This window comes from Acidimicrobiales bacterium (genome assembly GCA_035316325.1).
Lineage (GTDB): Bacteria > Actinomycetota > Acidimicrobiia > Acidimicrobiales > VFJN01 > DASXTK01.
Genome location: DATHJB010000170.1, coordinates 56,791 through 112,810, shown reverse-complemented (window position 1 = coordinate 112,810; position 56,020 = coordinate 56,791). Strand labels below are relative to the sequence as shown.

Below are 56,020 nucleotides of genomic sequence, written 5' to 3'. Positions count from 1 at the left end.
GGTAGCCGCGCTCGCCGTGCACCTCGTCGCTGGTGATGTGCAGGTCGAAGAACTCGGCTTCCTCCTCGCTGAAGCCGTACTTCTCGAGCAGCGCCGGGTACTGGCGGCGGTAGATCGACGGGACCTGCGACTCCAGGCCCACGACCAGGGCCGCGGTGGCCACGGCGAAGTGCTCCCGGAAGGCGACGGCGTAGCACCAGCCCTGGAGGCCCCGGGTGACGGGGGTGGCGTTGTCGATGTCGGTGACCCGCTCGGCGGTGGTGCCGCAGGCCTCGGCGAAGCGGATGAGCAGGTCGGTGTGGCGGACGTCGGACAGCTCCTCCTCGTACATGTTCTGGAGGAGGAAGTCCTTGGCGTCGGTGAGGTTGTCGGGCGTGTTGGCGTAGATGTAGCTGAGGTAGTCGGCGAAAGGGCCCACGTAGTGGTAGTGGTTCTCGGCCCACCGGGCGAAGTGGTGCCGCTGGAGCTCGCCGTTGGCCCATGCTTGGGAGAAGGAGGCGTTCTTCGCCTCACGACCCTTGATCGCATCTTCGAGGGCTGTCCTGAACTCGTCTCTGGCCAGCAGGTCTGCCATGGGAGTGGTCCCTTCCGTACGGATTCTGATCCCCTCGTCCTTCATTTGTATACTGTCTACAAATCCCTCATGACGCAAGCCCCTTCTTCCCCCGAACAGGCCTGCTGACGTGCCCCACGAGGTGGCCGTCATGGCCGAGCAGTGCACCGGGCGCGGCGCCCACGGCGTCGTCTGCGCCGCCGCGCCGCTCGCCGCCTCGGCGGGCGCGCAGGTGCTGCGCGAGGGTGGCAACGCCTACGACGCCGTCGTCGCCATGGCGCTGGCCGAGGGCGTGCTCCTCCCGCCCAAGTGCGGGTTGGGGGGCGACCTGGTGGCGATCGCACTGGCTGGGGGTTCCGACGACGCCGTGCCCGAGTCGCTGCTGGCCATCGGCGGCGCGGCGGCCGGGTTGGCGGGCGCCGCGTCGAGCCACCCGTGGCGCGACGTGGGGGCGACGTCGGTCGGACCGCCCGCAGCACCGGCCGGCTACCTGGTGCTGGCCTCTCGGGGACGGTTGCCTCTCGAGCGGTTGGCGGCACCGGCGTTGGCGCTGGCCACCGACGGGTTCCCGTGGGCGGGCGTGGCCACCGACCTGTCGCGGCAGTCGGTCGCGCTGCTGCAGGAGATGCAGCCGGACGGGTGCACCTACCTGGTCGACGGGCGGCCGATCGAGCGGGGCACGATCGTGCGACTGCCCCGGCTGGCGGCGGCGATCGGCGAGCTGCTCGACCGCGGGCCGGAGGTGCTCGCCGGGCCGCTGGGTGCCGCCGTGGTGCGCGCCGTGCGGGCCCGGGGCGGGGTGCTGATGCAGGACGACCTGCTGGCCCACGCCCGGGCCGAGTGGGTGCCGTGCGCGTCCGGGACCGCCGGGCCGTTCGCCGCCTGGGCGACGCCGGCGCCGACCCAGGGGCCGGCGCTGCTCCACGCCGTCGCCGGGGCGCGCCCGGCTGCGGGGGCCGGCGATGCGTACGGACGGGTGATGGCCGCCGTCGACGTGGTCCGCCAGTCGACCTCGGATCCCAGCGGCACGTCGATGGTCTCCGCCGCGGACCGCGACGGGAACGTCGTGGTCGTCGTGCACTCGAACTCCTACCCGCGGTTCGGCAGCGGGATCGTGGTGCCCGAGTACGACCTGGTGCTCAACAACCGGGCCGGTCGGGGCTTCACACCCGAGCCGGACCACCCCAACTTCCCGGCCGCCGGGCGACGGCCGGCCACCACGCTCCACGCCTGGATGGTGGCCGACGCCACCGGACGGCCCCGGCTCGCCGGCGGCACCCCGGGCGGCGACAACCAGATGCCGTGGAACGCCCAGACCCTGGGGCAGGTCGTCTCGGGGTGCTGGTCGCCGGGCGTGCTGGTGGCGTCGCCCAAGTGGGAGTGGCTGCCCGCCGACGACGGCGTCCGGGTGGAGGGCGGGCTCGGCGACGACGACGTCGTGGGCCTGGCCGCGGTGGCGCCCCGGGTGGTGCGCGGCGCCCGCTGGGGCCTCAAGTCGGCCCAGCAGGTGGTGCGGGTGCGGCGGGGCGACGAGCCCTACGAGGCCGCCGCCGACCCCCGCACCGTCGGCTCCTCGCTCGGGGTCTGACGGCCGACGGTGAAGAGCAGCAGCGGCAGCACCACGGTGACGGCCAGGACGGGACGGAGGCCGACGACGTCCGCAGCCACGCCGACCAGGAACGTCGCCAGAGCTCCGAGGCCGATCTGGACCGACCGGTAGAGGCCGAGCGCGCCGCCCTGCGCCCCGAAGCGCTCGAAGGCAAGCACGTTGGCCAGGGGGAACAGCGAGCTCACGGTGCCCGCGAACACCGCCGCCAGGGCGTAGGTGGGGATCGACGCGGGCAGCAGCGTCCACCCGAGGCCGGTCGCCACCAGCAGGGCCGCGGTGCGCTTGGCGCTGGTCAGCGGGCCGGTGCGGTCGGCGCCGGCCCCCGAGAGCACCTTGGCCAGGATCGACAGCACGCGCCCCACGGCCAGGAGCGCGGCCGCGGCGGCGACCGTCATCCCCCACTCGTCGACGGCGAACGTGGTGAGGAACGACACCGTGCCGTACTGGCACACCGAACCGACGGTGCCGACGAACGTGGGCAGGCCGAGCACGTCGCCGATCCGGGCCCGGGCGGCGGGCGGCGCCAGCGGGGGTGTGCGGAGCCACAGCGTGCCGACCAGCGCCGCCACCGACAGGACGGCCGACACGACGAACGGCACGCGCCAGCCGTGGTCGGCACCGAGCGCGGCCAGTACGGCGGCGATGGTGAGTCCGCCCGAGAAAGCGACGCCGAACATGCCCATGGCGAAGCCCTTGCGGCGGGAGCCGGCGAGCATGCCGACGGCCTGGATGCCGGCCGGGAAGTAGAAGCCCGACCCCGCGCCCAGCAGCACTTGGGCGGCGGCCAGCTGCGGGAACGAGGGCGCGGTGGCGGCCAGCAGCGCGCCGACGACGGTCAGCAGGCCGGCGATGCGGATGACGCGGGTGGCGCCGAGCCGGGGCAGGAGGCGGCCGCCGACGATGTTGGCCACGGCGATGCTGCCGGTGAGCAGGCCGAACGCCGTGCCGCCGAGGGTCAGGTCGAGGCCGAGGTCCTTGGCCGTCGTGGGGAAGATGGGGCTGAGCAGCGACTCGCCGACGCTGGCCGCCAGGTAGGCGGAGCAGGCCAGCACGAAGCCGCCCCACTGGGGGCGCTCCTCGGCCTCGGGCGGCGAGGCCTGAGTGGGAAGGGGTTGTCCACCAGCCATCTCGCGTACAGTATGCAATATCCGATGATGCATCTCGACGACGCGGCCGTGCTCGACGTCCTCGACCTGCCGGCGGTGACCGCACGGCTGGACGAGGCCTACGCCGCCTGGGGACATGCCCGGGCGGCCACGACCACGCGCGTCCGGGCCACGTCCTCCGAGGGCATGGCATCGGCCATGGCCGCGGTGGTGCCGCCCTACTCCGGGGGCAAGGTCTACGCCACGGTCGACGGGCGCTTCACGTTCGTCATCGTGCTCTTCGACCTGTCGGGCCGGGTGCTGTGCACGCTCGACGGCAACGCCGTGACGTCGCTGCGGACGCCCGCCACGTCGGCCCTGGCCATCCGTCACCTGGCGGCGCCGTCGTCGCAGGTCGCCGCGGTGGTCGGTGGCGGGCGCCAGGCCTGGGGGCACCTGGAGATGCTGGCGGCCGAGCTGCCGGACCTCGCCGAGGTGCGCCTCTACGCCCGTCGACCCGAGGCCGCCCGGGGGTTGCAGGAGCGGTCTGCCGGGCAGGGCCTCCCCACCGTGGTCGTCGCCCCCTCCGCCGCCTCGGCCGTCGACGGCGCCGACGTGGTCGTCACCGTCACCTCGTCGCCCGAGCCGCTGTTCCCCGCCACCGTCGTGAGCGACCGGGCGCTGATCTGCGCCGTGGGCGCCACCAAGTACGACCGCTGCGAGATCGGGCCCGACGTGGTCGAGCGCTGCGCGGCCGTGGTGGCCGACGACGTGACCGGGTCCCGCAGCGAGTGCGGCGACCTGCTGCGAGCCACCGCGGCCGGCCGCTTCGACTGGGAGCGAGCGGTGGAGTTGCACGACGTGGTCGCCGGTACGGCCGGTGGCGCCGTGCCGCGGGCGGGCTCGGCGGGGCCCGTGCTGTTCGAGACCCAGGGCGTCGCCCTGCAGGACGTCGCCACCGCCGGCCTGGCCTGGGAACGCCACGCCGCCGAGACCGACTACCCGACCGACACCGACAAGGAGCAACCGTGATCGTCAGTCATCGCCTGTCCCTCGCCGAGGCCGAGATCGCCGTCGACGCCGCCCTGGCCACCGCGGCCGAGCTGGGCGTCGGCTCGGTGGTGTGCGTCAGTGACGCCGCCGGCTACCCGATCGTGGTGAAGCGGCCCGACAACGGCAAGGTCACCAGCGTCGACATCGCCGTCGCCAAGGCCTTCACCGCCGCCTGCCACCGCCGGCCCACCCACACCTACACGAACGCCCAGCCCGGCCAGGAGGCGTTCGGGATCATGAACATGCACGGCGGCAGGTTCACGATCTTCGTGGGCGGCTGGCCGATCGAGGTCGGCGGCGAGGTGGTGGGCGGCATCGGCGTGTCCGGCGGCCACACCAGGGAGGACATCGCCTGCTGCAAGGCGGGGATCACCGCCCTGCTGGAGCACCTTGGCGAACCCGTCGACTTCGCCAAGTGGGACGACTGGCAGCCCCCGACCCCCACGGCGGACTGACCGTGACCGTCGAGGTCTTGAACCGGATCGGCGGCGCGGCGGTGCCCGCCGCGGACGGCGCCGTCTTCGAGCGACGCAACCCCGCGGACGTCGAGCGGGTCGTGTCGGTGGCGCCCGAGTCGACGCCGGACGACATGGCGGCGGCAGTGGCGGCCGCGGTCGACGCGGCGGCTTCGTGGCGGCGGACCACGCCTTCGCAGCGGGCCGAACTACTGGGGCGGGCCGCCCACGTGCTGGCCGGTGACGCCGACCGGAACGCCCGCGAGATGGTGGCCGAAGAGGGCAAGCCGCTGGCCGACGCCCGCATGGAGGCCGGGCGGACGCCGAAGAACCTGGAGATCTACGCCGGCGAGGCGCTGCGGCTCACCGGCACCACGTTCCCCTCCGACGACGGGACGCTGGCGTGGACGACCCGCGACCCCGTCGGCGTGGTGGGGGTCATCACGCCGTGGAACTTCCCCCTGAACCTGGCGAGCCGGAAGATCGGGCCGGCGCTGGCGGCGGGCAACACCGTGGTGTTCAAGCCGTCACCGCTCACGCCGTTGATGGGCGACCGGCTGGGCGCCGCCTTCGAGGCCGCCGGCTTCCCCCCGGGCGTGGTCAACGTGGTGCACGGGTTCGGTGCAGGCGCTGCCCTGGTGACCGACTCGCGGGTGGGCGCCGTCACGTTCACGGGGTCACTGGCGACGGGTCGGAAGATCCACTCGTCGATCGGGCTGGGGCGACGTTCGCAGCTGGAGCTGGGCGGCAAGAACCCGGTGGTCGTGCTGGCCGACGCCGACCTCGACGCCGCCGCCCAGGTGGTGGCCCGGTCGTCGTTCAGCCTCACCGGCCAGGCCTGCACGGGCGCAGGGCGGATCCTCGTCGAGGCATCGGTGCACGACGAGCTGCTGGAGCGGGTCGTGCAGTTGGCCTCGGGGTACGTGATCGGGCCGGGCGACGCCGACGGGGTGACGATGGGGCCGCTGGTCGATGCGGGTGCCGTCTCGGCGATGGAGGCCGCGGTGGCGGGTGCCGTGGCCGAGGGCGCTGCGGTGGCGTGCGGGGGTTCCCGGGCTGTCGAGGGAGCTCTGGCTCGTGGGTGCTTCTTCCCGCCGACCGTGCTCACGGGGGTTGCTCGGGGCAGTGCGTTGGCGCGGGACGAGGTGTTCGGGCCGGTCGTGGGGTTCGAGCGGGTGTCGGGGCTGGACCAGGCGATCGAGTCGGCCAACGACGTCGAGTACGGGCTGGCGGCGGCGATCTGCACCCGTGACCTGGGCGCCGCCCAGCGGTTCGTCGCCGAGGTGGAGGCCGGGATGGTGAAGGTCAACCGGCCGACCGTCGGGGCGGCGCTCAACGCCCCCTTCGGCGGGATCAAGCAGTCGGGCACGGGCGTCCACAAGGAGCAGCTCGGGCCGACGGTCATGGACTTCTACACGGTCAGCCGGACCGTCTTCCTGGGGAGCTGAGCGGATGGACCTGGGTCTTGAGGGCAAGCGGGCGCTGGTGCTGGGGTCGTCGGCGGGGCTGGGGCGGGCGGTGGCGGAGACGCTGCTCGCCGAGGGTGCCCAGGTGGTCGTGACGTCCCGGTCGGCCGAGCGGGCGGCGTCGGTGGACGGGGCGACGGGGGTGGTCGTCGACCTGACCGTGCCGGGCGCGGGTGCGCAGGTGGTCGCCGACGCCGTGGCGGTGCTGGGCGGGCTCGACATGTGCGTGGTCAACACCGGCGGCGGGAAGCCCGGCGGGATCATGGCCACCGACGGGTTCGACGATGCCGCCTACGCGTCGATGCTGCGGCCGGCGTTGGAGGTGTCCCGGGCCGCGGCGCCGCACCTGCGCCGGGCGGCTGGTAGTGGCGGTGGCGGTGGACGGCTGGTGTTCATGACGGCCCGGTCGATCGTCGAGGCGTCGCCGGACCTGGCGCTGTCCTCGGTGTTCCGCAGCGGCGTGTCGGCGATGGCCCGGTCGCTGGCGCTGGAGCTGGCGCCCGACGTGAACGTCACCGTGGTGGTGACCGGCCAGTTCGCCACCGGCGGGCTGGAGCGCTTCGAGGCGGCCCGGGCCGCCGCGGAGGATCGCCCAGTAGAGGAGGTCCACGCCGAGCACCTCGCCGCGATCCCCCTGGGCCGTGTCGGCCGCCCCGAGGAGCTGGCCGACGTCGTCGCCTTCCTCTGCAGCGAGCGGGCCTCGTTCGTCACCGGCACCGCAGTCCGGGTCGACGGCGGCGCCGTCCGCGGCTTCTAGCCCGGCGCTACCTGTTCTTGCGCTTGCGCAGGACCCGGAGGACGAACCAGGCGATGGCGAAGCCGGCCAGCAGCGGGGCGGCGCGGCGGAAGACCGGGGCACCGGCGGCGTCGAGGAGGTCGACGGGCTCGGCCTCGGGCGAATCGATGTGACGGACCTCCGGAGACGGGTCCTTGGCCGCGGCGGCACCGGCCGAGCTCGCCTCCGGCCCGCCGTGGCCGTTGGAGCCGGCCGCGAGCTGCGACTCTAGGGAGCTCACGAACTGGTCGAGGAGCTTGGTGGAGACGTCGGCGAGGACGCCGCGACCGAACTGGGCGACCTTGCCGGTGATCGTCAGGTCGGTGACGACCGCGACCTCGGTGCCGTCGCCGTCCGACGTGAGCTGGGCGCTCACCGTCGCCGCGGCGTTGCCCTGACCCCTGGTCTCCCGGCCCTCGGCCCGCAGGACCGCCCGGTGCGCCCCCTCGTCGCGCTCCACGAAGCGGGCCACACCCCGGTACTGCGCCGTGATCGGCCCCACCTTCACCTTGACGACACCCCGGTACTCGTCGCCCTCGATCTCGGTGAGCTGGGCGCCGGGGAGGCACGGCGCGATCCGCTCGACGTCGGTGAGCAGGGCCCATGCCTCGGCGATCGGCACGGCGACCCGGAATCGGTTGGTCAGCTCCACGTCAGCTCCTCTGGTGACGGATGGCAGCGAGCGCGGCGACGGTGACGTCCCAGCGCTCGCGCTCGGCGATGTCGGGCGGCGGCGTGAACCCCAGCGGCACCAGGGCGATGCCGAGGCTGTCGGCCTGGTGGTCGGCGACCTGCAGCGCGGCGGCGAACACCCCGTCGTGCTCCCGCGACGCCACCAGCGTGAGCTTCAGGGTGTGGAGCGTGGTGCCCTCGACGGCCAGCAGCGTCGCCCGACCACTTGCCTCCAGGTAGGACCGGGACCGCCGGCCACCGAGCACGAGGAACAGCTTGGTTCCGTCGTCGGCCACCGCCACCTCGGTGGACGACACCACGGCGCAGTGCGGTGCGCCGGCGTCGTCGACGGTCAGGAAGGGGAACATCTGCGTGGGCACGCCCACCTCGACCGGCGTCGTCAGCGCCGCGGCCACGGCCTCGGGGACGTTCACGACCATCGGGTGAAGAGGTCGTGCTCGATGCCGAACTGGTCGAGCACCTTGCCGGCGATGTGCGCCACCAGGTCGTCGATCGAGCGGGGCCGGTGGTAGAAGGCCGGCACCGGCGGCAGCACCGTGGCGCCCGCCAGCGTGACCGTCTCCATGTTGCGGATGTGGATGAGGTTGAGCGGCGTCTCCCGGGGCACCAGCACCAGCCGCCGTCGTTCCTTCAGGGTGACGTCGGCGGCCCGGGTGAGCAGGTCGGTGGTGTTGCCGGTGGCGACGCCGGCGAGCGTCCGCATCGAGCACGGGATCACCACCATGCCCTGCGTGCGGAACGAGCCGGAGGAGATGGCCGCGGCGAGGTCCGCGTTGTCGTGCACCACGTCGGCCAGGGCGGCGACCGTGGCGACGTCGGTGTCGGCCTCGAGCTTGAGGGTCTGGACGGCCCCGTTCGACACCACCAGGTGGGTCTCGACGGTGCCGAGGTCGTGCAGGGCCCGCAGCAGGCCGATGCCGAGCTGAGGCGCGCTCGACCCGGAGATGCCCACCACCAGCCGCGGTCGATCGGGGGTAGGGCGTGTCATTCCAGATCGTCCAGGCCGCGCCAGATCGCCAGGGACTCCTCCACCTCTTCGAGGTGCCGGCGCATGACGTCGCGGGCGGCGTTGGGGTCTCCGGCGACGATGGCCCCGAACAGTGCCTGGTGACCCCGGGGTGCGTGGTCGTCGGGCTGGTAGCTGTTGGCCGACAACCGGGTGCGCAGCTCGGCGAACAGCTGATTGAGCGCGTGCTGCACGGCGATCACCAACGGGTTCTTGGTGCAGCGGGCGACCGCCTCGTGGAAGGCGATGTCGGCGTCGAGGGGGTGTGCGTCGGACTCGACGGCCCAGTTGAACCGGCGCAGCGCGCTGCCCAGATCGAGGACGTCCTCCTCCTCCGCGTTGGCGGCCGCCATCGCCGCCACCTCGGGCTCGAACGCCAGGCGGAACTCCATCACGTCGTCGACCGCGGCCTGCGACAGGGAGATGACCGCCTGGAACGGCGCCATCAACAAGCTCGGGTCGGCGGCCCGCACGAAGGTGCCGGCACCACGGCGAGACTCCACGAGCCCCAGCGACTGCAGCTCGCGCAGGGCCTCGCGGATGCTGTTGCGACCGACGCCCAGGCTCTCCGCCAGCTCGCGCTCGGCGGGGAGACGGTCGCCAGGACCCAGCTCGCCGGATTCCAGGATCTCACGCAGGTGGTCGACCACCGAGGTCGACACCCGATCGTGGTCGTTGGATTGTGCGGGCGCAGCCGCCGCCATTGGCCTCCCTTCCCGAAGTGGTCCGACCATCATGTCCCATCGAGGCCCGTTTGCCAAGCATTCGAGAAGATTGGCAGGACCACTTGCGCCCGTTCTGCCTTGGATGCCAGATTGGTAGGGACACTTCGAGCAGGCCCCGAGACCGAGGAGAGGAGGGACCATGCGACAGATCGAGGACGGCGCCGGGCGCTGGGGGCTCTGGCTGGGTGGAGCGTCGGACCGCGACGAGACCCGTTCCGTCGCCGAGGCCGTCGCCCCCTTCCGCGGCCGCCCCCTCGGCGAGGTGGAGCAGGCCACCGCCGCCGACGTCGAGCGGGCCGTCACCCTCGGCCACGAGGCCGCCCGGCAGCACCGGCGGACGCCCGGTCACGTGCGGGCCGGCTGGCTGCACGCCGGCGCCCGGGCCCTCGCCGAGCATGCGGCCGACCTCGTCGACACGCTCGTCGCCACGCTGGGCAAGCCCCGCCGGGCCAGCGAGTTCGAGGTGGGCCGGGGCGTCCAGCTGCTCGACCTGGCGGCCGAGGAGATCTCCCGCTTCGGCGGCGAGAACCTCCCCCTCGACGGGGTCCCCGGAGGTGACGGCCGCTGGGGCCTCACCCGTCGCGAGCCGTTCGGCGTGGTCGCCGCGGTCACGCCGTTCAACGCCCCCGTCAACCTGCTGCTGCAGAAGGTGGCGCCGGCGCTGGCCGTCGGCAACGCCGTCGTGGTGAAGCCGGCGCCCGAGGGGGCGATCGTCGCCCTCCAGATCGCCGAGCTGCTCGGCGATGCCCTTCCGCCGGGCCTGCTGAGCGTCCTCCCGGGAGGGCCCGAGATCGCCCGCGGCCTGGCGTCGCACCCCCAGGTGCGGGCCGTCACGCTCACGGGCGGAGTCGCCGCCGGTCGGGCGGTCATGGCGGCCGCCGGGATCAAGCCGGTGCTGCTGGAGCTCGGCTCGAACGCCCCCAACATCGTCCTCGCCGACGCCGACCTGGACGACGCCGCCGCCAGCATCGCCCACGCCGCCTTCGGCGCCAGCGGCCAGCAGTGCATCTCGGCGCAGCGGGTGATCGTCGAGCGGCCCGCGTTCGACGCCTTCGTCGGCCGCTTCGTCGCCGCCGCCCAGGCCATGGTCGTGGGCGACCCCGACGACCCGGCCACCGAGATCGGCCCGCTGGCCCACAAGGGCCGCCGCGACGCCGTGGCGCGCTTCGTCACCGACGCCGAGGAGCGGGGCGCCAAGCTCCTGCTCGACGGGCGGCCCGACCGCGACGACGACCTGTGCTTCGGGCCGACCGTGGTGGTCGACGCGCCGCCCGACGCCATGATCTGCCGCGACGAGGTGTTCGGCCCGGTGGCAGTGGTGCTGCCGGCCGACTCGCTCGACCACGCCGTCGCCATCGCCAACGACTCGCCCTTCGGGTTGCAGGCGGCGTGCTTCACCCGCAGCCTTTCCCATGCCCTGCGAGCCGCCGAGGACATCGCGGCCGGGTCGGTGTGGATCAACGAGTCCACCCGCTTCCGCCTCGACACCACCCCCTTCGGCGGCTACGGCCAGAGCGGCGTCGGTCGCGAGGGCGTCCGCTACGCCATGGAGGCGTTGTCGCAGCTCAAGTTCGTCGGCCTCCGGCTGACCCCCGACAGCTGAATCGAGGAGACGATGGCCAAGGACCTGCGCACCTTCATCAAGCAGATCGAGTCGGAGCACCCCGACGACCTCCGGCGGGTCACCCGAGAGGTCGACCCCGCCAACTACGACGTGACCGCCGTGATGGAGCACCTGTACCGGCGGGGCGAGCGGCCGGCGGTGCTGTTCGAGCACCCGAAGAACCTCCGGGGCGAGCCCTCCGACATCCCGGTGCTCATCAACGTGTTCGCCGAGCGGGCCCGCTGCGCCACGGCGCTCGACTTCCCCCGCGACCAGTCCGACCTGCCGCTGAGCCTGGAGTTCTCCCGCCTCGGCGAGGCCGGCATCGGGCCCACCGTGGTCGGCGCCGGCGACGCACCCGCCAAGGAGGTGGTGCTGACCGGCGACCGGATCGACACCCGCGACCTGCCGGTCGTCATCCACTCCGAGGGCGACTACGGGCCCTGCCTCACCATGACCCTGCTGGTGAAGGACCCGGAGACCGGCGCCTACAACGCCGCCTTCATCAAGGCGTTCTACGACTTCGAGGACCACCAGCGGCTGCGGATCACCATCCACTCCCCCGACACCGAGCGGGCGCTCGCCTGGTACGAGGCCCGGCAGCAGCCCATGCCGATCGTGGCCGTGCTGGGTCACCACCCCGCCTTCTACCTGGGGACGATGGGGCTGACGCCGTACGAGTCCGACGACTTCACCACCATCGGCGGCTTCCTGGGCGAGCCGCTGAGGCTGGTGCCCTCCGAGACGTGGGGCGACGAGTTCCTGGTCCCGGCCGACGCCGAGATCCTCATCGAGGGCGAGGTGCCGCCCGGCGAGCGCCTGATCGCCGACCCGTTCGGCGACATCACCCGCCAGTACCAGGCCCAGACCCTGCGGCCGGTGATGAACGTGACCGCCATCACCCGGCGCCACGACGCCATCCTGCAGGACGTCTTCGCCGGCCACCACGACCACTTCACCGTCGGTCAGATCCCCAAGGAGGGGACGCTCTACAACACGCTGCGCCGCAAGTTCGGCGACATCGTCACCGCGGTGCACCTGCCCTACTCGGGCTGCGGCCGGCTGGCCTGCTACGTGTCGATCGCCAAGACCCGCGAGGGGCAGGGCAAGGCCGTGGCGCTGGCCGCCATCCAGGAGTCGTGGACGTTCCAGGTGGTGGTGGTGGTCGACAGCGTGATCGACGTGTTCAACGAGGAGGACGTCATCTGGGCGACGCTCGTCAACGTCGACCCGTCCCGGGACGTCGACATGATCCACAACATCCCGACGGTGTTCACCACGTCGATGGGCTACCGGAAGGTGCTCATCGACGCCACGCGGCCGCTCGACAAGGCGATCCCCGAGATGAACCGGGTGCCGCAGGAGGCCCTCGACCGCATCGACCTCGACGCCTACCTGGCGGGGAGCTGAAGGGACCGGCATGCAACGGATCTTCTGGGTGACGTGCCCGGGCTGCGGCAAGGCGTTCTCGGTCGACTACGGCATCCGGCACGCCGACGTGCAGCTGGAATGCCCCTACGACAGGCGGAAGTTCACGGTCGACGAGGCCGCCGCCATCGACGAGCGATGGGGCTGACCGAGGCCCAGCCCACCGCCCCCGCCGGCGCGACAGCCGAAGCGGGGGTGGTGCCGGCGGGTGGACGAGCGGCTCGGGTGGTGCGGCCGGGTGGGGTCGGGGCCCGGCAGCGGCGCAACGAGGACCGTCGGCACCTGCGGGGGCAGGGTCACTTCGTCGCCGACGTGGTGCTGCCCGGGATGCTGGAGGTCGCCTTCGTCCGCAGCCAGGTGGCCCACGGGCGCCTGGTCGGGATCGACGCGCCGGGCGGCGTCCAGGCCTTCACGGCCGATGACCTGCGGCCGCTGGCCCGGCCCATCGTCGCCGACGCCAAGCACCCCGACTTCCGCAGCTCCGAGTACCCGATCCTGGCCGAGGGGAAGGTGCGGTTCGTCGGCGAGCCGGTCGTCGCCGTGCTGGGCACCGACCGGGCCGACGCCGAGGACCGGGCCGCCGAGGTGTTCGTCGACGTCGACCCGCTCCCGGCCGTGGTCGACATGGAGGCGGCGCTGCGGCCGGAGTCGCCGCTGGTCCACGAGCACTGGCCCGACAACCGGTTCCTGGAGACCACCACCTCGGTGGGCGACCTCCGCGCCGCGGCGGCCGAGGCCGACCTCACCATCACCCGCTCGTACCGGATGGGCCGCCAAGCCGGCGTGCCGCTGGAGACCCGGGGCTGCGTCGCCCACTACGACGGTCGGCTCGACCAGCTCGTCCTCCACAGCTCCACGCAGTTCCCCCATGTCATCCGGTCGGTGCTGGCCCAGCAGCTCGGCCTGGCCGAGCACCGGCTGCGGGTGGTCGCCCCCGACGTGGGCGGCGGCTTCGGGATCAAGAACAACCTGTATCCCGAGGAGGTGGCGCTGTGTGCCCTGGCGCTGCTCGTGGAGCGCCCGGTCCGCTGGATCGAGGATCGCTGGGAGCACCTGGTCGGCTCCGCCCAGGCCCGTGAGCACCGGTACGAGATGACCGCGCACGCCCGGGCCGACGGCGAGCTGCTCGGGATCGACGCCCGGATCATGGTCGACTCGGGGGCGTACTCCGTCTGGCCGTGGACGGCGGCGATGGAGGCGGGGATGGCCGCCGGCATCATCCCTGGGCCGTACCGGCTGCGGGACTACCGCTACGTCGCCACCACGGTCGCCACCAACAAGCCCCCGCTCGGGCCGTACCGGGGGGTCGCCCGGCCGGGCGCGTGCTTCGCCATCGAGCGCACGATCGACGAGGTGGCCCTGGCGCTGGGGCTCGAGGCCCGCGACGTCCGCGCCCGCAACATGGTCCGCCCCGACGAGTTCCCCTACACGTCGGTGACGGGGAAGGTCTACGACAGCGGCGACTACGCGGCCACGGTCGATGCCGCCTCAGGATTGATCGAGCACGACGCCGTCCGGGCCCGCCAGGCGGCGGACGGGACCGGCCGGCGACGGCTCGGGGTGGGGTACGCCTCCTACACGGAGCAGACCGCCCACGGTCAGGCCGAGTGGGTGTCGCGGGGGCTGCCGGTCACGTTCGGGTTCGAGTCGGCGACCGCGGTGATCGACCCCTCGGGGGCCCTCACCGTGAAGGTGGGCATCCAGTCACACGGTCAGGGGTTGGAGACCACGCTGGCCCAGGTGGCGAGCGAGGTGCTGGGCATCGACCCCGCCACCGTCCATGTCCTGCACGGCGACACCGAGACCGCGCCCTACGGGATGGGCACGTTCGCCTCCCGGTCGATGGTGATGGCCGGCGGGGCCACCTACCGGGCCTGCGAGCAGCTGGCCGCCAAGGTCGTGGCGATCGCCGCCCACCTGCTGGGCTGCCCGGCCGACGAACTGGCGCTGGTCGACGGCGCCGTGCGGGGGCCGGCCGGCGAGGTGTCGCTGGCCGAGGTCGCCGACGCCGCCTACCTCCACATGGAGCGGCTGCCCCGCGAGATCGACCCGTGCCTGGAGGTGACCGACCGCTACCGGCCGTCGGTCGAGACGGGCACGTTCGCCTCGTCGACCCACGCCGCCGTGGTGGAGGTCGACCTCGACACCGGGCAGGTGGCGCTGCTCGACTACGCCGTCGCCGAGGACTGCGGGCGGGTGGTGAACCCGATGATCGTCGACGGGCAGATCCACGGCGGCGTCGCCCAGGGCATCGGCACGGCGCTGCTGGAGGAGTCGACCTTCGACGACGAGGGCCAGCCCCAGGCCACCACCTTCATGGACTACCTGCTGCCGGGGGCCACGGAGATCCCCGACATCAAGATCGCCCACCTCGAGACCCTGTCGCCGTTCACGGTGCTCGGCATGAAGGGGATGGGCGAGGGCGGCGCCATCGCCCCACCCGCCGCCATCGCCAACGCCGTCACCGACGCCCTCCACACCCTCGGCGTCTCCATCACCCAGACCCCTCTCACCCCCCGCCGGGTGTGGGAAGCCATCGAGGGGGCGGCGTGAAGCCGGCGCCGTTCACATACCGGCGGGCGGAGTCGACCGACGAGGCCCTGGCGTTGCTGGCGGAGCACGGCGACGACGCGAAGCTGATGTCGGGCGGGCAGAGCCTGGTGCCGCTGCTGAACATGCGGTTGGCGCAGCCGGCCGTGGTCGTCGACATCGGGCGGGTGGCGGAGCTGGCCGACGTGACCGAGGCGCCCGACCGGATCCGGTACGGGGCCGGCGTCGTGCACTCGTGGTTCGAGGACGCGCTGGTGCCCGACGCCGCCGACGGCCTGCTGCGGGCGGTCGCCGGGGGCATCGGCTACCGGGCGATCCGCAACCGGGGGACGCTCGGCGGCAGCCTGGCCCACGCCGACAGCTCGGCGGAGTGGCCGGTGGTGATGGCCGCCCTCGGAGCCGGGGTCGTCGTGCGATCGGCCGAGCGGGGCGAGCGCGTCGTGCCGGCCACCGAGTTCGTGCAGGGCTTCTTCACCAACGCCCTCGACGACGACGAGGCCGTGGTCGCCGTCGACGTGCCGCGCCTGGCGCCGGGGTCGCGCTGGGGGTTCGCCAAGTCCGCCCGCAAACCGGGCGAGTTCGCGGAGTCGCTGGCGGTGGCGATCGTCGCCGCCGACGGCCGGGCCGAGGTGTGGCTGGGGGCGGCGGCATCGGTGCCGCTACGGGTCGACCCCGACGACCTCGCCGCACTGCCCGACGGTGACGCGTACGAGCGCCACCTCCACGGGGTGACCATCGCCCGCGCCCTCGACCAGGCCCGCCAGAGGGAGGCTGCATGACCGACGACGACACAGCTCCTGATCCCGGCACCGCCGTGCGGGTGAGGGTGAACGGCGCTGTGCACGAGCTGCAGGTGCCCGGTCGGCTGTCGCTGGCCGACGCCCTGCGGGAGCGGCTGCACCTCACCGGCACCCACCTCGGCTGCGAGCACGGGGTCTGCGGGGCCTGCACGGTGCTGGTCGACGACCGGCCGGTGCGGTCGTGCATCACTCTCGCCGCCGCCTGCGACGGGAGCGACGTCGTGACCGTCGAGGGCCTCGCCGGTCCCGTGGCCGATGCCGTCCGGGAGGCGTTCGCCGCCGAGCACGGCCTCCAGTGCGGCTTCTGCACCTCCGGGATGTTGATGACGGCGGTCGACGTCGTCACCCGCCGCCCCGACGCCACGCCCGACGACATCCGTCACGAGCTGGGCGGGAACCTGTGTCGCTGCACCGGCTACGTCAACATCGTCCGGGCCATCACCCGGGCCGCCGCCGACCTGGGCACCATCACCGCCGACGCCGGTACCGCCGTCACGATCGGGGGGCGGGCGTGAGCCGCCGAGGGGGTGTCGTGGGGGCGGCGGCGGTGCCGCACGCACCCCAGTTCTTCACCCTGCCCGACACCGAGGACCACGCCCAGGTGCAGCGGGTGCACGACTGCATGGCCGGCGTCGGCGAACGGCTGCGGGCGCTGGGCCCCGACCTGGTGGTGGTCGTCGCCAACGACCACCTCGACAACTTCGCCCTCCACTGCGTCCCCTCGTTCACCGTGCTGTGCGGGCCCGAGGCCAAGGGCACCTTCGCCGGCCGTGACTTCGCCTGGCCCGTCCCGTCGGGCACCGCGGCCGCCGTGCTGCGCTCGCTGCAGGGCCAGGGGTTCGACCCGGCCTACTCGATGAACGCCACGATCGGCTACGAGTTCGGCATCCCGCTCACCTTCTGCGGCTTCGGGCCCGAGACGGCGGTGCTGCCGATCTTCGTGAACAGCTACCTGCCGCCGCAGCCCAGCGGCGACCGCTGCTACGCCTTCGGGGTCGCGCTGCGCCGGGCGCTGGAGGAGCTCGACGTGCGGGCCGTCGTCGTCGCCAGCGGCGGTCTGTCGCACTACCCCGGCACCGACCGCTACTCCGAGCCCGACGTCGCCGGCGACCGGGCCCTGGTCGAGCGCATCGCCGCCGGCAACCTCCGTGCCCTGCTGGCGCTCGACGACGACGCCCTCGACCGCACCGGCAACGTCGAGGCCCGCTCGTGGCTGATCCTGGCGGGCGCCGTCGGCGAGGTCGTCCCCGACGAGGTGGCCGTGGAGCCGTCGTGGCACCACACCTACGCCATCGCGGCGTGGACGAAGGGCGACGGCGATGGCGACCGCGACGGCGACTCGGGCGCCGAGCCGCTGCACTACCCCATGCCCGACCCGGCCCGGCTGCCGCTCTACGAGGCCCTGTACGCCCTCCGCTCCGAGCCCGACGCCACCGACGCGTTCCTCGACGACCCCGCCGGGTTCGTCGACCGCTACCCGCTGAGCGACGCCGAACGCCTCGCCCTCGTCGGCCTCGACGAGCCGGCTCTCCGCGACCTCGGCGTCCATCCCCTGCTCGGCTTCCTGGCCCGCCTCCAGGTCGACCTGGTCCGGCGGGCCCGAGGGGCGCCCGACCCATGACGGCCGCGGTGGGTGTGATCGGCGCGGGGGCCATCGGCTCGGTCGTGGCCGAGGCGCTCGCGCGGGGCGAGGTGCCTGGCTGCCGCCTCGCCGGGGTGCTGCGACGCTCCGGGCCCACGGTGGTCGCGGCCGGGCTCGACCTGCTGGTGGCGTCGATCGGCGAGCTGGTCGACCGCAGCGACGTCGTGGTCGAGGCCGCCGGCGCCCAGGCGCTGGCCGACCACGGGCCGGCGGTGGTCGACGCCGGGGTCGACCTGCTGGTGGTGAGCGTCGGCGCCCTGGTGGACGACCGGCTGCGCGCCCACCTCTGCGACACCCACGAGGGCCGGGGGCGGGTGCTGCTGTCGTCCGGGGCGATCGGCGGGCTGGACCTGCTGCGGGCCGCCGCGCTGATGGGCCCGGTCCACTCGGTGCGGCTGACCACGGTGAAGCGTCCCCAGGCGCTGGAGCGACCGTGGATGTCCGACGACGAGCGGGCACAGCTCCTCCGCTCCCGCCACCCCCACACCGTGTTCTCCGGCTCCGCCCGCGACGCCGTCCGGCGCTTCCCCGACTCGTCCAACGTGGCCGCCACACTGGCCCTGGCGACGACCGGCTTCGACGCCACCCACGTCGACATCGTCGCCGAGGCCGAGGCCGCCCGGGTCCGGCACCGCATCGAGGTCGAGGCCGACGCCGGCCGTTACGAGCTGACCGTCGAGAACACCCCGTCGGCCAACCCCCGCACCAGCGCCGTCACCCCCTACGCCGTCCTCCGCGCCCTCGCCGACCGCGACGCCCGGCTCATCGTCGGCGCCTGAGACCCGATATTGCGTGGCAGGTGGTCGTCCTGGGGCCACCTCCCACGCAATTTCGTCGGGGCACCTCAGCCGGTGAGGTAGGCGGCGCGGGCGGCGGCGATGTGGGTGCAGGCCCGCCGGTGGGCCAGGTCGGCGTCGCCGGCGGCGATCGCTTCGACGATGGCGGCGTGCTCGGTCCACGAGTAGGTCGAGCGCTCGGCGATGCGGTGGGCGTAGACCCACGTGACGATGGGGCCGAGGCGGCCCAGCACGTCGGTGAGCATCCCGTTGGCGGCGGCGGCCTGCAGCGCGGCGTGGAACCGGGTGTTGAGCTCGGGCAGCTCGCCGAGGCGCCCGGCGTCGACGAGGCGTGAGCCCTCGGCGACGATGTCCTCCAGCACCGCCAGCTGCTCGGGCGTCCGCCGGGAGGCGGCCAACCGGGCGGCAAGGCCCTCCAGCACCTCGCGCACCTCGAACAGCTCGCCGGCGCGCTCGGGCGACACCGATGCCACCCGTGCGCCCCGGCGGGGTTCGATCACCACGAAGCCCTCGGTGGCGAGCGCCTGCAGCGCCTCGCGCACGGGGTTGCGGGAGACGTCCAGCTCGTGGGCGAGCTGGTCCTCCAGCAGGCGCTCTCCCTGGGGATAGCGCCCGTCGACGATGGCGGCGCGGATCGCGTCCTGCACCGCCTCGCGCAGCGGTTGGTGGATCTGACCTATGGGGCGGGCACGGGCGTGGGCGTCGACCATCCGTTGTTTCCCTTGCGTGAACGTTGCGTTCAGACGGGTCATAGAGGTTGACTCCGTCTGTTGTCGATTGTATACCGAGAACATCCCGGTCATCGGTGACCGGGAGACTCACAGTAGGAGAGACGCAACGTGAGGAATCGACAGCGCCTCGCCGCCGTCCTCGTCATCGGTGGCATCTTGGCCGCCGGCTGCGGAGACGACGACGACTCGGGCGGCAGCGGAGACGGCGGGGACTCGAGCGGCGACGCTGCCGAGATCACCATCGCGCTCGGCTCCGAGCCCACTTCCCTCGACCCCTACCTCGTGGACGACGGTGGCGAGCGGGCCATCAACGACAACATCTACGAGACCCTGCTCACCCGCAGCCCCGAGGGCGAGCTGCAACCCGGCCTCGCCACCGAGCTGCCCACCCAGGTCGACGACACCACCTGGGAGTTCACGCTCCAGGAGGGCGTCACCTTCCACGACGACTCGGCGTTCGACGCCGACTCGGTCGTCGCCTCCGTCGAGCGGATCGTCGGACTGGTGGCCGACGCCCAGACCGACCTCGACGGCTTCTTCAGCTCGCTCACCGGTGCGACCAAGGTGGACGACACGACGGTGCAGATCACCACCGCTGAGCCCGACGGCGTGCTGCCGGCCCGCATGTACTGGCTGAAGATGATCCCGACCACCGCCGCCGAGGTCGAGGACCTCAGCGACGAGCCGGTGGGCACCGGTCCCTACACGTTCGACTCCTACGAGCCGGGCTCGGCGCTCACGCTCGAGGCCAACGCCGACTACTGGGGCGACGCCCCCGAGGTCGACACGGTGAACTACGAGTTCGTCACCGAGGCCGGCACTCGGCTCGCCGGGCTCAAGTCGGGTCAGTACGACCTCATCACCAACCTCGCTCCCCACGACGTCGAGCAGGCGCCCGCGTTCGCCCAGGTCCAGGGCCAGGAGCACCCAATCGTCATCCTCAACGCCGACGCCGGCGTGACCGCCGACCCGAACGTCCGCACGGCGCTCAACCTGGCGGTCGACAAGGAGGCCATCGTCGAGCAGGTCTACGGCGGCCACGCCGAGGTCGACCCCGGCCAGCTGCTCAGCTCGTCGATCGTCGGCTTCGACGAGGACCTCGAGCCCTACGCCTACGACCCCGACGAGGCCAAGTCGCTCATCGAGGACGCCGGCGTCGCCGGCGAGACCATCACGCTGGTGGGCGAGTCGTCGGGCCGCTGGCTCAACGACCGGGAGCTGGTCGAAGCCGTCGCCAGCTACTGGACCGAGGCCGGCCTCACGGTCGACCTGCAGACCCCCGGCTTCGACGAGTACCTCGACGTGCTCTTCGACCGGGAGAGCCGGGCCGACGCCATCTTCGTGTCGAGCTCGAACGACCTGCTCGACGCCGACCGCCAGCTGTCGACCTTCTACCAGGCCGGCGGCGTCGGATCGTCGAACAGCGACGAGGAGCTCGCCACGCTCATCGACCAGGCCCGGTCCGAGCTCGACGCCGACGCCCGGGTGCCCATCTACAACGAGGCGGTCTCGCTGGCCTACGACCAGGCGTACTTCGTCTGGCTGGTCAACAACGAGGACCTCTACGGCCTGTCCGAGCAGCTCGAATGGGCGCCTCGGGTCGACGCCAAGCTCCTCGTGAAGGAGATGTCGGTCACCGGTTGACCCGGTGACCGACAGGCGGCCGAGAGCGGCAGAGGGGGAACGACATGGGGCGCTACATCGCCAGGAGGCTCGGACAGGGCCTCATCGTCATCGCCGGGGTCACGGTGTTCGTGTTCGTCGTGACCCGCATGGTGGGCGACCCCGTGAAGTTCATGCTGCCGCTCTCGGCCACCGTGGAGCAGCGCGATGCCCGCCGGGCCGAGCTCGGCTTCGACCGGCCGATCCCGGAGCAGTTCGTCGACTTCGTCGGCGACCTGGGGCGACTTGACCTGGGCGACTCGACCTACGTGCGCAACACACCGGCGCTCGAGGTGGTGTTCGACTACCTGCCCCGGACGTTCCAGCTGGTGGCGCTCGGGATGGTGGTGGCGGTGGTGTGCGCGGTGCCGCTGGGGGTGTTCGCCGCCCGAAGACCGGGCAGCGTGGCCGACCGGACCCTCACCACGCTCAGCCTGGTGGGCCTGTCGGTGCCGCAGTTCTTCGTGGGGTTCGTGCTGCTGATCCTGTTCACGGTGCGGTTGCAGTGGTTCGAGTCGGGCCCTGGCCCGTGGACGAAGAACCTGGTGCTCCCCGCCATCTGCCTGGCGCTGCCCGCCATCGGGCGGCTGGCGATGGTCGTGCGCTCGGCGATGATCGACGAGCTCAACACCCAGTACGTGAAGGTCGCCAAGGCGAAGGGGCTGAGCCAGACCCGGGTCGTCGCCGTCCATGCCCTGCGCAACGCCGCGATCCCGTTCGTGACGCTGTTCGGCTGGGAGGTCATCCGGGCGTTCGCCGGTTACACGGTGGTGGTCGAGACCGTCTTCAACTGGAACGGACTGGGGTTCATGGCCGTGCAGGCCATCCAGAACAACGACTTCTTCCTGATCCAGGCCATCGTCTTCGTGGTCGCCGTGATGGTGGTGGTCATCAGCCTGCTCATCGACGTCAGCTACAAGCTGATCGACCCACGGGTGAAGCTCTCGTGAGCGCCACCGACGAGCACACGGCGTCGCAGCACGAGGAGGACGAGGCCACCGAGGCGGAGGACGCCCTGTTCGGGCGGCCGTTCGAGCTGTCGGGGGCGTCGACGCCGCGGGGGCTGCTGGGCGACCTCGCCCGCGACAAGCTCGGCATGGTCAGCCTGGTGTTCCTGGTGCTGCTGGCGCTGGCGGCGATCTTCGCCCCGTGGCTGGCGCCCGAGGACCCCAACGGCGGCGACCTGTCGAACGCCCTCCAGTCACCGGTGTGGCACGGCGGCGAGTGGTCGCACCCGCTCGGCACTGACTGGCAGGGCTACGACGTGCTGTCGCGCCTGCTCTACGGCGCCCGCACCTCGCTGTTCATCGGGGTCGCCGTCGTCGCGGTCGCCGGGTCGTTCGGGATCCTGATCGGCCTGATCTCCGGCTACAAGGGCGGCCGCGTCGACCGCTGGCTGATGGGCTGGGTCGACGTGCAGGTGTCGTTCCCCGGGCTACTGCTGGCGATGCTGCTGATCGCCCTGGTCGGTGGCAGCGTGCTGTCGGTCACCGTCATCCTGGCCATCAACGGCTGGATGGTCTACGCCCGCATGACCCGGGGCGTGGCGCTCACCGTGAAGGAGAGGCCCTTCGTCGAGGCCGCCGAGATGGTCGGCTGCAAGCCCCGGCGGGTGGTGCTGACCCACATCCTCCCCAACCTCACCTCGCCGCTGGCCACGCTGGCGGTGCTGGAGTTCGCCCGGATCATCCTGGCCGAGGCCGCCCTGTCGTTCCTCGGCCTGGGCGTGCAGCACCCGACGGTGACCTGGGGCCTCGACATCGCCCGGGCCGGCGACCACGAGCTGTTCGGCAACCAGTGGCTGATCGTCTACCCCGGCATCCTGCTGAGCCTCACCGTGCTGGCGGTCAACCTGCTGTCGAGCTGGCTGCGGGTGGCGCTCGACCCCCAGGAGCGCGAGAAGAAGTTCGCCGCCACCGCCACGGCGGGGGCCGAGGGCGCGGGGACGGGGGTCTGACATGAGCCTCGCAGACGCAAGCCCGGGCACGGGAGAGACCCTGCTGGAGGTCGACGGGCTGGAGGTGCAGTTCTTCACCCGGCGAGGGCAGGTGCGGGCGGTCAACGACGTGTCGTTCTCGATCGCCGCGGGCGAGACGCTGGGCCTCGTCGGCGAGTCCGGGTCGGGTAAGAGCGTGACCGCCCAGGCCCTGCTCGGGCTGATCGAGCTGCCGGGCCGGATCACCGCCGGCGACGTCCGCTGGAAGGGCGAGTCGCTGGTGCACGACGCCGCCGCGACGCTCGACCGGGTGCGGGGCCGGGAGATCGCCATGGTCTTCCAGGACCCGATGACCTCGCTGAACCCGCTGTTCTCGGTGGGGGCGCAGATCGCCGAGGTGCTGCGCCGGCACCTCAAGCTATCCCGCAAGGCCGCCCGGGAGCGAGCCGTCGAGCTGCTCGACCTGGTCGGCATCGCCAACCCGTCGCAGCGGGCGGGGCAGCACCCGCACGAGATGTCGGGCGGGATGCGCCAGCGGGTGCTGATCGCCATGGCGCTGGCCTGCGAGCCCCAGCTGCTGGTGGCCGACGAGCCCACGACGGCGCTCGACGTCACCATCCAGGCGCAGATCCTCGACCTGGTCGCCGACCTGCAGGACCGCCTGGGCCTGGCCGTGCTGCTCATCACCCACGACCTCGGCGTGGTCGCCGGACTGTGCGACCGCGTCGCCGTCATGTACGCCGGGCGGCTGATGGAGGTGGGCGCCGTCGACGCGCTGTTCGCCGAGCCGGGCCACCCCTACACGGTCGGGCTGCTGCAGTCGACGCCGCGGGTCGACGAGGTGACCGAGCGGCTGGTGTCGATCGACGGCGCCCCGCCCGACCTGGTCCGGCCGCCCGACGGCTGCCCGTTCGCGGCCCGCTGCCCGCTGGCCCACGACACCTGCACGCACGACATGCCGCCGCTCGAAGCGCACGAGGAGGGACGAGAGGTTGCCTGCTGGAGCCCCTTCGCCGCCCATGTCTGAGTCGACACCTCAGCCCTCCCCCCAGATCGTGTCCGGCCCCGGTCCGACAACCGCCTCGTCGGCCGGGGCCGACACGCTCGTCGAGATCGACGGGCTGACCATCCGCTTCCCCGTCGGGCGCACCGGGTTCTGGGGTCGCACGAAGCTCGAGGTCCACGCCGTGGACGACGTGTCGCTGACCGTCGGCCGAGGTGAGACGCTGGGGCTCGTGGGCGAGTCGGGGTCGGGGAAGACCACCATCGGGCGGGCCGTCCTGCGCCGCATCGCCCCGACCGCCGGCACCATCCGCTTCGACGGCCGGGACATCACCCACGTGAAGGGCGAGGAGCTGCGCCGACTGCGACGGCGGATGCAGATCGTGTTCCAGGACCCCTACGCCAGCCTCAACCCCCGCATGTCGGTGCTGGAGCTGGTCGCGGAGCCGCTGGTCGTCCACGGCCTGGCCCGCAACGCCGCGGCGGCGAAGGACCAGGTGGTCGAGCTGCTCGACCGCTGCGGCCTCCCCGCCGACACCGTCGACCGCCGCCCCCACGCCTTCTCCGGCGGCCAGCGCCAGCGCATCGGCATCGCCCGGGCGCTGGCCCTCCAGCCCGACTTCATCGTCGCCGACGAGCCGGTGTCGGCACTCGACGTGTCGGTGCGCGCCCAGGTCGTCAACCTGCTGCAGGACCTGCAGGCCGAGCTGGGCCTCAGCTACCTGTTCATCGCCCACGACCTGTCGGTGGTGCGGCACATCTCGCACCGCATCGCCATCCTCTACGCCGGCAAGCTCGTCGAGCTCGCCCCCGCCGATCGGGTGTACGACCACCCGATCCACCCCTACACCGAGGCGCTGCTGTCGTCGGTGCCCGTGCCCGATCCCCCGACGCAGCGACGGCGCCGCCGCATCGTCCTGTCGGGCGAGATACCCGACCCCATCGACCCGCCCGTGGGCTGCCGGTTCCACACCCGCTGCCCGCTCGCCGAGGACCGTTGCCGCCGCGAGCAGCCGCCGCTCGAGGAGAAGGCCCCCGGCCACCTCGCCGCGTGCTTCGTGCGCTGACCCCCCCCGTTCGTCCCCCGAGGAGCTCCATCCGTGCTGCCCGAGACCGCCGTGGAAACTGACGCCCTGAGCCGGGTCCGACCGCTGCTGGTGCGCGCCATCGTGGTGGGGCTGGTCGCCGGCTTCCTGTCCGGGCTGTTCGGGGTGGGCGGCGGCATCCTCATCGTGCCGGCGCTGGTGCTGGTCATGCGGATGGACCAGCGGCTGGCGCACGGCACGTCGCTGGCGGCCGTGCTGCCGATCGCCCTCTCGTCGACGCTGAGCTACACGCTCGAGGACAAGGTCGACTGGCCCGTCGCCGGGCTGCTGGCGGCAGGGGCCGTGGGCGGAGCGGTCGTCGGCACGCACGTGCTGCGCACCCTGCCGCAGCGGGCGCTGGGGTTCTGCTTCGCCGGGCTCCTGGCCGCCACGGCGCTGCGCATGCTGATCGACCACTCCGACGCCGGCGGGCGCGCCGACCTCCACCTCGCCTCGATCGTCGGGCTGCTGTTGCTGGGCCTGGCCAGCGGCGTGCTCGCCGGGCTGCTGGGCGTCGGCGGCGGGATCATCATGGTGCCGGCGATGGTGGTGCTGCTGCGGATCCCGCCGGCCGTCGCCAAGGGCACGTCGCTGGCGGTGATCATCCCCACGTCGATCATGGGCACGGCCCGCAACCGGAAGAACGGCAACGCCGACATGCCGATCGCCGCGATCGTGGGCCTGGCCGGGGTGGTGTCGGCGTTCGCGGCGTCGAAGGTGTCGGTCGGCATGTCGGAGACGACGTCGAACGTCCTCTTCGCGGCGCTGCTGCTGATCGTGGCCACCCGCATGCTCTGGCAGCTGGTCCACCCCGCCGCCCGCCACGACGACGCCACCGACGTCGCTGCCGACGCCGGATGACGCCGGGCGCGTACCTGGTCGTCGCGCTGGCGGTGGCCGTGGCGGCCTGCGTGCACGGGGCGCTGGGGTTCGGGTTGGGGACCGTCGGGGCGCCGGTGCTGGCGCTGGTCGACGAGCGCCTGGTGCCGGGGCCGCTGCTGTGCGTCGGGGTGGTGCTGACGCTGCTGGTGGCGTTGCGGGAGCGGGGTTCGCTCGACGTCGGGGGCGTGCGCTGGGCCATCGTCGGCCGGGTGCCGGGCACGCTGGTGGGCGCCGTCGCCGTGGCGGCGCTGCCGCAGCGGGGGTTGATCCTGCTGTTCGCCGTGCTGGTGCTGGCGGGGGTGGCGCTCAGCGCGGCCGGGCTGCGGGTGGAGCCGACCGGGCCCGCCAACTTCGGCGCCGGCGCCGCCTCGGGCTTCATGGGCACGATCACCTCGGTGGGTGGCCCGGCGATGGCGCTGCTGTACCAGCGGGAGGACGGCGCCCGGCTGCGTTCGACGCTGGCGCTGTTCTTCGTGTTCGGGGCGACCCTGTCGCTGTCGACGTTGACGGTGACGGGGGCGTTCGGCGGCGAGGAGCTGGGCCTCGGCCTGTCGCTGCTGCCGCCGACGCTGCTGGGGTTCGCCCTGTCGGCGGTGTCGGCCCGCTGGCTCGACCAGGGCCGGACGCGGGGCGCGATCCTCTGGTTCGCCGGGGCCACGTCGGCCGTCCTGCTGTTGCGCGAGGTCCTGGCCGCGCTGTGACCGGCGTCGACGCCGACGTCGTGGTGGTGGGCGGTGGGATCGCCGGCGCCGCCGCTGCGTGGGCGCTGAGCCGGGCGGGGGCCCGGGTGGTGCTCGTCGAGCAGGAGGCGCTGCCGGGGCACCACGCCACCGGCCGCTCGGCCGCGGTCACCAACGAGACCGTCGGCCATCCGGTGGTGTGCGCCCTGGCCCGGGCGTCGCGGCCGTTCCTCGACGCCCCACCGGCGGGGTTCGTCGACCACCCGCTCCTGTCGCCCCGGGGGCTGCTGTGGGTCGCCGAGGACCCGGCGTCGCTCGACGACCTGGCGGCGTCCGCCCGGCGGATCGGCCCGGAGGAGGTGCGGCAGCTGGTCCCGCAGCTGCGGCCGGCGTGGGCGGCCGCGGGCGGCGTGTACGAGGCGGAGGCCCGGTCGGTCGACGTGGCCGCGCTGCTGCAGGGGTACCTGCGCGGGCTGGACGTGCGGACGGGCGCGGCGGTGGCGCAGCTGGCCCGCGTGGGCGGCGGCTGGCGGGTGGAGGTGGGCGGCTCGGTCCTCCGGTGCGGCGTGGTGGTGAACGCCGCCGGGGCGTGGGGCGACGTGGTGGCCTCGCGGGCGGGGGTGGCGCCCTTGGGGCTGGCGCCGCTGCGACGGACGGCGTGCCTCGTGGCGGTGCCCGACGGCCACGACGTCGGCGGCTGGCCGCTGGTCATGGACGCCGGCGGGGGCTTCTACGCCGAGCCCGAGCCGGGTGGCCTGCTGCTCTCCCCTGCCGACGAGACCCCGTCGCCTCCGGGGGATGCCCGCCCGGAGGAGCTCGACGTCGCCCTGGCCCTCGACCGCCTGCGTGACGCCACGACTCTGCCGGTCCGCTCGGTCCGCCGGGCGTGGGCCGGACTCCGCACCTTCACCTCCGACCGGATCCCGGCCGCCGGCTTCGACCCCGACGCTCCCGGCTTCTACTGGCTGGTTGGCCAGGGCGGCGCCGGCATCAAGACCGCCCCCGCCCTCGCCGCGTTGGCGGCCGCCGACATCACCGGCACGCCTGTGGCTCTCCCCGACGACCTCGTCGACGCCGTCCGCCCGGCCCGCCTCCGCTGACCGAAACTGCGACAGAACGAGCCCGAAACCGGCCGGTTCTGTCGCAGTTGCCCCCACCTCAGGCGGCCCGAGGCGGGCGGATCGGGGTGCCGGAGTACCACAACGGAGTCGTCTCGATGCTCGCGAAGCGCCAGCCGTCGGGCGCCCGGACGAGGCCGAAGCGGTACACCTCGCCCAGCGTGTACTCGACCGGGGGCGCCGGCGCCGTCGTCGGTTCAGCCCCGCCGTCCGTCGCCCCGAAGTGCACCACCAGGTTGGCCCGGGCTGCTGCAGCACGGTCGCCGTCGAGGTCGACGAGCAGGTTGGTGATCAGGTGCTGGATCGGCTGCTCGGGCCGGTGGTTGCGGCTCGCCTGGGCGATCACCGCCTCGGGCCCCTGGGCGGCGCCACCCGGCGTGCGGACGGTGACGTCCTCCGCGAGCAGCGACTTCATCTCGTCGAAGCGGCCCTCGTCGAGGACGACACCCAGCCGGCTGACCAGGTCGGCGATCTCGTTGCGGTCGATGAGCTCCCGAACTGTGGCGTCCATCGGTCTTCCTCCCGTTGCGGTTCGTTGGCCTCACCAACATTGGCGATACCAACGGTATTCCGCAACTCGTGGGTAGGGCCAACGAAGTTGCTACCTTGCCGCGATGGAGCCCGTCGACGCCCACGCCGCACCGGCCCGGCTGAGGACCCTGCCGAGCTGGCTCGTCAACCAGGTCGCCCTCGCCGCCAACCGGGCGGTCGCCGAGGGCCTGGCCGCCGCCGGCACCCGGCGCCACCACTACTCACTGCTGGCCGCCCTCGACGACGTCGGCCCCGCCAGCCAGGCCGAGCTCGGCCGCCGCACCATGATCGACCGCAGCGACGTGGTGGCCGCCGTCAACGAGCTGGCCGACCAGGGCTACGTCGAGCGCACCCCCGACCCTGCCGACCGCCGTCGCAACGTCGTGAGCCTCACCCCCGCCGGTCGCCGCCGGCTCCGACAGCTCGACCGCCTGCTGGCGAAGGTCCAGGACGACATCCTCGCCCCGCTCCCCGCCGAGGACCGCAACCGCCTGGTCGCCCTGCTCACCCGCCTGGTCGAGCGCTGACGCGCGGGCGACTCAGGGGCCGGCGGGGTGGGCGGACTCGAGCGCGGTGACGACGGCGGTCATGTGGGCGTAGGTGGCGTCGCGGGCACCCGTGACGTCGCCGGCGGCGATCGCGTCGCGGATGCGCTGGTGCTCCTCCCAGCTCATGCCCTCCCGGTGCGACGACAGCACCGAGAACACGAGCTCCGTCTGGTGCCGCAGGGGCGCCACGGCATGGCCCAGGTAGGGGTTGCCCGCCATCTCCTCGATGGCGACGTGGAACTCGCGGTGGCACTCGGCGGCCCGCACCAGGTCGTCGCCGGCCGACGCCCGACGCCCGTCCTCCAGCACCGCGGTCAGGCGCGCCAGGCCCTCGGCGTCGTCCCGCCCCGCCGCCAGCTCGGCCGCGTACGCCTCCAGCAGCGCCCGCAACTGCAGCAGCTTGCGCACGTCCTCCAGGTCGAACGACGAGACGTAGGCACCCTTGCGGGGCCGCACCTCCACCAGGCCGGTGCTCTCCAGCGCCCGGATCGCCTCCCGCACCGGGTTGCGCGACACGCCCAGCCGCTCGGCCAGGCGGTCCTCGACCAGCCGGTCGCCGGGCTTGAGGTCGCCCCGGGTGATCATCCCCCGGAGCTCGTCCACCACCGCTTCCCGCAGCGTCCGATGGGTGCTTCCGACGCTCATGCTCCGCACGCTAGACCGGCCAATCACGGTAGTTATCGGTCATCCGACCCGGGTGAGGGCGCGGAGGGAGCCGACGGTGGCGCGCTCGACGAACCGGCCCGACTCGATCGCCGGGCGGTAGATCTGCTCGTAGGGGGCCTGGCCACCGGCGGCCGGGTCGGTGAAGACGTCGTGGATCAGCAGCAGACCGCCGGGGGCAACGTGCGGCGTCCACGTCTCGTAGTCGTGCCGGGCGGGCTCGGCGCCGTGGCCACCGTCGACGAACAGCAGCGCCAGCGGCGTGGTCCACCAGCGGCCCACCGTCGGCGAGTCGCCCACCACCGCCACCACCGACGCCTCCAGCCCGGCGTCGAACACAGTGCGCCGGAAGATCGGGAGGGTGTCCATGCGACCGACCTCGGGGTCGACCAGGTCGGGCTCGTGCCACTCCCAGCCCGGCTGGTTCTCCTCGGAGCCGCGGTGGTGGTCGATCGAGAACAGCACCCGCCCCCGCTCCCGGGCCGCCGCTCCCAGGTAGATGGCCGACTTGCCGCAGTAGCTGCCCACCTCCAGGAACGGCCCGTCCACGTCGACCGACCGCGCGGCGTCGAACAGCGCCTCGCCCTCGTCGGGCGGCATGAAGCCCCGGGCGGCCTCGGCGAGCTTGCGCAGGTCGGGGTCCATCACGCCGACGCCGACGTCGACGACGCCGGCAGGGCGTTGGCCCGCGCCACGTCCGAGAACCACCTCGCGCTGGCCTTGGGGGTGCGGACGAACGACGTGCGGTCGACCTCCACCAGGCCGAAGTGGGGCCCGTAGCCCAGCGCCCACTCGAAGTTGTCGAGCAGCGACCAGTACGTGTAGCCCCGCACGTCGATGCCGTCGGCCAGGCAGCGGCCGACCCCCTGGAGCGCCTCGCGCACGTAGGCGATGCGCTGCTCGTCGTCGCCGGTGCCGATGCCGTTCTCGGTCACCAGCAGCGGCACCTCGCCCCGGGTGTAGTCCCAGGCCCGCCGCAGGGTCGCCTCCAGCGCGGCCGGGTAGTACTCGTAGCCCATGGTCAGGACCGGGACGCCGTCCTCGGCCCCCACCTGCCCGTCGGAGCCGACCCGCTGGCGCGTGTAGGTCTGCACGCCGACGTAGTCGTCGCCCTCGACGGCATCGAGGAACACGTCCTCCATGCCCCGCCGGTAGCGGTCTCGCCGCGACTCGCCCCCGTCGACGGCCTGGTAGTCGGTCATCGACAGCGTCAGGCCCACGGGGACACCCGGGGCGGCCGAGCGGATGGCGTCGACGGCCCGACGGTGCGCCTCCACGAAGTGGCCGTTGATCCGGCGGCGCGCCTCCGGGTCGCGGTGGCCCGGCGGGAAGAACCCCACCAGCCAGCCCATCGTGGCCACGATGTTCGGCTCGTTGATCGTGCACGCCCGGCGCATGACGTCGCCCAGCTCGCCGGCGGCGCGCTCGCAGAAGCGGGCGAAGCGGTCGATCGTCGCCGGCTCGTCCCAGCCGCCGAGCGCCGTGACCCAACGGGGGGTCGTGAAGTGGTGGAACGTCACCGTCGGCTCGATGCCGCGGGCCAGGAGCGCCTCGCAGATGGCCCGGTAGTGGGCGATCGACGCGGCCGACCACTCACCCTCCTCGGGCTCGATGCGGCTCCACTCGATCGAGAACCGGTAGGTGTTCAGGCCCAGCTGCGCCACCAGGTCGACGTCCTCGGACCAGCGGTTCCACGAGTCGCAGGCGTCGCCCGAGGGCTCCTGGCACACCGTGCCTTCGGCGTGCTCCCACGCCCACCAGTCGTTGTTCCAGTTGGCGCCCTCGATCTGGTGGGCCGCGGTCGCCGTCCCCCAGAGGAACCCGTCGGGGAACCGCACGGTGTCGTCAGTCACGGCGGAAACCTACCGTCGTGTCCTGTCGTCGGCCCATCGACAACTAGCCCGTACCAACCACCCCGCCGCCGCCCCAAAAGGTCTCGGCTGGCGCCGAGGCCCTGTAGCTTCTTCCGGCGTGTCGCAGACGGCGGTCGACGACCTGGTCCAGCTCATGGATCTGGAGCCCATCGAGGTCAACATCTTCCGAGGGGTCTCCCCGAAGGAGGACCGCCAGCGCGTCTTCGGTGGCCAGGTGGCCGGTCAGGCGCTGGTCGCCGCCGCCCGCACGCTGGAGGACGACGGCGGCCAGGTCCACTCGCTCCACGCCTACTTCCTGCGCCCGGGCGACCCGACGGTGCCGATCCTCTACGAGGTCGACCGCATCCGCGACGGGCGCTCCTTCACCACCCGCCGGGTGGTCGCCATCCAGCACGGCCAGGCCATCTTCAACATGTCGGCCAGCTTCCAGGTGCCCGAGGAGGGCCTGGAGCACGCCTTCCCGATGCCCGACGCGCCGGACCCCGAGTCGCTGCCCGACCGCCGGGCCCGCCTCGCCCCGCTCGCCGACAAGCTCGGCGACCTCCTGGACCGCCCCCAGGCCATCGACACCCGCGTCGCCGACTGGGCCCCTGACGACCGGACCCGGGCGCTGCCGCCCTACCAGCGGGTGTGGCTCCGGGCCGACGGCACGCTGCCCGACGACCCGCTGCTGCACACCATCGTGCTGACGTACGCGTCGGACATGACCCTGCTCGACACCACGCTGCTGCCCCACGCCGGCACGTGGTTCACACCCACGTTGTTCATGGCCAGCCTGGACCATGCGATGTGGTTCCACCGGTCGTTCCGGGCCGACGAATGGCTGCTCTACAGCCAGGACACACCCACTGCATCGAGTGGTCGCGGCCTGGCCCGCGGCCTCGTCTACACCCAAGGGGGAGATCTCGTGGCTTCGGTCGTACAGGAAGGCCTGATCAGGGTGGGCCGCCCATGAGCCTGCTGACCACCCTCACACCGCGCCGCTGCGTCGCCGCCGTCGCCCTCGGCACGCTGCTGGCCACCACCACCGCCTGCGGGGACGACGACGACGAGAGCAGCGGCGGCGAGCCCATCCAGGGCCAGCTCGACCAGGCCGACCCGCCCACCACCGACGCCGAGGGCACCGCGGTGGTGCCGCTCGACGAGGTCGACCTGACGCTCACCTCCATCGGTTCCTTCGACGCGCCGATCTCGATCATCAACCGGGCCGACGACCCGGCCCTGTACGTCGTCGGCTGGAACGGCACGGTCACCAAGGTCGACGTGGCCGGCGAGGGCGACGCCCGCACCTACGAGGCGGCGTCCGAGCCCCTCATCGACATCGACGACGACGTCGTCACCGAGGGCGAGGAGGGCCTGCTCGACGCGACCTTCTCACCCGACGGCGCCCGGCTGTACGTGAGCTACACGGCCGAGCCGGACGGCCACAACGTGATCGCCTCCTACGAGTTCGACGGCGAGTCGATCGACGAGGGCTCCCGGCGGGAGATCCTGACCGCGGGCCCGGCCCAGGCCAACCACAACGGCGGCGACATCGCCTTCGGCCCCGACGGCTTCCTCTACTTCGGGTTGGGCGACGGCGGTGGCGGCGGCGACCCCGACAGCAACGGCCAGGACACCGAGACGCAGCTGGGCAAGCTCATGCGCATCGACCCCGAGGGCGCGGTGGCCGCGGGCGACGACGAGCCCTACCTGATCCCGGCCGACAACCCGTTCGCCGACGGCGGTGGCAGCCCCGAGGTCTGGGCGTACGGCCTGCGCAACCCATGGCGGTTCTCGTTCGACCCCGCCAACGGCGACCTGTGGATCGGCGACGTCGGCCAGGGCGAGTGGGAGGAGATCGACTGGCTGCCCGCCACCGACGGCACGGGAGCCGGTCGGGGCGCCAACCTGGGTTGGAACGCGATGGAGGGCTCGCACCCGTTCGAGGGCGGCTCGAACCCGGACGGCGCCGTGCTGCCGGTGTACGAGTACGCGAACGGCGACGACGGCTGCGCCGTCACCGGCGGCGTCGTCTACCGGGGGCCGGCCACGTCGCTCGAGGGCATCTACCTGTTCGGCGACTCGTGCCAGAACTACGTCCGGGCGATCCGGCTGGCCGACGGCGAGGTCGTCGACGAGGGGCGCTTCGAGGACGCGAGCGTCGAGCAGCTGGTGTCGTTCGGCACCGACAACGGCGGCGACGTCTACGTCGTCGGGCTCGGCGGCGGCGAGATCTTCCGCATCGGCGCCAGCTGACCCGGTCGCCCCGGACGACCCCGCCGACCTGGCCTTTCGGTACCCCCGAGGGGGTACCCACGAGGTACCCGGGCCGGTATCCACGTGCTGATCGCGTGGATACCGGGTCCCGGGCGGACATCGTCACGCGAATGCAACACACGTACCCTGCTCCGTAGCACCTCCCGTAGTGCGATCCTCCGGCAATGTGGTGCATGTCCACCACGACGCGAGGAGGGCGACATGGACTGGGCAGACGCCGATGCGCTGGCATCGACCGAGAGACATCTCCGGTTGATCACGCGTGGCTGCGAACGTGACACGTTGAAACGCTGGGGAGCCAGTTGCACGCCGCTGCAGGAGGCCGAGCTGGCCGCCCCCACCGACGTGAAGCCTTGGCTCCGCAGCCTGCCGACCAAGGCCGCCGACGCCGTGCTGGGCCGGCTCGTCGGCTTCGCCCAGGGCGGCGACTCACCGGCCATGCTCACGGTGATCGTGTGCCTCGGGCCGGGCATCCGCAACCTCGCCGCCCGCACCACCGTCACCGCCGACGAGGCCGTGTCGGAGATCGCGCTCGGCATCCTCGACTACCCGATCGAGCGGCGGACGTCGGTGGCCGGGGGGCTCCTGCTCGACGCCCGCAACCGCATCTACCGCTCCGCCCAGCGCGCCGCCCGGTCGGAGCCGTTCGACGACGACGACACCAGCCACCCGGCCGCGCCCGGCGAGCTCGGCACCACCACGCCGCCGGCCCAGGAGATCATCCAGCTCGTGTGCCAGGGGCGGCGCGACGGCCTCCTCGACCACACCGAGGCCCAGCTCATCATCGACACCCGGCTCAACGGCCACCGGGTCAAACCCGTCGCGAAGGAGCTCGGACTGACGCCCTCGGCCGCCTACCAGCGCCGCAGCCGCGCCGAGGCCCGCCTCACCCAGGTCGTGGCGTGACCCCGCGGGTTCCCTACTCCGCCCGTGGTGTGAACCCCGTCCAACCACCCCGCCGCCGCCCCAAGCGGTGTCAGCTGGCGCTGACCCGTGACATCCCGTGGGCGTAGGGGCGGGCGAGCGTCAACAGGTAGTCGCCGGCTGGGTCCGTCCAGCTGGCGACTACCGCCATCCCGGCGACGGCCAGCTCGTCGGTGACCTGCTCGGGGGTGAACTTGGTGCTGATCTCCGTGCGGATCTCCTCGCCTTCGGCGAAGCCGATGCGCAGGTCGAGCGCCTGCACGTCGACACCCATCGCCTGCTGGGCGGACAGCCGCATCTCGACGCAGCTGTCCTCGGCGTTCCAGCGGGCCACGTGGTCGAACTGCGAGGGTGAGAAGTCGGCGCCCAGCTCGCGGTTGAGGACCCGGAGGAGGTTGCGGTTGAACTCGGCGGTCACCCCGGCGGAGTCGTCGTAGGCCGCGATCAGTCGCTCGACGGGCTTCACGAGGTCGGTCGCCAGCAGGAAGCGGTCGTCGTGCGTGAGGACCCCGGCCACGTCCCGGAGGAAGCGGCGGCGCTCGTGCCGGTCGAAGTTGCCGATGGTGCTGCCCAGGAAGGCGACCAGCCGGGGGACGCCGACGTCGGGGATGGCGTCGAGGTGGCGGTGGAAGTCGCCGGCGATGGCGTGGACGCCGACCTCGAACTGGGCCGCGGTGGTGGCGGCCGCGGAGCGCAGCGTCGCCTCGGAGACGTCGAACGGGACGTAGCCGGCCAGGCCGTGGCGGCTGCGCTTCATGGCTTCGAGGAGGAGGCGGGTCTTCTCGGAGGTGCCGGAGCCGAGCTCGACGAGCACCTCGGCTCGGGCGACGTCCGTGATCTCGTCGGCGCTCGCCCGGAGCAGGTCGCGCTCGGTGCGGAAGGGGTAGTACTCGGGCAGGCGGGTGATCTGCTCGTAGAGGGCCGAGCCCCGGTCGTCGTAGAACCAGACCGGCGTCATCCACTTGGGGTGCGCGGTGAGGCCGGCGATGGCGTCCCGCCGGAGGGCCTGGCGGAAGTCGCTCTCGTGGACCCGGACGTCGACGCTCACCCCACCGTCGAGGAGCGCTGTCTTGGCGCTCATCGGTCGACCGCCAGGCGCAAGCCGCAGAACGGCCACCGGGACGACGGGTAGAAGAAGTTGCGGTAGGTGAGTCGGGTGTGGCCGGCGGGAGTGACGCAGGCGCCGCCCCGCAGGGCCTGCTGGTTCACCATGAACTTGCCGTTGTACTCACCGACGGCGCCGGCGGCCGGCTGGAAGCCCGGGTAGGGGCCGTAGCTGCTGGCGGTCCATTGCCACACGGCGCCGGTCCACTGCTCGGGGTCGGCGTCGGTGTCGCCGGGCGCTCGGGGGTGGAGGCCGCGCCCGTCGCCGGTGAGGTCGCCGATGTCGAGGCCCGCGACGGACCGGGCGCGGGCGGGGCTGCGGCTGGTGGCGACCGTCTCCCACTCGGCCTCGGTCGGGAGGCGACAGCCGGCCCAGCGGGCGTAGGCGTCGGCCTCGTACCAGCTGACGTGGCACACCGGCTCGGCGGGGTCGACCGGACGGGTGCCGGTGAGCGTGTGGACCTTCCAGGTGCCGTCGCCGCACTGGCGCCAGTACTCGGGGGCGTCCCAGCCCTGGGTGCGCACGGTGCCCCAACCGTCGGACATCCACAGCTCGGGCCGCTCGTAGCCGTCGTCGGCGACGAAGGCGAGCCACTCGCCGCAGGTCACGAGCGTCGGGCGGATCGCGAACGGGGTGAGCAGCGTGTCGTGCACCGGGGTCTCGTTGTCGAAGGCGAAGGCCCCGTCCTCGCCCTCGCCCTCGTGGCCCATCGCGACGATGCCGCCGGGGTGCTCGATCCACTCGGGCGGCGTGGCGGTCTTGGACGCCGCCGCCGCTGCTGCTGGCTGGGGGCGGGCGGGGCGGTAGGCCGGCTCGGTGGGGTTCGCCCCCAGCACGTGCTTGATGTCCATGAGCAGGAGCTCCTGGTGCTGCTGCTCGTGGTTGAGGCCCAGGGTGACCAGCCGGCCGGCGACGGGGTGCAGGTCACGGCCGAGGAAGCCGACCATCGAGTCGTCGACCTTCTCGCGGTAGGCGGCGATCTCGTCGATGCCGGGACGGGACAGCAGGCCGCGCTCGGGGCGGGCGTGCCGGGGACCGACGGCCTCGTAGTAGGAGTTGAAGAGGTAGGCGTAGGCGGGGTCGACCGGCGTGTAGCCGGGCTGGTGCTCGCCCAGCAGGAACGTCTCGAAGAACCAGGTGGTGTGGGCCCGGTGCCACTTGGTGGGGCTCACGTCGGGCATCGACTGGACGGTCTGGTCCTCGGCCGAGAGCGGCTGCGCCAGCTGCTCGGTCATCGCCCGGACCTCGAGGAAGCGGTCCGTCAGATCCTGGGGCGTCCCGGTGTCCCGGGTGCCCCCGGTCTGTCCGGTCTCTCCGGTCTCCCCGGCCTCGGCAACGGATGCGGTCATGATCCCCCCGCTTGGTGGGTCCGCTCGAATGGCGCCTTGCAACCTACAAAGGCATTCCACCGACACCGCCGCGCCAACCGCACACCCCGAGGTCAGCGGCGTGAGAAAATTCCGTCACATCGGGCGGAGGAGGCCAGGGTCGGACGGACCGACCAGTTCGCAACCCTCTGGTAGCCGAGCACCTCCCATCGGTAACAACGGTTAGCGACTACAAGCCGGTGAAGATGTCGGTGTCGGTTGTGCCCGGTGGGGCGGACCGGCGGATGTACCACTCGGTGCCCAGGGCGGACGAGAAGGCGTCTTCGGGGAGGGCGAGGAGGGGGCCGGTGTCCTGGATCTGGCTGGCGTGGGCTTCCATCGAGGCGCGCTTCCGGGCGAGGTAGGGGCGGACGTCGACGCGGGTGGTGATCTGGTCGCCGGGGGTGCCGAAGACGATGCCGGCGGCCTCGAAGTCGGGCAGGTCGTCGATCGACGCACCCGCCTCGGCCGCCGCCTTCATCATCGTGCGCAGGTGGTCGCGGTCCCACGTCAGCTCCAGCACCTGCGGCGTCCCCGCCAGCTCGGCCGCCCGCACGCCCACCCGGTGGACCTGGATGTGGTCCGGGTGGCCGTAGTGGCCGTTGACGTCGTACACGGTGAGGACGTCGGCCGCCTCCTCCCGCACGATGGCGGCCAACCGGGCAGCCGCCTCCTCGCCGTCGGCCCGCCAGAAGCAGCGCGGATCGTCGTTCTCGGGAGTGCCCATCATCCCGGAGTCCCGGTAGCCCAGCCACTCCACCCGGGCCACCCCCAGCACCGCCGCCGACCGCTGCGCCTCCACCATCCGCCGCTCCACCAGCGTCTCCCCCGGGTCGAGGAAGCCGTCGGCGACCTCGCCGACCTCCCCACGGGTGGCGTACACGACGACGGTCCGGTGCCCGTCGGCCGCGGCCTTGGCCAGCGTGCCCGACTGGGCCATGCACTCGTCGTCGGGATGGGCGTGGAAGGCGACCAGCGTGGACATACCGGCCCGACGCTAACGGCCGTCGCGGAGGTCGAACCGGTAGAGGTTCGTCTCCCGCGGGGTGAAGCCCAGGCGCTGGTAGAGCCGGTTGGCGGCGTCCCGGGAGGGGCGGGACGTCAGGTCGACGGTGACGCAGCCCCGCTCGGCGGCCCGGTCGAGCATCGCCTGCGTCAGAGCCTCGCCGATGCCCTGGCGGGTGGCGGACTCGTCGACCACCACGTCCTCGATCCACGCCCGCTGCCCTGTGGGGATGCGGAACACCGCCAGCGTCGACATGCCGACGATGGTCCCGTCGTCGGCCAGGGCGATGAACAGGTCGGTCGCCGGCGAGGACACGACGTCGCCCAGCTCCTCGACGGTCGGCGGCGGGTTCGACTTCGACAGCTGCGGCACCAGCTTGTCGACCGCATCGACGATCGCAGGCGTGAGCGTGGTGGCGATCTCGACCTTCATGGGTCCGCAACCTAGTGGCACGGCACGACGGCGCCCGCCCGCCCGGGATGAGGGCCCCGGCGGACCGCGTAGCATGAACGGGTGCGTCACATCCGGTGGGAAGAGCACCCGCCGCTGCGCGATCCGGTCTTCGTCGCAGCCTTCGCCGGCTGGAACGATGCGGGCGACGCGGCCACCGGGGCGGTCCGCTACCTGGTGGACCGCTACGAGGGCAACGAGTTCGCCCACGTCGACCCGGAGGAGTTCTTCGACTTCACCGCGGCCCGTCCCCACGTGCGGCTCGACGACGACGGCGCGCGCGAGCTGACCTGGCCGTCGACGGAGTTCCACGCCCTCACGCTGCCCAGCGGCCGTGACGCGGTGATGGTGGTCGGCACCGAGCCCCACCTGCGCTGGCGCACCTTCGGCGACCAGGTCGTGGAGATGGCGCAGAGCGTTGGCTGCAGCCTCTTCGTCACCCTCGGGGCGATGGTGGCCGAGGTGCCGCACAGCCGCCCCGTGCGCATCGTCGGCAACATCACCGAGACCCAGCTCAGCACCCGCCTCGACCTGCCCACCTCCACCTACGAGGGGCCCACCGGCATCGTCGGCGTGGTCACGCAGGCGTGCCTGAAGGCCGGGCTGCCGACGGCGTCGCTGTGGGCGGCGGTGCCCACCTACGTACCGGCGGCGCCGTCACCGAAGGCCGCGCTCGCCCTGGTCGAGCACACCGCGCAGGTGCTCGACACCTGGTTCCCCACCACCGAGCTGGAGATCGCCGCTGCGTCGTACGAGCGGCAGGTCAGTGAGCTGGTGGCGGAGGACGAGGAGACCGCCGACTACGTCCGCAACCTCGAGGACAGCCACGACCGCGACCTCGACCAACCCGGCCGGTCGCTGGTCGAGGAGGTCGAGCGCTTCCTCCGCGACCGACCGGACTGAGGCGGGGCAGGCCCATGGAGGAGCGGGTGGCGGCGGTGATCCCCGCCTGGAACGAGGCGGCGACCGTGGTTCCTCGACGCCGACCTGGTGGGCCTGCGCCCCGGTCACGTCGACACGCTGGTCGGCCTGGTGCGCAGCGGCGAGGCCGACATGGCGTGCGGCCTGTTCGACCGGGGCCCCGTCGCCAACCCGATCTTCCTGGAGGGCCTGCCGGTGCTCACCGGCCAGCGGGCGCTGCGGCGGGAGCTGTTCGAGCAGCTGGAGGTCGACGACGTGCGCGGCTACCGGGTGGAGGCGGCGCTCAACAGCCTCGTCGCCCGCGACGAGCTGGTGCGGGTCGACCGGGTGCTGCCCGGCCTGTGGCACCGCACCAAGGAGGAGAAGCTGTCGAGCCCGGTCGTCGGCCTGCTCACCAAGGTGGCGATGCTGCTGAGCGCCTGCTGGAGCTACGTCCCCTTCTCCGCGCTCAGTTGGACCAGGGGCGCTCGCGTGGCTCGTCGTACAGCACACTGACGGCCTCGCCGCGGATCGCCCGGAACGCCTGCGCGCCCCACTGGTCGATGCCGGCGAGCGGCTGGGGCAGCTTGTCCTCGCCGAACCAGCCCACGTCGGACGTCTCCAGCGGGTGGGCCTGCAGCGACCCGCCCACCGCCTTGCACAGGAACACCAGGCTGTAGAGCGGCACGCTGGTGAAGCCGAGGCGCAGGCCGTCGAGCAGGGCGATCAGCCGCACCGGCTCGCACAGGATGCCCGTCTCCTCCCGCACCTCCTTCACCGCGATCTCGCTGGCGGAGTAGCCGACGTCGGCCCAACCGGTCGGGTACAGCCAGACGCCCGAGTCGGCCCGCTGCACCAGCAGGATCTCACCCTCGTCGTTGGAGACGACCGCGCCCACCGCGACCTTGGGGGTGATGTAGCCGGCCACGCCCTGGCCGACGCCCTTCATCCACTCGTCGACGAAGTCCTCGGCGTCGAACTCCTCGTCGGCCTGCGCCGCGGCCCGGATGTCGCCGGCGACGGCCAGCACCTCCTCGAACCGCTCCCGCTCGTAGAGGCTCTCGGTGAACCCCAGGCCGGTGCGGGCGATGCCCGACAACGCCTCGGCCCAGCGGATCAGGTCCTGTCGGGTCGGGGGCAACCGGTCGCTCACGGGACGGACGTTATCCGAGCTCTATGACAGTCAAGGCGCCGGAGCAGCCGGTCAGGGCTCCAGCAACGAGTGGAGGACGGCCCGCTCGATCTCGGCCAGCGTCGTCGGCTCGGTGAGCTTCCCGCCCCAGGCATCGCGCAGGTAGAAGCTGTCGACCACGAGGGGGCCGAGCGTCTGCACCTTGGCCGACACGATGTCGAGGTCGAGGTCGGCGAACGCCCGGGTGATGCGGTACAGGACGCCGACGCCGTCGGGGGCGTGCACCTCCACGACGGTGGCCTCGGCCGAGGCGTCGACGTCGAAGCACACCTCGGTCTCCACCTCGGTGGCCGCCAGCGCCCGAGCCCGGCCGTAGCGACGGGTCCGCTCGGCGACCCGGGCCCGCAGCGCCAGGCGCCCCTCCAGCGCCCGCTCCAGGTCGGCCACCACCGCCTGCCACGAGATCACGGGCCCCAGGCTCGACTCCACCCGGAACACCTCCAGCGCCGTCGGGCCGTCGGTGGCGACGGCGGCGTCGAGGACGTCGAGACCGTGGAGGGCCAGCACCCCGGCGACCCGGTTGAACAGGCCGTGACGGTCGCGGCACACCAGCGTCAGCACCGGGCCGTCGCAGTGGATGACCTGCTCGCCGGCGGCCAACTGCGCCCGCTGCTCGGCGGTCGGGAACGGGTCGGCCAGCTCGTGGGGCTCGCCGCCCCGCAGCACGTGGTCGGTGCGGGTGACGAGGCGGCCCACCAGCTCGGCCTTCCAGGCGCTCCACGCCGCCGGGCCGGTGGCGAGCGAGTCGGCCTCGGTGAGGGCGCCCAGCAGCTCCAGCACCTCGGGCGTGGCGACCGCGGCGGCCACGGCGTCGATGGTGGCGGGGTCGTCGAGGTCGCGCCGGGTGGCGACGTCGGGCAGCAGCAGGTGGTGACGGCACAGCGCCACCAGCACGTCGACGTCGGCGGGCGGGAGCCCCAGCCGCGGCCCGATCTGCGTGCCGATGAGGGCCACGCCGTTGTCGGTGTGGTCGCCCGGCTGGCCCTTGCCGATGTCGTGCAGCAGGGCTCCCAGCACCAGCAGGTCGGGGCGGCCCACCCGACCGAGCAGCCCGGCGGACTGGGCGGTCGCCTCCCAGAGGTGCCGGTCGACGGTGTAGAGGTGGTAGGCGTTGCGCTGCGGCTTCGCCCGCACCAGCGACCACTCCGGCAGGTAGCGCTCCCAGATCCCCAGCTGGTCGAGCGCCTCGTAGAGGCCGATGCCGCCGGGCCCGGCCGACAGCAGCTCCACGAAGGCGTCCCGGACGGCGTCGGGCCAGGGCTCGGGCAGCGGCGGGTCGGGCACCACGTCGGCCAGGCGCTCCAGCGACGACCGGTGGACGCGGGTGTCGTGCGTGGCCGCGGCCGAGGCGGCCCGGAGGGGCAGCGTCGGGTCGCCGGCGACGTCGGCGGCCGCGGTGACGTGCACCTCGCCGTCGCGCAGCACCAGGTCGGGCCCGATCGCCCGCTCGCGACGCAGCCGACCCAGGGGGCCCGTGAGCGAGCTCTCGATCCGGGACCAGGCGTCGTCGCTGGTCCAGGTGATGGTGCGGGCCGCGGCCGAGACGTCGCGGACGAAGTCGTCGGCGTCGTCGTAGCCGAGCGCGGCGGCGACGGCGTCCTGCTCCTGCAGCAGCAGCCGGTCGCCCGGCCGCCCGGTGCGCCGGTGCAGCTCCACCCGCACGGCGAGCAGCGTGTCGTAGGCGGCGTGGAGGCGGTCGGGGTCGCCCTCCCACATGATCTGCCGGGCGGCCTGGGCCCAGTGCAGCGTGTGGACGTCGCGCAGGCCGCCCCGCCCGTCCTTGAGGTCGGGCTCCAGCAGGAAGGCGACCTCGCCGGCCCGCCGGTGCCGGTCGCGCACCCGCTGCGCCATCGTGGCCAGGTTGCGGCGGGCCCGCTTCTGCCAGAGTCGTCCAGACCGGACCGAGAGGTCGTCGGTGACCTCGGCGTCGCCGCCGATCAGCCGGCTGTCGAGCAGCGCCGTGGCGGTGTCGAGGTCGTCGGCGGCGAGGGCCAGGGCCTCCTCGGTCGTGCGCACGGCGTGGCCGAGCTTCAGGCCGGCGTCCCAGATCGGGTACCAGAGGCGGTCGGCCAGGTCCCGGACGTCGGATCCCCGCCGGTGCAGCAGCACCAGGTCGATGTCGGACTGGAGCGACAGCTCCTGCCGCCCGTACCCGCCCACGGCGACCAGCGCTATGCCTTCGGCGCCGCCGTGACCGTCCTCGACCGCCGCGGCGAACAACCCGGCCAGCCAGGCGTCGACGTCGTCGGTCCAGGCGCGGCACAGCGCCCGACCGACCAGCCCGTCGTCCGCCGCGCGCTGTGCCCGGCGCGCCTTGATGTCGCTAGAGGGCGTCGCCATCCACCTCACCGGTGCGGATGCGCACGATGCCTTCGACGGCGGTCACCCAGATCTTCCCGTCGCCGATCTTGCCGGTGCGCGCCGCCCGGGTGACGGCGTCGGCGAGCTCCTCGACACGGGCGTCGTCCACCAGCACCTCGACCTTCACCTTGGGCACGAAGTCGACCGTGTACTCCGCACCCCGGTACACCTCGGTGTGACCGGACTGGCGGCCGAAGCCCTGCACCTCCGTCACGGTCATGCCGGCGACGCCTGCCTCCTTCAACGCACTCTTCACGTCGTCCAGCTTGAACGGCTTGACGATGGCGGTGATCAGCTTCATGTGAAGGAGGATGCCAGAAATGCAGGCGTGGCAAGCACGGCGGTGCCCAGGTCAGCGGCGGCGGGAGAGGTGGATGTAGGCCTTGGCGGCGCCCCAGGCCAGGCCCGGCTCGTGGAGGGTGGGGTCGACGTCGGCGAACGCAGCGGGCGACAGGTCGTAGACGTCGGCCGGGAAGCTGCGGACGACGAACTCGTCGCGGTGCACCGGCCGGGCGCCGGCGGCCCGCAGCACCTCGGTCGGGTAGCGCACCAGCGAGCGGAGGATCGAGAGGGGGCTGCCGGCCTGCTCGTCGATGTCGGTCGCCAGCAACGCCCGCAGCCGCTCCGCGCCCTCGGCCCGGGCCGCCTCGGCCGCCGTGCGCAGGGCCGACTCGTCGACCTCGAGGCCCTGGGCGGCGGCCACGGACCTCACGCTGCGCTCCACCCAGCCGGCGAGCGCGGCGTCGACGGCGTCGGCCAGCTCGGTGGCGTAGGCCGCGTAGCGGGTGAGCGAGTCGTCCGGGTCGGGGGTCATGGGGTAGACCGAGCGGCGTGAGGATCCGGGCGCTGTCGGTGTTCGAGGGTGTCGTCTACCACTGCGTGTGCATCGACCGCACGCACCCCTGCCGCCCGACGCTCGAGGTCGACGCCCTGCTCCGCCCGGGCGACGCCGACGCCGAGGCCGGTCCCCTGCTCCTGACCGTCAGCGAGTTCGCCGCCATGGTCGACGACCCGCTCCAGGCGCGGCGCTGCTTCGACGAGCTGAAGGCGAAGGGTCGGATCGTCGAGCGCCTGGGCGTCCTCCACGTCAGCTTCCCGACGTGGGCGCCGAGCCCGAGCGAATAGCCGACCCCGGCCCCGACAGAGCGCCGTTGAGGTTGCCGGAGCGCAGGCCCTCCAGGTCGAGCGTCACGTAGCGGTAGCCGGCCGCCTGCACCGCGGCGACCACCCGCTCGGCCAGGGCCACCACGTCGCCCAGCCGCGCCACCGGCACCTCGATGCGGGCCAGCTCGCCGTAGTGCCGCACCCGCAGCTCGTCGAACCCCAGGTGACGCAGCCCGGCCTCGGCGGCTTCGACCTCCGCCAGCCGCCGCAGCGTCACCGGCGTGCCGTACGGCAGCCGCGACGCCAGGCACGCGGCCGCCGGCTTGTCCCACGTGCGGAGGCCGAGGCGCTGCGACCACTCGCGCACGTCGGCCTTGGTGAAACCGGCGTCGACCAGCGGGAACACCGCGCCCCGCTCGGCCGCGGCCCGCTGGCCCGGACGGTGATCGCCCAGGTCGTCGACGTTGACGCCCAGCACCACCGTGGCGCCCTCCTCGGCGGCGACGGGCGCCACGGCCCGCAGCAGGGCCTCCTTGCACCAGTAGCAGCGGTCGCCGTCGTTGCGGGCGTAGGCCGCCTGCTCCATCTCGTCGGTGACCACCTCGACCCAGCGCAGGCCCCACTCGTCGGCCAGGCGGGCGCACTCGGCCCGCTCGGCGGCGGGCAGCGACGGCGACACGGCGGTGACCGCCAGCGCCCGGTCGCGGCCCAGCACGTCGTTGGCCGCCCACGCCACCAGCGCCGAATCGGCACCCCCCGAGAACGCCACCACCACCCGGTCGAGCCGGCGGAGGCCGTCGCGGAGGCCCGAGATCGATGCCCTGGCTGTGCTCATTCGCCCTCCGTCGTCCTGTCAGTTTCGTCGAGAGCCGCCGCAAGGAAGTGGTCAGCCTGACCGGTCGACCCAGTCATTCGTTAGCAAACTGCAACGTCAGCTCGCCAACGCTCGTAGACCGGGGTGCCCGCGACACCTATGCTCCCAGCGTTTCCGTTCCGACAGCGTCCCAGATGGGACAGGGGGACACAGATGCGACAGCACACCTATTGGTTCAGGCTCCTCGCCTGCCTGCTCGGGCTCACGCTGTTCGCCGCGGCTTGCGGTGACGACGATGACGACGAGACCGGCGGCGGGGGTGGCGGCACCGAGGAGGAGACGCCGGACGAACCCGATCCGATCGCCGCGCTGCAGGAGGTCGGCGATGCCGACCCGAGTTGCGAGGCGAGCGCGAGCGACGGGGAGTTCAAGATCGGCGGCCTGCTGGCAGAGACCGGCGACCTCGGCGACATCCTCGGCGCTCCCCAGGCGGCCGGCGCCGCACTGGCCGTGGCCGACATCAACGAGGCCGGCGGCGTGCTCGGCGCTCCGCTGAGCTACGACCCGAAGGACTCCGGCGACGGCGACCCCGACCTGGCCACTCCTGCCGTGCAGGAGCACCTGGCCGCCGGAGTCGACGCCGTCCTCGGCGCCTCGGCCTCGCAGATCTCGTCGAACCAGATCGAGGCGATCATCGGCGAGTGCACGATCATGTTCTCGCCGTCGAACACCGGTCCGCTCTTCACCACGTACGAGGACGACGACCTCTACTTCCGCACCGCGGCGGCCGACATCCTGCAAGGCCGGGTCGTTGCCCAGCTGGCGCTGGACGAGGGCTCCGAGAACGCGGTGATCATGGCCCGTCAGGACCCCTACGGCGAGGGCCTGCTCGAGTTCATCAAGGCCGGCTTCGAAGACGCCGGCGGCGAGGTCGTCGACGAGATCGTGTACGACCCCGAAGGCACCGAGTTCGACTCGGAGATCGAGCAGGTCGTGGAGGCCGACCCGGACGCACTGTTCCTCGTCGGCTTCAACGAGTCCAGCACGATCATCTCGGGCCTGACCGAGAGCGGCTTCACCCCCTCGAACAAGAAGATCTACTTCGTCGAGGGCAACATGGGGAACGCCGTCGGTGAGGCCTTCACCGAGCCGGGCGCACTGGTCGGCATCAAGGGCACCATCCCCGGTGCCGGTGTGTCCGACGAGTTCCGCACCCGCCTGCTGGAGCAGGACCCGGCGCTGGGCACCTTCACGTACGGTCCCGAGACCTACGACGCGCTGGTGATCCTGGCCCTGGCGGCCACCGCTGCCGGGACCGACGAGGCGCCTGCCGTGGCCCGGGAGATCAACGCCGTGACCCGTGAGGGCGAGGAGTGCACCGACTACGCGTCGTGCCTCGCGCTGCTCGACGCGGACCCCGACGCCGACATCGACTACACCGGCCAGTCGGGCCCGGTCGACTTCGCCCTGCCGGGCGAGCCGACCGCCGCCAACTACGGCATCTACACCTGGGCCGAGGACAACACGATCAACACCGAAGCCGAGGAGTTCAAGGACGTGTCGCTGTAACCAGCGACCCGTGAGCGCAACGGGGCCGGCTCCTCCGGGGGCCGGCCCCCGGCGCGTCCGGGGACCCCTGCCCGCTCGTCGACCGGTCGGCTAGTCGACGTTGGCGAGCGAGCCGAGGTAGAGCTCGATCACCTTGGGGTCGCGCAGCAGCGCGTCGCCCGAGTTGGTGTAGGCGTTGCGGCCCTGGTCGAGCACGTAGCCCCGGTGGCAGATCTGCAGGCAGCGCTGGGCGTTCTGCTCGACCATCACGATCGACACGCCCGACTCGTTGATCCGCCGGCAGTTGATGAACACCTCGTCCTGGTAGGCGGGCGACAGGCCGGCCGACGGCTCGTCGAGCAGCAGGACGTGGGGGTCGAGCATCAGCGCCCGGGCCATCGACAGCATCTGGCGCTCACCGCCCGAGAGCGACCCGGCCCGCTGCCGGCGGCGATCGCCGAGGCGGGGGAACATCTCGGTGACCACGTCGTAGCGCCGGGCGAAGATCTTGCGGTTCACGTAGGCGCCCATCTCGAGGTTCTCCTCGACGGTGAGGCGCGGGAACACGTTGTCGGTCTGCGGCACGTAGCCGATGCCCCGGGCCACCAGGTCGTGGGCCTTGAGGTTGGTCACGTCGTCGCCGTCGAACACCACCGTGCCGCTGCGGATCGGCAGCAGCCCGAACAGGGCCTTGACCAGCGTCGACTTGCCGGCGCCGTTGGGGCCGATGACCGCCACCAGCTCGCCCCGGAACAGTTCGAGGTCGGTGCCGTCGAGGATGTTGACCCCGGGGACGTAGCCGGCCACCACGTTGCGGGCGGCGAGCAGCGGTTCGCCGCTCCGGTCGACAGCGGTGGTCACGAGCCCTGTCCCTCCTCGTCGGCGGCTTCGCCTTCGTCGGCCGCTTCAGCGGCGCCCTCGCCTTCGCCTTCGGCGGCGGTGATCGCGGCGTCGGCCTCGGCGAGCTGGCGGTCCTGCTCGGCCCGGTCGAGCGGCGTGCCGTGGTGGGCGCCGAGGTAGGCGTCGATCACCGCGGGGTTGGTGACGATCGAGCTGTGACGGCCCTCGGCGATCAGCTCGCCCTCGCTCATCACCACCACCCAGTCGCTGATCGTCCGCACGATGTCCATGTCGTGCTCCACGAACAGCACGGTCAGGCCCTCGTCGCGCAGCGTCCGGACGTGGCTGACGATCGTCTCGGCCAGCGCCGGGTTCACCCCCGCCATGGGCTCGTCGAGCAGCAGGAAGCTGGGCTCCGACATCAGGGCACGCGCCATCTCCAACAGCTTGCGCTGCCCTCCCGACAACTCCCCGGCGAAGTCGTTGCGCACACGTGTCAGGTTGAAGCGCTCCAGCAGGCGGTCGGCCTGCTTCTCGATCCGCCGCTCCTGGTCGCCCCAGAGCGGCTGGAGGAACGCCGGCAGGAAGTGCTCGCCCAGCTGGCCGGTGGCGCCGAGCTTCATGTTGTCGATCACCCGCATGCGGGCCAGCGCCTTGGTGAGCTGGAAGGTGCGGACGATGCCCAGCCGCGCCGCCCGGTGGGCCGAGCGTCCCTGCAGCGGCGTGCCGTCGAACGACCAGGCGCCGGCCTGGGCCTTGTCGAACCCGGTGATCAGGTTGAAGAACGTGGTCTTGCCGGCGCCGTTGGGCCCGATGAGCGCCGTGATCGAGCCGCGCTGCACCTGCAGGCGCTGGACGTGGACGGCGGTGAGCCCGCCGAAGCGCCGGACCACGTCGTGCGCCACCAGGATGGGGTCGGGCTTGTCGACGCCCGGGGTCTCCTCGACGCCGGCGAAGAGGTCGACGGGAGCCGTCGCGGTCTCGCTACCTGTGCCCGTGCCGGTGTCGTCGCTCATCGGTCCTCCAGCGCGATCTCACGCTTGTCGCCGAAGAGGCCCTGGGGGCGGAACACCACCAGGGCCGCCAGGCCGACGCCCACGAGGATCAGGCGCACCTGGCCGATCTGCGTGGTGTCCATCAGGCTGCTGGGGATGAGCTCCTCGGTGACGGCCCCGCGCAGGATCCCGTTCACGAGCTCGAGCAGGGCCACCATCAGCATCGCTCCGAGCACCGGACCCCAGGTGCGGGCGACACCGCCCAGGATCAGCGCGGCGTAGACGAAGAACGTGGTCTCGGGCCGGTAGTTGCCCGGTGTGGCCGAGCTCTTCTCGATCGCCTGGTACATGCCGGCGAAGGCGCCGATCACGCCGCCGACCACCAGGCTCTGCAGCTTGAAGCCGTAGGCGTTCTTGCCCAGCGAGCGGGCGGCGTCCTCGTCCTCGCGGACGGACTTGAGCACCCGACCCCACGGGCTGCGCATCAGGATCCCCACCCCGAGGGCGAACACCACCACGAGGCCCCAGCCCACCAGCAGCGCCCACAGGCTCCGGGCGCTGTAGTGCCACGGGCCGAAGCCGTAGGAGCCGTCGGCGATGGGGTTGATGTCGTAGAACGCGTCGGAGAAGCCGGAGATGCCGTTGGCGCCACCCGTGGTCTCGCGCCAGTTGGGGTTCTGGATGAGGATGCGGAAGATCTCCCCGGCCGCGATCGTGACGATCGCCAGGTACGAGGCCCGCAGGCGCAGCGTCGGCAGGCCCAGCAGCAGCGCCAGCAGCACGGCGGTGAACACGCTGAAGACGATGCCGGCCCACAGCGAGAAGCCCCACACGTCGACGGCGATGGCGACGCCGTAGGCGCCGGCGCCCATGAACCCGACCTGGCCGAAGTTCAGCAGGCCGGTGTAGCCGAAGTGCACGTTGAGGCCGATGGCCGCCAGGGCGTAGACGATGGCGGTGGTGCCCACCCCGGTGCGGGCCGTGGCGCTGATGATCTCTGCCCAGTCCACGGCTACCCCACCCTCTCCGCGTAGCCGAGGATGCCCTGCGGCCGCACCATCAGCACGACGATCATCACCAGCAGGGCGGCGGCGTTGCGCACCTCGGTGTCGACGAACAGCGCCGACACCTGGATGAGGAGGCCCATCGTCAGGCTGCCGACCAGCGCCCCGTACGACGTGCCGAGGCCGCCGAGGATCACGCCGGCGAAGATCAGCAGCAGCAGCTGGTTGCCGGTCTGCCACTGGATCTTCTGGTCGAGGCCCTGGAAGATGCCACCGAGGGCGGCCAGGCCCCCGCCGGTGATCCACACCCAGGCGATCACCCGCTCGACGTCGACGCCGGACGACTCGGCCAGGTCGGAGTCGTCGGACACCGCCCGCATGGCCTTGCCCATCAGCGTGCGCTGCAGGAACACCGCCACGCCCACCAGCACGACGATCGAGATGCCCATGATCCACAGGTCGCGGGGGACGGGCGAGATCAGGCCGAGGTCGACGTCGTCGGGCTGGTAGTCGAAGTCGCCGAAGCTCCGCCGGGCGCCCTGGAACTGGTAGAGGAACACGTAGCGCAGCCCCAGCCCGATGCCGAAGCTCACGATCATCATCGCCACCAGGCCGGTGCCCCGGTCGCGCAGCGGCCGCCACACGCCCCGGTTGAAGACGGCTCCGAACAACCCGCCTCCCACCACCGCCATGGGCGCCGCGATCAGCAGGGGGATGTCGAGCGTGCGGTTGAAGAAGAACGCCAGCAGCGCGCCGAACGTGACCATGTCGCCGTGCGCGAAGTTCACCAGGCCGGTGGTGCCGAAGATGAGCGACAGGCCGATGGCGCACATGGCGATCACCAGCCCGAAGCGGATCCCGTTGAAGATGCTGTCGGGGAGCTTCTCGAGCGTCGACTCGCCGCCGACCTCGTCGCCGGTGGCCAGGCGGAACAGCAGCGGCTGGGCCTGGCCGGGCGACAGGTTGAGGTCGAGCGTGGCACGGTCCTCGTCGGCGAGCCCCACGCCGTCGGGCAGCCCGCTGGTGTCGATCTCGGCGGTGTAGTTGCCCGGTGCCGGCAGGTCGAGGCTGAACACGCCCTCGTCGTCGGTGGTGAGGGTCTCGGAGAACGACCCGTCCTCCGACTCGACGGTGATCTCCACGTCGGGCACGGCGACGTCCTCGCCGGCCTCGTCCTCGTAGCGGATGCGGCCGTTGACCTGGGGCGCCTCGTCGGCCGGGGCCTGTTCCGCGGGCGGCTCCTGCGCCCCCGCGGGGGCCGCGGCTGCCGCCAGCCCGGCCAACCCGACCACTCCTACCAGCAGGCAACCGACCCGTCTTGCCAGCGCCCTGCGCCGCCGATCGCGATGGTGTCCGACCACTGATCCCTCCATGACCCGGCGGAGTTTAGGTCCGCGCGCCGTGACGGTTACCAGAACGTCCTGCCGTGCAACGAGGTGTTCATCGAAGTGCTCAGTGTTTCCCGCTCTCGGCGCCAAAGCGCCGGGCCGCTCGGGCCACGCTCGCTCAGTCGCGGACGCCGACGGCGACCAAGATGTCGGGTAGGGAAGCCACCATCCCGGTGTAGAAGACGCCGAACTCGGCGAACCGCGACGACGCCTCGTCGTAGCGCATCGTGTAGACGACGTCCTTGAGGTCGTCGGGGTGCACGGCGAACAGCGTCACGCCCCACTCGTAGTCGTCGATCCCCGTGGAGCCGGTGATCAGCTGCAGCACCCGACCGGCGAAGGTGCGACCGGTGCTGCCGTGGCCGAACATCAGCTTCTCCCGGTCGCCGTACGACAGCAGGTACCAGTTGTCGACGTCACCGCGGCGCTTCGACATGGGGTAGAAGCAGAAGGCGCTCATCCCGTCGGGCGGCAGCTGCGGGTACAGGCGGGCCTGGCGCCGCTCCTCGGGGATGCCCTGGGCGTACTCCGACACCTCCGTGAGCGACAGGTAGCTGTCGACCACGTCGAGCCCGGCGGCCTGGATGTCGGTCTGGAACTGGCGCAGCCGCCACAGGTCGGGGCCCAGCGCCATCAGGCACACGTCGGCCTTGTGGCCCAGCAGCGCGGCGCTCACGACCTGGTGCTCGGCGCCCTCGACGGAGGCGCGCGGGGCGGTGAGCGTCCGGACGGCGACGAGCACCGCATCCGTATCGGCCAACGGCGTGACCTTGCAGAACAGGTGCAGGACGGCCCAGCCCTCGGCCGGCGAGATCGCTTCGATCATCCTCGGAGAGTAACGCCCCGGGAAATTGCGTTCGGAATGCCGCGCATGTCGGGTTTTCGAACGCAATTTGCCCTGGGCGGGTCAGTACCCGACCGGGCCGCCGGAGTCGAGGGTGCGGCCCTGGGCGGCCAGGCGCTCGATCTCGTTGCGCTGCTCCACCTGCTCCAGCCGCCGCACCAGGCCCCGGGTCAGCTCCGCCATCTGCACGGAGACGATGCGCGCCTCCTCCTCGGCGCGGGCCGCGGCCTCCTCCACGTCGCGCATCCGCCGGTCGAGCGACTCCACCTGGTGGTCGTGCGCGGCCTGCCACGCCACCACCTGCCGGTGCAGCGCCTCGAGCCGCCGACGGACGTCGCCCATCCCGGGGTCAGCCAGCAGCTGCCGGCCGCCGACCACCACCGTCGCCATCACTCCGGCCATCAGCACAGCCGTGATCACCAGCAGCGTCACGGTCGGACACCGCGGTCGTGATCATCCACACGACACCTCCTTGTGTCGCCGCCTCGTCGGGCCCCACCCTTCAGAAGCAGGTCGACATCGTTGCTCCTGCAGCAGCCTCGCGCAAGGGGGTCGCGCCGTGACGCTACGTAGCCGAGGGCCTAGCCGGCATCCTCGGCCGCGGCGGCATCCGCCTGCAGGCCGGCGAACTCGTTGAGCTGCAGGCGCACGCGGCCGGGCAGCTCGCCCTCGAAGTCGCGCAGGTGCTCCTGCAGCGGCAGCGCCTCGTCCGGTCGCACCGCGAAGAACAGCAGCTGGTTCGACACCCCGGTGACCGGTTCGCCGTCGAGCTCGAACGCCCCCGCCAGCACCCAGTCGGGCGGCACGCTGCTCAGCCCGTCCGTGCCGTAGACCACCGCCACCTCGAACCCGCGCTCCTCGGCGAGCGTCGCCAGGTACCCCGGCAGCGCCGGCCCCTCGGGTCGGTCGCGCAGCACCTCGTAGTCGGCGAGCCCGCCCAGGTCGGTGAGGGGGCCTTCGTGCAGCAGGCTGATGTAGCCGAGCTGGTCGGTCGCGACCGCCTGACCGTCGTAGTAGCGGTCCAGGAAGAGCCCGGCCTGGTACTGGGCCCGGTACATGTCGTCGGCGGCCAGGGGCGCCTTCGCCAGCAGGCTGACCTTCACCACCCCGAAGGCGCAGGCCAGCAGCAGCAGGGCCGCCAACCCCCGGCGCCGGGCCTCGGCGGGCAGCTCGGCGAGGACGCCCAGCGCGACGTACAGGCCGATGGCGATGAGGTAGGCCTGGTAGCGCTCGTACCAGCCCATGTCGGCGAAGGTGGCGTGCAGCGCGGTGGCGACGACGAGCGCCACGGCACCGACGCGGCGGGTCGCCGGTCGGCCCCACGTCACCAGGAGGTAGGCCACGGCGACGACGACGAGCCCCGTCAGCACGGGGTCGCGGGTGAACCGCATGGCGACGTCGACGACGCTGGCCCCGTCGGCCTGGCCGTTGGTGCTGCCGACGCCCTGGCCCTTGTCGAGCACCGAGTTGGGCAGCACGCCCCCGCCCAGGGCGACGTTCACCGCGGCGAAGGCGACGAGCGTGGCCCCGACCGACCCGACCACCACCGCCGCCTGCCGGATCGCCCGCCGGATCACCCACCGAGTCGGCCCGGCGTCGAGGAGGAGGCCCACCGCCAGCCCGAAGGCCACGAAGGCGGTCTCGAAACGGGTCAGGGTCGCCACTGCCAGCAGGCCCCCCACCAGCCACGGCCGCCAGGGCCCCGGCTCCTGGACGAGGGCGACGACGGCCAGCACGAGGGCGATGTGCAGGGTGTGCTCCATGCCCACCACGGCCAGGCCCGGGAGGAACAGCACCACCACGACCAGCACGGCCACCCCGACCACGTCGACCCGCCGGGCGCCGGGGTTCAGCACCGACTGGTGGCGGCCCAGCAGGACCAGCACGGCGAGGCCGGCCAACACGTTGAGCACCAGCGGCGCCCACATGTCGACGTCGGGCGGCATGAGCGCCGTTGCCGCCGCCACCAGCAGCGTCCACACCGGCGACGAGGAGGCCGACTGGAACGACCCCTCCTGCACGCCCCAGGTGCCGTGGTGGACGAGGGTGTCGGCGATGCTCAGGTGGATCGCCGGGTCGTCGACCACGTAGACGAGCGTCCCGCCCAGCCACCCCACGATGGCCCCGACCACCGCCACGATGGCGACGAGGTAGACCGCGATCCCCCACCGCTCGAAGGACCGCCCGTCGTCGGGTTTCCGGCGCGTCGCCGCGGTCGACGTCGGCGCCGCCGTCGTCACGAGGGTCATGGGGTCGCCCGCCGGCGATGGAGGACGAACCACGTACCGGCACCGGCCGCCAGGACCATCGCACCGGCGGCGCCGGCCACCAGGGGGAGGACGTTGCGGTCGGAGGTGGCGAGGAACTCGAACCGGTCGGGGTCCGCGCACACCCGGGGGCCCTCGAAGATCGCCAGGCGCAGATCGTGCCGTCCGAGCTCGGCGGCCCGCACCTTGTCCTCGGTGCTGACGGCGTCCTCGCCCGCCAGCCGGCGTAGCTGCACGTCGCTCAACCAGCGGCGGTCCGCCGGCGACAGCCAGTCCCAGGAGGCCAGCTGCTCGGCCCGGGGGTCGGCCCGGCACTCGTCGACGGCCCGGTCGACGGCGACGGTGAGCAGCAGGTCGTAGGGCTCGCCCTCGCCCCAGCGGTGCTCGTGGCCCCACTTGAGCCCGGCGTAGCCCTCGTCGGTGACGACGTCGTAGCCGTCCTCCGCCAGGGCGTAGAAGACGCCGGCCCCGAAGATGTGCCAGAACTCGCCCCGCCGGTCGACCCGGATCGTCTCGTCGCGGGGCAGCTTGCCGTCGAGCTGGGCCACCAGCTCCTGCACCTGCCGACCGCTGGTGTCGAGCGGTAGCTCGACCTGGGTGGCCTTCCCCCAGGTGGTCGCGGCGCCGGCCAGCACCACCGCGCCCGCCACCGCGGCCGCGGCCGTCCGCCGGAGCGGCACCTGCCGGACCCACGGTTCCACCAGCCGCCAGCCCGTCCACAGCACCGCGAACCAGGCGAAGCCACCGACGACCTTCAGCCACTGGGTGAGGTACACCTCGTTGGGGATGGGGATCTGGGCGACGGCCGGCACCGCGCCGACCACCAGCACCAGGGCCAGCGTCGTCAGCGCCGTGGCGTCGGCGAAGCCCCGCCGGCGGGCCGCCACCAGGCAGGCGACGAGCAGGCCGACGACGAGGAGCAGGGGCACCGGGCCGGAGCCCACCACCGAGAACATGACGCCGGTGCGGGGCTCGGTGCCGCCCATCCACGGCCCGTCGGGGCGGACGTAGCGGCCCACCAGCCCCAGGGCGTCGGCGGGGCCCACCCGGGCCTGGCTGCTGCCGAAGGACCGGGCGATGTTCCACGGGTTGTGCAGGTCGAACAGGGCGTCGGCCAGGGCCGGCAGCCACAGCACCCCGGAGATCAGCGCCCCCCGGATGACGACCCGACGCCACGGTGCCCACGGCGCCCGGGGCAGCTCGTCGCGCCCGGGCTCGTCGTCGCCGGGTGTCACCACCCGCGGCCACCAGCGCACCCAGGCGTAGAGCCACAACCCCAGCAGCGCCGCCAGCGACACGAACGCCAGGTGGTTGTGCATGGCGAACGTGGCGGGGATCACCGCCTCCACCAGCGCCCGGCGCCGCCCCAGCGCGGCGTCCCACACCAGGAACACCGTCAGCAGGAACGACGTGAGCGGCAGGTAGGGGTTCCACAGGTCGACCAGGTTCTCGGGCCCGACGCCGTGCACCACCACCGCGATCAGCGCGGTGACGCCGAGCAGCAGCGGCCAGCGGCCCCGGCGCCAGGCGACGGCGGCGAGGCAGCCCAGGACCACCACGTTCGCCGCGGCAGCCGTCCACTGCAGCGCCCGGGGGTCGCCGCCGGTCAGGCGGTACAGGGGCGCGCTCAGCCAGAAGCCGAGGGGACCGGGGTGCGCCCAGCCCTTGACGGTGTAGGTGCCCACCAGCGGCGTGTCCCGGGTGCCCACCTGCGACACCTTGTAGACGAAGTGCGCGAAGTCGCCCGCCGGATGCCAGGTGTCGCCGACGAGGGAGAACGCCCCGACCACGACGGGGCTCACCGCCAGGCCGACCACGGCGACCGCCAGCACCGCGGCCCGCCACCCGGGCGCGGCGGGGCGCGCCCGGTCGGCCGGAGCGTCGGGCGCTTCGGCCGTCTCGGTCGCCTCCGTTCGCCCTACCAGCATCGAGTCCCCCAGGAAGTCGAGCCCGCAGAGGTTAGCCGAAGGGTCAGGGGACGGTCTGGCAGGGGCCGGCGGCGCAGGTGTCGACCAGGGTGCCCTGCTCCAGGAAGGTGAGCGCCATGGTGAGCACCTCGGTCTGGTCGCGGCCCATGCCGTGGGGGTCGTCCCCCGCCCGGTTCGGCTCGTTGCCGGTGGGCGGCGTCGGCGTGCCGAAGTCCCACACCACCAGGTACGAGTGGCCGCTGTGCGGGAGCTCGGACGGGTCGAGCGCGCGGATGTCCCAGAACGGCTCGACGTCCGGGCTGCGGCCGGCCGCCAGGCCCGGGGTCCGCACCTTGGCGCCGATCGTCCGGGCCATCACCTCGGTGCCGACGTTGGCCACCTGGTGGTCGCCGAACGCCTCGTACAGCAGCACCTGCTTCTCCCCCGAGCCGGGGTAGTTGTCCTCGGTGAGGTGCTGGGCGTAGGCGTCGTTCTCGCCCCGGTCCCACAGCATCTGGGAGACGAGGATGCCGATCTGGCGGTCGACCCGGTCGGGGTAGCTGGGGTCGTAGAGCTCGGCGAACACGTCGAAGTCGACGCTGCGGTCGAGCAGGGTCGAGTAGTTCATGCCCGGCACGCCCAGGAAGGCCCGGTCCCACTCGGTCGACAGCGCCGTCGCCGCCCCGCCCAGGATGCCGCCCTGGCTGACGCCGATGAACGTGAGGTTCTGCTGGTCGAGCAGCGGGGTGCCGTCGGCGGCCTGGAACGCCGGGTCCGACGACAGGCCGTCGGC

The 56,020-nt window shown here is 72.7% G+C and carries 58 protein-coding genes (2 of these 58 running past the window's edge); 29 read left to right on the top strand and 29 right to left on the bottom strand.

The window, feature by feature from the left end; all coding sequences use genetic code 11:
- Positions 1–574: the 5' portion of an iron-containing redox enzyme family protein gene (locus VK611_22695; protein HMG44159.1), read on the bottom strand. 146 nt of this gene lie to the left of the window's left edge; only the first 574 of its 720 coding nucleotides appear in the window; its start codon is at positions 572–574; the stop codon falls past the left edge of the window.
- Between the two features lie 130 nt (positions 575–704).
- Between VK611_22695 and VK611_22690 the strand changes: the two genes are divergently transcribed.
- On the top strand, positions 705–2,141 hold the full coding sequence (locus VK611_22690) for a gamma-glutamyltransferase (protein ID HMG44158.1): 1,437 nt from the start codon (positions 705–707) through the stop codon (positions 2,139–2,141).
- Here VK611_22690 and VK611_22685 read toward each other — a convergent pair.
- Complete coding sequence (locus VK611_22685; protein HMG44157.1) at positions 2,090–3,289, bottom strand: MFS transporter; 1,200 nt, start codon at positions 3,287–3,289, stop codon at positions 2,090–2,092. The two genes, VK611_22690 and VK611_22685, sit on opposite strands and share 52 nt — an antisense overlap.
- A gap of 24 nt (positions 3,290–3,313) precedes the next feature.
- Between VK611_22685 and VK611_22680 the strand changes: the two genes are divergently transcribed.
- The 4 genes from VK611_22680 to VK611_22665 are packed head-to-tail and all read left to right on the top strand — an operon-like array spanning position 3,314 to position 6,978.
- The gene (locus tag VK611_22680; GenBank protein HMG44156.1) at positions 3,314–4,279 is read left to right on the top strand and encodes a hypothetical protein; all 966 of its coding nucleotides are present in this window, start codon (positions 3,314–3,316) and stop codon (positions 4,277–4,279) included.
- The gene (locus VK611_22675) at positions 4,276–4,755 is read left to right on the top strand and encodes a heme-binding protein (GenBank protein HMG44155.1); all 480 of its coding nucleotides are present in this window, start codon (positions 4,276–4,278) and stop codon (positions 4,753–4,755) included. The genes VK611_22680 and VK611_22675 overlap by 4 nt, the downstream gene beginning before the upstream one ends.
- Positions 4,716–6,203, top strand: a complete 1,488-nt coding sequence (locus VK611_22670; GenBank protein HMG44154.1) for an aldehyde dehydrogenase family protein — start codon at positions 4,716–4,718, stop codon at positions 6,201–6,203. The genes VK611_22675 and VK611_22670 overlap by 40 nt, the downstream gene beginning before the upstream one ends.
- Before the next feature lie 4 nt (positions 6,204–6,207).
- Positions 6,208–6,978 carry an SDR family oxidoreductase gene (locus VK611_22665; GenBank protein HMG44153.1) on the top strand — a complete coding sequence of 257 codons (771 nt, stop codon included), beginning with the start codon at positions 6,208–6,210 and terminating at the stop codon, positions 6,976–6,978.
- A gap of 7 nt (positions 6,979–6,985) precedes the next feature.
- Here VK611_22665 and VK611_22660 read toward each other — a convergent pair whose 3' ends face one another.
- Genes VK611_22660 through VK611_22645 form a run of 4 tightly spaced genes read right to left on the bottom strand, consistent with a single transcriptional unit; the run spans position 6,986 to position 9,399 of the window.
- A complete protein-coding gene (locus VK611_22660) occupies positions 6,986–7,648 on the bottom strand; it encodes an SRPBCC family protein (protein ID HMG44152.1) in 663 nt (220 codons plus the stop codon).
- Between the two features lies 1 nt (position 7,649).
- Positions 7,650–8,108 (bottom strand): hypothetical protein, encoded by a 459-nt coding sequence (locus VK611_22655; GenBank protein HMG44151.1) that lies wholly within the window; start codon positions 8,106–8,108, stop codon positions 7,650–7,652.
- Positions 8,099–8,677 (bottom strand): UbiX family flavin prenyltransferase, encoded by a 579-nt coding sequence (locus VK611_22650; GenBank protein ID HMG44150.1) that lies wholly within the window; start codon positions 8,675–8,677, stop codon positions 8,099–8,101. The genes VK611_22655 and VK611_22650 overlap by 10 nt, the downstream gene beginning before the upstream one ends.
- On the bottom strand, positions 8,674–9,399 hold the full coding sequence (locus VK611_22645; GenBank protein ID HMG44149.1) for a FadR/GntR family transcriptional regulator: 726 nt from the start codon (positions 9,397–9,399) through the stop codon (positions 8,674–8,676). The genes VK611_22650 and VK611_22645 overlap by 4 nt, the downstream gene beginning before the upstream one ends.
- A gap of 160 nt (positions 9,400–9,559) precedes the next feature.
- On the opposite strand from VK611_22645, the gene VK611_22640 reads away from it, so the two are divergent.
- The 8 genes from VK611_22640 to VK611_22605 are packed head-to-tail and all read left to right on the top strand — an operon-like array spanning position 9,560 to position 18,222.
- Positions 9,560–11,023: an aldehyde dehydrogenase family protein gene (locus tag VK611_22640; protein HMG44148.1), complete on the top strand. Its 1,464-nt coding sequence runs from the start codon at positions 9,560–9,562 to the stop codon at positions 11,021–11,023.
- Positions 11,024–11,035: 12 nt separating this feature from the next.
- Positions 11,036–12,433, top strand: coding sequence for a UbiD family decarboxylase (locus tag VK611_22635; GenBank protein ID HMG44147.1), 1,398 nt, complete (start codon positions 11,036–11,038; stop codon positions 12,431–12,433).
- A gap of 10 nt (positions 12,434–12,443) precedes the next feature.
- Complete coding sequence (locus VK611_22630) at positions 12,444–12,599, top strand: hypothetical protein (protein HMG44146.1); 156 nt, start codon at positions 12,444–12,446, stop codon at positions 12,597–12,599.
- Positions 12,590–15,004 carry a xanthine dehydrogenase family protein molybdopterin-binding subunit gene (locus VK611_22625; protein ID HMG44145.1) on the top strand — a complete coding sequence of 805 codons (2,415 nt, stop codon included), beginning with the start codon at positions 12,590–12,592 and terminating at the stop codon, positions 15,002–15,004. Before VK611_22630 ends, VK611_22625 begins: the two co-directional genes overlap by 10 nt.
- On the top strand, positions 15,001–15,780 hold the full coding sequence (locus VK611_22620; protein ID HMG44144.1) for an FAD binding domain-containing protein: 780 nt from the start codon (positions 15,001–15,003) through the stop codon (positions 15,778–15,780). The genes VK611_22625 and VK611_22620 overlap by 4 nt, the downstream gene beginning before the upstream one ends.
- Positions 15,777–16,316, top strand: coding sequence for a (2Fe-2S)-binding protein (locus VK611_22615; protein ID HMG44143.1), 540 nt, complete (start codon positions 15,777–15,779; stop codon positions 16,314–16,316). Before VK611_22620 ends, VK611_22615 begins: the two co-directional genes overlap by 4 nt.
- Complete coding sequence (locus VK611_22610; protein HMG44142.1) at positions 16,313–17,422, top strand: hypothetical protein; 1,110 nt, start codon at positions 16,313–16,315, stop codon at positions 17,420–17,422. The genes VK611_22615 and VK611_22610 overlap by 4 nt, the downstream gene beginning before the upstream one ends.
- Complete coding sequence (locus VK611_22605) at positions 17,419–18,222, top strand: aspartate dehydrogenase domain-containing protein (GenBank protein ID HMG44141.1); 804 nt, start codon at positions 17,419–17,421, stop codon at positions 18,220–18,222. The genes VK611_22610 and VK611_22605 overlap by 4 nt, the downstream gene beginning before the upstream one ends.
- A 65-nt stretch (positions 18,223–18,287) precedes the next feature.
- Here VK611_22605 and VK611_22600 read toward each other — a convergent pair whose 3' ends face one another.
- Positions 18,288–18,950 (bottom strand): GntR family transcriptional regulator, encoded by a 663-nt coding sequence (locus tag VK611_22600; protein HMG44140.1) that lies wholly within the window; start codon positions 18,948–18,950, stop codon positions 18,288–18,290.
- Positions 18,951–19,079: 129 nt separating this feature from the next.
- Between VK611_22600 and VK611_22595 the strand changes: the two genes are divergently transcribed.
- The 8 genes from VK611_22595 to VK611_22560 are packed head-to-tail and all read left to right on the top strand — an operon-like array spanning position 19,080 to position 27,318.
- Positions 19,080–20,615, top strand: a complete 1,536-nt coding sequence (locus VK611_22595; GenBank protein ID HMG44139.1) for an ABC transporter substrate-binding protein — start codon at positions 19,080–19,082, stop codon at positions 20,613–20,615.
- A 44-nt stretch (positions 20,616–20,659) separates the two neighbouring features.
- The gene (locus VK611_22590) at positions 20,660–21,583 is read left to right on the top strand and encodes an ABC transporter permease (protein HMG44138.1); all 924 of its coding nucleotides are present in this window, start codon (positions 20,660–20,662) and stop codon (positions 21,581–21,583) included.
- Complete coding sequence (locus tag VK611_22585; GenBank protein HMG44137.1) at positions 21,580–22,590, top strand: ABC transporter permease; 1,011 nt, start codon at positions 21,580–21,582, stop codon at positions 22,588–22,590. Before VK611_22590 ends, VK611_22585 begins: the two co-directional genes overlap by 4 nt.
- Position 22,591: 1 nt before the next feature.
- On the top strand, positions 22,592–23,596 hold the full coding sequence (locus VK611_22580; protein ID HMG44136.1) for an ABC transporter ATP-binding protein: 1,005 nt from the start codon (positions 22,592–22,594) through the stop codon (positions 23,594–23,596).
- Complete coding sequence (locus VK611_22575) at positions 23,589–24,638, top strand: ABC transporter ATP-binding protein (protein HMG44135.1); 1,050 nt, start codon at positions 23,589–23,591, stop codon at positions 24,636–24,638. The genes VK611_22580 and VK611_22575 overlap by 8 nt, the downstream gene beginning before the upstream one ends.
- A 33-nt stretch (positions 24,639–24,671) precedes the next feature.
- Positions 24,672–25,517 (top strand): sulfite exporter TauE/SafE family protein, encoded by an 846-nt coding sequence (locus VK611_22570; protein HMG44134.1) that lies wholly within the window; start codon positions 24,672–24,674, stop codon positions 25,515–25,517.
- Positions 25,514–26,239 carry a sulfite exporter TauE/SafE family protein gene (locus tag VK611_22565; protein HMG44133.1) on the top strand — a complete coding sequence of 242 codons (726 nt, stop codon included), beginning with the start codon at positions 25,514–25,516 and terminating at the stop codon, positions 26,237–26,239. Before VK611_22570 ends, VK611_22565 begins: the two co-directional genes overlap by 4 nt.
- Positions 26,236–27,318 (top strand): FAD-dependent oxidoreductase, encoded by a 1,083-nt coding sequence (locus VK611_22560; protein HMG44132.1) that lies wholly within the window; start codon positions 26,236–26,238, stop codon positions 27,316–27,318. The genes VK611_22565 and VK611_22560 overlap by 4 nt, the downstream gene beginning before the upstream one ends.
- Positions 27,319–27,376: 58 nt before the next feature.
- Here the strand turns inward: VK611_22560 and VK611_22555 are convergent, their stop codons facing one another.
- A complete protein-coding gene (locus VK611_22555; protein HMG44131.1) occupies positions 27,377–27,847 on the bottom strand; it encodes a nuclear transport factor 2 family protein in 471 nt (156 codons plus the stop codon).
- 103 nt (positions 27,848–27,950) lie between these two features.
- On the opposite strand from VK611_22555, the gene VK611_22550 reads away from it, so the two are divergent.
- Positions 27,951–28,394: a MarR family winged helix-turn-helix transcriptional regulator gene (locus tag VK611_22550; protein HMG44130.1), complete on the top strand. Its 444-nt coding sequence runs from the start codon at positions 27,951–27,953 to the stop codon at positions 28,392–28,394.
- A 12-nt stretch (positions 28,395–28,406) separates the two neighbouring features.
- Here the strand turns inward: VK611_22550 and VK611_22545 are convergent, their stop codons facing one another.
- From VK611_22545 to VK611_22535, 3 genes are read right to left on the bottom strand one after another with little or no spacing between them, the layout of a single operon-like run.
- A complete protein-coding gene (locus VK611_22545) occupies positions 28,407–29,060 on the bottom strand; it encodes a GntR family transcriptional regulator (protein HMG44129.1) in 654 nt (217 codons plus the stop codon).
- A gap of 39 nt (positions 29,061–29,099) precedes the next feature.
- A complete protein-coding gene (locus VK611_22540) occupies positions 29,100–29,786 on the bottom strand; it encodes a class I SAM-dependent methyltransferase (protein HMG44128.1) in 687 nt (228 codons plus the stop codon).
- Positions 29,723–30,931: a glycoside hydrolase family 1 protein gene (locus VK611_22535; GenBank protein ID HMG44127.1), complete on the bottom strand. Its 1,209-nt coding sequence runs from the start codon at positions 30,929–30,931 to the stop codon at positions 29,723–29,725. Before VK611_22535 ends, VK611_22540 begins: the two co-directional genes overlap by 64 nt.
- A gap of 118 nt (positions 30,932–31,049) precedes the next feature.
- Here VK611_22535 and VK611_22530 point away from each other — a divergent pair, with 118 nt between their 5' ends.
- The 3 genes from VK611_22530 (at position 31,050) to VK611_22520 (ending at position 34,117) form a co-directional block, all read left to right on the top strand.
- The gene (locus VK611_22530; GenBank protein HMG44126.1) at positions 31,050–31,907 is read left to right on the top strand and encodes an acyl-CoA thioesterase II; all 858 of its coding nucleotides are present in this window, start codon (positions 31,050–31,052) and stop codon (positions 31,905–31,907) included.
- Positions 31,904–33,190 (top strand): PQQ-dependent sugar dehydrogenase, encoded by a 1,287-nt coding sequence (locus VK611_22525; protein HMG44125.1) that lies wholly within the window; start codon positions 31,904–31,906, stop codon positions 33,188–33,190. Before VK611_22530 ends, VK611_22525 begins: the two co-directional genes overlap by 4 nt.
- A gap of 303 nt (positions 33,191–33,493) precedes the next feature.
- Positions 33,494–34,117 (top strand): hypothetical protein, encoded by a 624-nt coding sequence (locus VK611_22520; GenBank protein HMG44124.1) that lies wholly within the window; start codon positions 33,494–33,496, stop codon positions 34,115–34,117.
- Between the two features lie 70 nt (positions 34,118–34,187).
- Here the strand turns inward: VK611_22520 and egtD are convergent, their stop codons facing one another.
- From egtD to VK611_22500, 4 genes are all read right to left on the bottom strand, one after another.
- Positions 34,188–35,216: an L-histidine N(alpha)-methyltransferase gene (egtD, locus tag VK611_22515; GenBank protein ID HMG44123.1), complete on the bottom strand. Its 1,029-nt coding sequence runs from the start codon at positions 35,214–35,216 to the stop codon at positions 34,188–34,190.
- The gene (gene egtB / locus VK611_22510) at positions 35,213–36,589 is read right to left on the bottom strand and encodes an ergothioneine biosynthesis protein EgtB (GenBank protein ID HMG44122.1); all 1,377 of its coding nucleotides are present in this window, start codon (positions 36,587–36,589) and stop codon (positions 35,213–35,215) included. The genes egtD and egtB overlap by 4 nt, the downstream gene beginning before the upstream one ends.
- Positions 36,590–36,797: 208 nt before the next feature.
- Positions 36,798–37,592 carry a PIG-L family deacetylase gene (locus VK611_22505; GenBank protein ID HMG44121.1) on the bottom strand — a complete coding sequence of 265 codons (795 nt, stop codon included), beginning with the start codon at positions 37,590–37,592 and terminating at the stop codon, positions 36,798–36,800.
- Between the two features lie 12 nt (positions 37,593–37,604).
- Positions 37,605–38,045 (bottom strand): GNAT family N-acetyltransferase, encoded by a 441-nt coding sequence (locus VK611_22500; GenBank protein HMG44120.1) that lies wholly within the window; start codon positions 38,043–38,045, stop codon positions 37,605–37,607.
- 81 nt (positions 38,046–38,126) lie between these two features.
- Between VK611_22500 and VK611_22495 the strand changes: the two genes are divergently transcribed.
- Positions 38,127–38,966, top strand: coding sequence for a PAC2 family protein (locus VK611_22495; GenBank protein HMG44119.1), 840 nt, complete (start codon positions 38,127–38,129; stop codon positions 38,964–38,966).
- Positions 38,967–39,053: 87 nt separating this feature from the next.
- Positions 39,054–39,479, top strand: coding sequence for a hypothetical protein (locus tag VK611_22490; GenBank protein ID HMG44118.1), 426 nt, complete (start codon positions 39,054–39,056; stop codon positions 39,477–39,479).
- Here VK611_22490 and VK611_22485 read toward each other — a convergent pair.
- Genes VK611_22485 through VK611_22470 form a run of 4 tightly spaced genes read right to left on the bottom strand, consistent with a single transcriptional unit; the run spans position 39,433 to position 43,330 of the window.
- Positions 39,433–40,116: an NUDIX hydrolase N-terminal domain-containing protein gene (locus VK611_22485; GenBank protein HMG44117.1), complete on the bottom strand. Its 684-nt coding sequence runs from the start codon at positions 40,114–40,116 to the stop codon at positions 39,433–39,435. The genes VK611_22490 and VK611_22485 overlap by 47 nt on opposite strands.
- Positions 40,117–40,167: 51 nt before the next feature.
- Complete coding sequence (locus tag VK611_22480; GenBank protein ID HMG44116.1) at positions 40,168–42,495, bottom strand: [protein-PII] uridylyltransferase; 2,328 nt, start codon at positions 42,493–42,495, stop codon at positions 40,168–40,170.
- A complete protein-coding gene (locus VK611_22475; GenBank protein HMG44115.1) occupies positions 42,479–42,817 on the bottom strand; it encodes a P-II family nitrogen regulator in 339 nt (112 codons plus the stop codon). Before VK611_22475 ends, VK611_22480 begins: the two co-directional genes overlap by 17 nt.
- 51 nt (positions 42,818–42,868) lie before the next feature.
- Positions 42,869–43,330 (bottom strand): hypothetical protein, encoded by a 462-nt coding sequence (locus VK611_22470; GenBank protein ID HMG44114.1) that lies wholly within the window; start codon positions 43,328–43,330, stop codon positions 42,869–42,871.
- A gap of 17 nt (positions 43,331–43,347) precedes the next feature.
- On the opposite strand from VK611_22470, the gene VK611_22465 reads away from it, so the two are divergent.
- Positions 43,348–43,641, top strand: a complete 294-nt coding sequence (locus VK611_22465; protein ID HMG44113.1) for a hypothetical protein — start codon at positions 43,348–43,350, stop codon at positions 43,639–43,641.
- Here the strand turns inward: VK611_22465 and larE are convergent.
- Positions 43,604–44,455, bottom strand: coding sequence for an ATP-dependent sacrificial sulfur transferase LarE (gene larE / locus VK611_22460; GenBank protein ID HMG44112.1), 852 nt, complete (start codon positions 44,453–44,455; stop codon positions 43,604–43,606). The genes VK611_22465 and larE overlap by 38 nt on opposite strands.
- 192 nt (positions 44,456–44,647) lie before the next feature.
- On the opposite strand from larE, the gene VK611_22455 reads away from it, so the two are divergent.
- Positions 44,648–46,003 (top strand): ABC transporter substrate-binding protein, encoded by a 1,356-nt coding sequence (locus VK611_22455; protein HMG44111.1) that lies wholly within the window; start codon positions 44,648–44,650, stop codon positions 46,001–46,003.
- A 90-nt stretch (positions 46,004–46,093) separates the two neighbouring features.
- Here the strand turns inward: VK611_22455 and VK611_22450 are convergent, their stop codons facing one another.
- The 9 genes from VK611_22450 to VK611_22410 all read right to left on the bottom strand — a co-directional run.
- Positions 46,094–46,843: an ABC transporter ATP-binding protein gene (locus tag VK611_22450; GenBank protein HMG44110.1), complete on the bottom strand. Its 750-nt coding sequence runs from the start codon at positions 46,841–46,843 to the stop codon at positions 46,094–46,096.
- Positions 46,840–47,838 (bottom strand): ABC transporter ATP-binding protein, encoded by a 999-nt coding sequence (locus VK611_22445; protein ID HMG44109.1) that lies wholly within the window; start codon positions 47,836–47,838, stop codon positions 46,840–46,842. Before VK611_22445 ends, VK611_22450 begins: the two co-directional genes overlap by 4 nt.
- The gene (locus tag VK611_22440; protein ID HMG44108.1) at positions 47,835–48,827 is read right to left on the bottom strand and encodes a branched-chain amino acid ABC transporter permease; all 993 of its coding nucleotides are present in this window, start codon (positions 48,825–48,827) and stop codon (positions 47,835–47,837) included. The genes VK611_22445 and VK611_22440 overlap by 4 nt, the downstream gene beginning before the upstream one ends.
- Positions 48,828–48,829: 2 nt before the next feature.
- Positions 48,830–50,104, bottom strand: coding sequence for a branched-chain amino acid ABC transporter permease (locus VK611_22435; protein HMG44107.1), 1,275 nt, complete (start codon positions 50,102–50,104; stop codon positions 48,830–48,832).
- A gap of 223 nt (positions 50,105–50,327) precedes the next feature.
- Positions 50,328–51,035: a chlorite dismutase family protein gene (locus VK611_22430; GenBank protein HMG44106.1), complete on the bottom strand. Its 708-nt coding sequence runs from the start codon at positions 51,033–51,035 to the stop codon at positions 50,328–50,330.
- An 81-nt stretch (positions 51,036–51,116) separates the two neighbouring features.
- A complete protein-coding gene (locus VK611_22425; GenBank protein ID HMG44105.1) occupies positions 51,117–51,485 on the bottom strand; it encodes a hypothetical protein in 369 nt (122 codons plus the stop codon).
- Positions 51,486–51,634: 149 nt separating this feature from the next.
- Entirely contained in the window at positions 51,635–53,302 is a 1,668-nt protein-coding gene (locus tag VK611_22420) for a hypothetical protein (GenBank protein ID HMG44104.1), read from the bottom strand.
- Positions 53,299–55,248, bottom strand: coding sequence for a hypothetical protein (locus tag VK611_22415; GenBank protein HMG44103.1), 1,950 nt, complete (start codon positions 55,246–55,248; stop codon positions 53,299–53,301). Before VK611_22415 ends, VK611_22420 begins: the two co-directional genes overlap by 4 nt.
- A 43-nt stretch (positions 55,249–55,291) precedes the next feature.
- Positions 55,292–56,020, bottom strand: partial view of a hypothetical protein gene (locus tag VK611_22410; GenBank protein ID HMG44102.1) — the 3' portion only. It continues 1,275 nt past the right edge of the window; the window shows 729 of its 2,004 coding nt (coding positions 1,276–2,004); its start codon lies off the right edge, out of view; it ends in the stop codon at positions 55,292–55,294.

Bases quoted from the DNA above. Each gene is read 5' to 3' on its own strand.
- VK611_22690 (HMG44158.1), top strand. From the start codon at position 705: ATGGCCGAGCAGTGCACCGGGCGCGGCGCCCACGGCGTCGTCTGCGCC.
- VK611_22685 (HMG44157.1), bottom strand. From the start codon at position 3,289: ATGGCTGGTGGACAACCCCTTCCCACTCAGGCCTCGCCGCCCGAGGCC.
- VK611_22680 (HMG44156.1), top strand. From the start codon at position 3,314: ATGATGCATCTCGACGACGCGGCCGTGCTCGACGTCCTCGACCTGCCG.
- VK611_22665 (HMG44153.1), top strand. From the start codon at position 6,208: ATGGACCTGGGTCTTGAGGGCAAGCGGGCGCTGGTGCTGGGGTCGTCG.
- VK611_22655 (HMG44151.1), bottom strand. From the start codon at position 8,108: ATGGTCGTGAACGTCCCCGAGGCCGTGGCCGCGGCGCTGACGACGCCG.
- VK611_22650 (HMG44150.1), bottom strand. From the start codon at position 8,677: ATGACACGCCCTACCCCCGATCGACCGCGGCTGGTGGTGGGCATCTCC.
- VK611_22645 (HMG44149.1), bottom strand. From the start codon at position 9,399: ATGGCGGCGGCTGCGCCCGCACAATCCAACGACCACGATCGGGTGTCG.
- VK611_22640 (HMG44148.1), top strand. From the start codon at position 9,560: ATGCGACAGATCGAGGACGGCGCCGGGCGCTGGGGGCTCTGGCTGGGT.
- VK611_22635 (HMG44147.1), top strand. From the start codon at position 11,036: ATGGCCAAGGACCTGCGCACCTTCATCAAGCAGATCGAGTCGGAGCAC.
- VK611_22630 (HMG44146.1), top strand. From the start codon at position 12,444: ATGCAACGGATCTTCTGGGTGACGTGCCCGGGCTGCGGCAAGGCGTTC.
- VK611_22625 (HMG44145.1), top strand. From the start codon at position 12,590: ATGGGGCTGACCGAGGCCCAGCCCACCGCCCCCGCCGGCGCGACAGCC.
- VK611_22615 (HMG44143.1), top strand. From the start codon at position 15,777: ATGACCGACGACGACACAGCTCCTGATCCCGGCACCGCCGTGCGGGTG.
- VK611_22605 (HMG44141.1), top strand. From the start codon at position 17,419: ATGACGGCCGCGGTGGGTGTGATCGGCGCGGGGGCCATCGGCTCGGTC.
- VK611_22600 (HMG44140.1), bottom strand. From the start codon at position 18,950: ATGGTCGACGCCCACGCCCGTGCCCGCCCCATAGGTCAGATCCACCAA.
- VK611_22590 (HMG44138.1), top strand. From the start codon at position 20,660: ATGGGGCGCTACATCGCCAGGAGGCTCGGACAGGGCCTCATCGTCATC.
- VK611_22580 (HMG44136.1), top strand. From the start codon at position 22,592: ATGAGCCTCGCAGACGCAAGCCCGGGCACGGGAGAGACCCTGCTGGAG.
- VK611_22575 (HMG44135.1), top strand. From the start codon at position 23,589: ATGTCTGAGTCGACACCTCAGCCCTCCCCCCAGATCGTGTCCGGCCCC.
- VK611_22565 (HMG44133.1), top strand. From the start codon at position 25,514: ATGACGCCGGGCGCGTACCTGGTCGTCGCGCTGGCGGTGGCCGTGGCG.
- VK611_22555 (HMG44131.1), bottom strand. From the start codon at position 27,847: ATGGACGCCACAGTTCGGGAGCTCATCGACCGCAACGAGATCGCCGAC.
- VK611_22550 (HMG44130.1), top strand. From the start codon at position 27,951: ATGGAGCCCGTCGACGCCCACGCCGCACCGGCCCGGCTGAGGACCCTG.
- VK611_22545 (HMG44129.1), bottom strand. From the start codon at position 29,060: ATGAGCGTCGGAAGCACCCATCGGACGCTGCGGGAAGCGGTGGTGGAC.
- VK611_22525 (HMG44125.1), top strand. From the start codon at position 31,904: ATGAGCCTGCTGACCACCCTCACACCGCGCCGCTGCGTCGCCGCCGTC.
- egtD (HMG44123.1), bottom strand. From the start codon at position 35,216: ATGAGCGCCAAGACAGCGCTCCTCGACGGTGGGGTGAGCGTCGACGTC.
- egtB (HMG44122.1), bottom strand. From the start codon at position 36,589: ATGACCGCATCCGTTGCCGAGGCCGGGGAGACCGGAGAGACCGGACAG.
- VK611_22505 (HMG44121.1), bottom strand. From the start codon at position 37,592: ATGTCCACGCTGGTCGCCTTCCACGCCCATCCCGACGACGAGTGCATG.
- VK611_22500 (HMG44120.1), bottom strand. From the start codon at position 38,045: ATGAAGGTCGAGATCGCCACCACGCTCACGCCTGCGATCGTCGATGCG.
- VK611_22480 (HMG44116.1), bottom strand. From the start codon at position 42,495: ATGGCGACGCCCTCTAGCGACATCAAGGCGCGCCGGGCACAGCGCGCG.
- VK611_22475 (HMG44115.1), bottom strand. From the start codon at position 42,817: ATGAAGCTGATCACCGCCATCGTCAAGCCGTTCAAGCTGGACGACGTG.
- VK611_22470 (HMG44114.1), bottom strand. From the start codon at position 43,330: ATGACCCCCGACCCGGACGACTCGCTCACCCGCTACGCGGCCTACGCC.
- larE (HMG44112.1), bottom strand. From the start codon at position 44,455: ATGAGCACAGCCAGGGCATCGATCTCGGGCCTCCGCGACGGCCTCCGC.
- VK611_22455 (HMG44111.1), top strand. From the start codon at position 44,648: ATGCGACAGCACACCTATTGGTTCAGGCTCCTCGCCTGCCTGCTCGGG.
- VK611_22445 (HMG44109.1), bottom strand. From the start codon at position 47,838: ATGAGCGACGACACCGGCACGGGCACAGGTAGCGAGACCGCGACGGCT.
- VK611_22430 (HMG44106.1), bottom strand. From the start codon at position 51,035: ATGATCGAAGCGATCTCGCCGGCCGAGGGCTGGGCCGTCCTGCACCTG.
- VK611_22420 (HMG44104.1), bottom strand. From the start codon at position 53,302: ATGACCCTCGTGACGACGGCGGCGCCGACGTCGACCGCGGCGACGCGC.
- VK611_22415 (HMG44103.1), bottom strand. From the start codon at position 55,248: ATGCTGGTAGGGCGAACGGAGGCGACCGAGACGGCCGAAGCGCCCGAC.